Source organism: Streptomyces sp. NPDC051243 (assembly GCF_044455405.1).
In the GTDB taxonomy this organism is placed as follows: domain Bacteria; phylum Actinomycetota; class Actinomycetes; order Streptomycetales; family Streptomycetaceae; genus Streptomyces.
This window is the reverse complement of the sequence record NZ_JBITES010000003.1, coordinates 641048-698050: the sequence shown is the minus strand read 5'-3', so window position 1 is coordinate 698050 and position 57003 is coordinate 641048. Positions and strand designations below refer to the sequence as shown.

Annotated in this window: 50 protein-coding genes (2 of these 50 only partly in view); 23 read left to right on the top strand and 27 right to left on the bottom strand. The window is 69.8% G+C overall.

What is annotated here, in order from left to right:
• Positions 1-223 carry the end of an aldose epimerase family protein gene (locus tag ACIBAG_RS10390; protein WP_399103179.1) on the top strand. The gene continues 755 nt to the left of window position 1, outside the view, so 223 of the gene's 978 nt are visible here — the last part of the coding sequence; its start codon lies beyond the left edge, outside the window; the stop codon is at positions 221-223.
• 91 nt (positions 224-314) lie between these two features.
• On the opposite strand, the gene ACIBAG_RS10385 is transcribed toward ACIBAG_RS10390, so the two are convergent.
• Together ACIBAG_RS10385 and ACIBAG_RS10380 are read right to left on the bottom strand one after the other, a co-directional pair.
• Positions 315-2762 (bottom strand): beta-glucosidase H, encoded by a 2448-nt coding sequence (locus ACIBAG_RS10385; protein WP_399103176.1) that lies wholly within the window; start codon positions 2760-2762, stop codon positions 315-317.
• A 182-nt stretch (positions 2763-2944) separates the two neighbouring features.
• Entirely contained in the window at positions 2945-3346 is a 402-nt protein-coding gene (locus ACIBAG_RS10380; RefSeq protein ID WP_399103174.1) for a RidA family protein, read from the bottom strand.
• Between the two features lie 49 nt (positions 3347-3395).
• On the opposite strand from ACIBAG_RS10380, the gene ACIBAG_RS10375 reads away from it, so the two are divergent.
• Entirely contained in the window at positions 3396-4340 is a 945-nt protein-coding gene (locus ACIBAG_RS10375) for a LysR family transcriptional regulator (RefSeq protein ID WP_399103171.1), read from the top strand.
• Between the two features lie 87 nt (positions 4341-4427).
• Positions 4428-5684: a pyroglutamyl peptidase gene (locus ACIBAG_RS10370; RefSeq protein WP_399103169.1), complete on the top strand. Its 1257-nt coding sequence runs from the start codon at positions 4428-4430 to the stop codon at positions 5682-5684.
• On the opposite strand, the gene ACIBAG_RS10365 is transcribed toward ACIBAG_RS10370, so the two are convergent.
• Positions 5674-6474: an EI24 domain-containing protein gene (locus ACIBAG_RS10365; RefSeq protein WP_399103167.1), complete on the bottom strand. Its 801-nt coding sequence runs from the start codon at positions 6472-6474 to the stop codon at positions 5674-5676. The genes ACIBAG_RS10370 and ACIBAG_RS10365 overlap by 11 nt on opposite strands.
• 118 nt (positions 6475-6592) lie before the next feature.
• Positions 6593-7456 carry a hypothetical protein gene (locus ACIBAG_RS10360; RefSeq protein ID WP_399103164.1) on the bottom strand — a complete coding sequence of 288 codons (864 nt, stop codon included), beginning with the start codon at positions 7454-7456 and terminating at the stop codon, positions 6593-6595.
• Between the two features lie 173 nt (positions 7457-7629).
• On the opposite strand from ACIBAG_RS10360, the gene ACIBAG_RS10355 reads away from it, so the two are divergent.
• Together ACIBAG_RS10355 and ACIBAG_RS10350 are read left to right on the top strand one after the other, a co-directional pair.
• Positions 7630-10212 carry a M14 family zinc carboxypeptidase gene (locus ACIBAG_RS10355; protein ID WP_399103162.1) on the top strand — a complete coding sequence of 861 codons (2583 nt, stop codon included), beginning with the start codon at positions 7630-7632 and terminating at the stop codon, positions 10210-10212.
• Complete coding sequence (locus ACIBAG_RS10350) at positions 10209-11360, top strand: serine hydrolase domain-containing protein (RefSeq protein ID WP_399103160.1); 1152 nt, start codon at positions 10209-10211, stop codon at positions 11358-11360. The genes ACIBAG_RS10355 and ACIBAG_RS10350 overlap by 4 nt, the downstream gene beginning before the upstream one ends.
• Positions 11361-11433: 73 nt before the next feature.
• Here ACIBAG_RS10350 and ACIBAG_RS10345 read toward each other — a convergent pair whose 3' ends face one another.
• Both ACIBAG_RS10345 and ACIBAG_RS10340 read right to left on the bottom strand, forming a co-directional pair.
• Positions 11434-11853 (bottom strand): organic hydroperoxide resistance protein, encoded by a 420-nt coding sequence (locus tag ACIBAG_RS10345; RefSeq protein WP_399103157.1) that lies wholly within the window; start codon positions 11851-11853, stop codon positions 11434-11436.
• A 107-nt stretch (positions 11854-11960) separates the two neighbouring features.
• Complete coding sequence (locus ACIBAG_RS10340; protein WP_399103155.1) at positions 11961-12959, bottom strand: NADP-dependent oxidoreductase; 999 nt, start codon at positions 12957-12959, stop codon at positions 11961-11963.
• Positions 12960-13075: 116 nt separating this feature from the next.
• Between ACIBAG_RS10340 and ACIBAG_RS10335 the strand changes: the two genes are divergently transcribed.
• The 3 genes from ACIBAG_RS10335 (at position 13076) to ACIBAG_RS10325 (ending at position 16678) form a co-directional block, all read left to right on the top strand.
• Positions 13076-13528 (top strand): MarR family winged helix-turn-helix transcriptional regulator, encoded by a 453-nt coding sequence (locus tag ACIBAG_RS10335; protein ID WP_399103152.1) that lies wholly within the window; start codon positions 13076-13078, stop codon positions 13526-13528.
• 164 nt (positions 13529-13692) lie between these two features.
• Positions 13693-16419, top strand: a complete 2727-nt coding sequence (locus ACIBAG_RS10330) for a LuxR C-terminal-related transcriptional regulator (protein WP_399103150.1) — start codon at positions 13693-13695, stop codon at positions 16417-16419.
• Positions 16420-16474: 55 nt separating this feature from the next.
• Positions 16475-16678 carry a hypothetical protein gene (locus tag ACIBAG_RS10325; protein ID WP_399103149.1) on the top strand — a complete coding sequence of 68 codons (204 nt, stop codon included), beginning with the start codon at positions 16475-16477 and terminating at the stop codon, positions 16676-16678.
• Positions 16679-16704: 26 nt separating this feature from the next.
• On the opposite strand, the gene ACIBAG_RS10320 is transcribed toward ACIBAG_RS10325, so the two are convergent.
• The 12 genes from ACIBAG_RS10320 to ACIBAG_RS10265 all read right to left on the bottom strand — a co-directional run bounded on the left by ACIBAG_RS10320 (position 16705) and on the right by ACIBAG_RS10265 (position 29037).
• Positions 16705-17118 carry an SHOCT domain-containing protein gene (locus ACIBAG_RS10320; RefSeq protein ID WP_399103146.1) on the bottom strand — a complete coding sequence of 138 codons (414 nt, stop codon included), beginning with the start codon at positions 17116-17118 and terminating at the stop codon, positions 16705-16707.
• A 15-nt stretch (positions 17119-17133) separates the two neighbouring features.
• Positions 17134-17754, bottom strand: a complete 621-nt coding sequence (locus tag ACIBAG_RS10315; protein ID WP_399103144.1) for a GAP family protein — start codon at positions 17752-17754, stop codon at positions 17134-17136.
• Positions 17755-17780: 26 nt separating this feature from the next.
• On the bottom strand, positions 17781-18197 hold the full coding sequence (locus ACIBAG_RS10310) for an SHOCT domain-containing protein (protein WP_399103142.1): 417 nt from the start codon (positions 18195-18197) through the stop codon (positions 17781-17783).
• Between the two features lie 90 nt (positions 18198-18287).
• Positions 18288-19541, bottom strand: coding sequence for a hypothetical protein (locus ACIBAG_RS10305; protein WP_399103139.1), 1254 nt, complete (start codon positions 19539-19541; stop codon positions 18288-18290).
• 101 nt (positions 19542-19642) lie between these two features.
• Positions 19643-20062, bottom strand: a complete 420-nt coding sequence (locus ACIBAG_RS10300) for a hypothetical protein (protein ID WP_399103136.1) — start codon at positions 20060-20062, stop codon at positions 19643-19645.
• 160 nt (positions 20063-20222) lie between these two features.
• Entirely contained in the window at positions 20223-21659 is a 1437-nt protein-coding gene (locus ACIBAG_RS10295; protein ID WP_399103134.1) for a DUF2252 domain-containing protein, read from the bottom strand.
• 147 nt (positions 21660-21806) lie between these two features.
• Positions 21807-22799, bottom strand: coding sequence for a hypothetical protein (locus ACIBAG_RS10290; RefSeq protein WP_399103131.1), 993 nt, complete (start codon positions 22797-22799; stop codon positions 21807-21809).
• A gap of 192 nt (positions 22800-22991) precedes the next feature.
• Positions 22992-24014, bottom strand: a complete 1023-nt coding sequence (yjfF, locus tag ACIBAG_RS10285) for a galactofuranose ABC transporter, permease protein YjfF (protein ID WP_399103128.1) — start codon at positions 24012-24014, stop codon at positions 22992-22994.
• A complete protein-coding gene (locus ACIBAG_RS10280; protein ID WP_399103124.1) occupies positions 24014-25159 on the bottom strand; it encodes an ABC transporter permease in 1146 nt (381 codons plus the stop codon). The genes yjfF and ACIBAG_RS10280 overlap by 1 nt, the downstream gene beginning before the upstream one ends.
• Positions 25156-26688, bottom strand: coding sequence for a sugar ABC transporter ATP-binding protein (locus ACIBAG_RS10275; RefSeq protein ID WP_399103120.1), 1533 nt, complete (start codon positions 26686-26688; stop codon positions 25156-25158). The genes ACIBAG_RS10280 and ACIBAG_RS10275 overlap by 4 nt, the downstream gene beginning before the upstream one ends.
• A gap of 154 nt (positions 26689-26842) precedes the next feature.
• Entirely contained in the window at positions 26843-27844 is a 1002-nt protein-coding gene (locus tag ACIBAG_RS10270) for an ABC transporter substrate-binding protein (protein ID WP_399103118.1), read from the bottom strand.
• A 146-nt stretch (positions 27845-27990) separates the two neighbouring features.
• The gene (locus tag ACIBAG_RS10265) at positions 27991-29037 is read right to left on the bottom strand and encodes a LacI family DNA-binding transcriptional regulator (RefSeq protein WP_399103116.1); all 1047 of its coding nucleotides are present in this window, start codon (positions 29035-29037) and stop codon (positions 27991-27993) included.
• A gap of 565 nt (positions 29038-29602) precedes the next feature.
• Between ACIBAG_RS10265 and ACIBAG_RS10260 the strand changes: the two genes are divergently transcribed.
• The 9 genes from ACIBAG_RS10260 (at position 29603) to ACIBAG_RS10220 (ending at position 40726) form a co-directional block, all read left to right on the top strand.
• Positions 29603-30766, top strand: coding sequence for a mandelate racemase/muconate lactonizing enzyme family protein (locus ACIBAG_RS10260; protein WP_399103114.1), 1164 nt, complete (start codon positions 29603-29605; stop codon positions 30764-30766).
• 202 nt (positions 30767-30968) lie between these two features.
• Entirely contained in the window at positions 30969-31973 is a 1005-nt protein-coding gene (locus ACIBAG_RS10255; RefSeq protein ID WP_399103111.1) for a zinc-binding dehydrogenase, read from the top strand.
• A 112-nt stretch (positions 31974-32085) separates the two neighbouring features.
• Positions 32086-33048: a hypothetical protein gene (locus tag ACIBAG_RS10250; RefSeq protein WP_399103109.1), complete on the top strand. Its 963-nt coding sequence runs from the start codon at positions 32086-32088 to the stop codon at positions 33046-33048.
• A 137-nt stretch (positions 33049-33185) separates the two neighbouring features.
• Complete coding sequence (chvE, locus tag ACIBAG_RS10245) at positions 33186-34298, top strand: multiple monosaccharide ABC transporter substrate-binding protein (protein WP_399103107.1); 1113 nt, start codon at positions 33186-33188, stop codon at positions 34296-34298.
• 32 nt (positions 34299-34330) lie between these two features.
• Entirely contained in the window at positions 34331-35881 is a 1551-nt protein-coding gene (gene mmsA, locus ACIBAG_RS10240; RefSeq protein WP_399103104.1) for a multiple monosaccharide ABC transporter ATP-binding protein, read from the top strand.
• On the top strand, positions 35878-37122 hold the full coding sequence (gene mmsB, locus ACIBAG_RS10235; RefSeq protein WP_399103102.1) for a multiple monosaccharide ABC transporter permease: 1245 nt from the start codon (positions 35878-35880) through the stop codon (positions 37120-37122). Before mmsA ends, mmsB begins: the two co-directional genes overlap by 4 nt.
• Entirely contained in the window at positions 37119-38234 is a 1116-nt protein-coding gene (locus ACIBAG_RS10230) for an aldose epimerase family protein (protein ID WP_399103313.1), read from the top strand. Before mmsB ends, ACIBAG_RS10230 begins: the two co-directional genes overlap by 4 nt.
• A 135-nt stretch (positions 38235-38369) precedes the next feature.
• Entirely contained in the window at positions 38370-39977 is a 1608-nt protein-coding gene (locus tag ACIBAG_RS10225; protein WP_399103099.1) for a pyridoxal phosphate-dependent aminotransferase, read from the top strand.
• 125 nt (positions 39978-40102) lie between these two features.
• Positions 40103-40726 (top strand): SUKH-4 family immunity protein, encoded by a 624-nt coding sequence (locus ACIBAG_RS10220; RefSeq protein WP_399103096.1) that lies wholly within the window; start codon positions 40103-40105, stop codon positions 40724-40726.
• Between the two features lie 10 nt (positions 40727-40736).
• Here the strand turns inward: ACIBAG_RS10220 and ACIBAG_RS10215 are convergent, their stop codons facing one another.
• Positions 40737-41222: an ATP-binding protein gene (locus tag ACIBAG_RS10215; RefSeq protein ID WP_399103094.1), complete on the bottom strand. Its 486-nt coding sequence runs from the start codon at positions 41220-41222 to the stop codon at positions 40737-40739.
• A gap of 130 nt (positions 41223-41352) precedes the next feature.
• Here ACIBAG_RS10215 and ACIBAG_RS10210 point away from each other — a divergent pair, with 130 nt between their 5' ends.
• Together ACIBAG_RS10210 and ACIBAG_RS10205 are read left to right on the top strand one after the other, a co-directional pair.
• Positions 41353-42201 (top strand): helix-turn-helix domain-containing protein, encoded by an 849-nt coding sequence (locus ACIBAG_RS10210; protein WP_399103092.1) that lies wholly within the window; start codon positions 41353-41355, stop codon positions 42199-42201.
• On the top strand, positions 42198-42380 hold the full coding sequence (locus tag ACIBAG_RS10205) for a DUF397 domain-containing protein (protein WP_399103090.1): 183 nt from the start codon (positions 42198-42200) through the stop codon (positions 42378-42380). The genes ACIBAG_RS10210 and ACIBAG_RS10205 overlap by 4 nt, the downstream gene beginning before the upstream one ends.
• Here ACIBAG_RS10205 and ACIBAG_RS10200 read toward each other — a convergent pair.
• On the bottom strand, positions 42370-42735 hold the full coding sequence (locus tag ACIBAG_RS10200) for a YybH family protein (protein WP_399103087.1): 366 nt from the start codon (positions 42733-42735) through the stop codon (positions 42370-42372). The genes ACIBAG_RS10205 and ACIBAG_RS10200 overlap by 11 nt on opposite strands.
• A 106-nt stretch (positions 42736-42841) precedes the next feature.
• On the opposite strand from ACIBAG_RS10200, the gene ACIBAG_RS10195 reads away from it, so the two are divergent.
• A complete protein-coding gene (locus tag ACIBAG_RS10195; RefSeq protein WP_399103085.1) occupies positions 42842-43729 on the top strand; it encodes a LysR family transcriptional regulator in 888 nt (295 codons plus the stop codon).
• 7 nt (positions 43730-43736) lie between these two features.
• Positions 43737-44315, top strand: coding sequence for a suppressor of fused domain protein (locus ACIBAG_RS10190; RefSeq protein ID WP_399103082.1), 579 nt, complete (start codon positions 43737-43739; stop codon positions 44313-44315).
• Between the two features lie 98 nt (positions 44316-44413).
• Here ACIBAG_RS10190 and ACIBAG_RS10185 read toward each other — a convergent pair whose 3' ends face one another.
• The 5 genes from ACIBAG_RS10185 to ACIBAG_RS10165 all read right to left on the bottom strand — a co-directional run bounded on the left by ACIBAG_RS10185 (position 44414) and on the right by ACIBAG_RS10165 (position 49600).
• The gene (locus tag ACIBAG_RS10185) at positions 44414-44653 is read right to left on the bottom strand and encodes a hypothetical protein (RefSeq protein ID WP_399103080.1); all 240 of its coding nucleotides are present in this window, start codon (positions 44651-44653) and stop codon (positions 44414-44416) included.
• Between the two features lie 471 nt (positions 44654-45124).
• Positions 45125-45955 (bottom strand): hypothetical protein, encoded by an 831-nt coding sequence (locus ACIBAG_RS10180; protein ID WP_399103078.1) that lies wholly within the window; start codon positions 45953-45955, stop codon positions 45125-45127.
• 33 nt (positions 45956-45988) lie between these two features.
• A complete protein-coding gene (locus ACIBAG_RS10175; protein WP_399103075.1) occupies positions 45989-46648 on the bottom strand; it encodes a DUF4360 domain-containing protein in 660 nt (219 codons plus the stop codon).
• A 380-nt stretch (positions 46649-47028) separates the two neighbouring features.
• Positions 47029-47943: a sulfite exporter TauE/SafE family protein gene (locus tag ACIBAG_RS10170; RefSeq protein ID WP_399103073.1), complete on the bottom strand. Its 915-nt coding sequence runs from the start codon at positions 47941-47943 to the stop codon at positions 47029-47031.
• 148 nt (positions 47944-48091) lie between these two features.
• Positions 48092-49600, bottom strand: coding sequence for an alpha-N-arabinofuranosidase (locus tag ACIBAG_RS10165; RefSeq protein ID WP_399103072.1), 1509 nt, complete (start codon positions 49598-49600; stop codon positions 48092-48094).
• Between the two features lie 551 nt (positions 49601-50151).
• Here ACIBAG_RS10165 and ACIBAG_RS10160 point away from each other — a divergent pair.
• Both ACIBAG_RS10160 and ACIBAG_RS10155 read left to right on the top strand, forming a co-directional pair.
• On the top strand, positions 50152-50763 hold the full coding sequence (locus ACIBAG_RS10160; RefSeq protein ID WP_399103069.1) for a toxin-antitoxin system, toxin component family protein: 612 nt from the start codon (positions 50152-50154) through the stop codon (positions 50761-50763).
• Positions 50760-51989, top strand: coding sequence for a DUF6545 domain-containing protein (locus tag ACIBAG_RS10155; protein ID WP_399103067.1), 1230 nt, complete (start codon positions 50760-50762; stop codon positions 51987-51989). The genes ACIBAG_RS10160 and ACIBAG_RS10155 overlap by 4 nt, the downstream gene beginning before the upstream one ends.
• Before the next feature lie 193 nt (positions 51990-52182).
• Here ACIBAG_RS10155 and ACIBAG_RS10150 read toward each other — a convergent pair whose 3' ends face one another.
• Together ACIBAG_RS10150 and ACIBAG_RS10145 are read right to left on the bottom strand one after the other, a co-directional pair.
• Positions 52183-52545 (bottom strand): hypothetical protein, encoded by a 363-nt coding sequence (locus ACIBAG_RS10150; RefSeq protein ID WP_399103064.1) that lies wholly within the window; start codon positions 52543-52545, stop codon positions 52183-52185.
• Between the two features lie 179 nt (positions 52546-52724).
• Positions 52725-57003, bottom strand: the 3' portion of a protein-coding gene (locus tag ACIBAG_RS10145; protein ID WP_399103062.1) for an RHS repeat-associated core domain-containing protein. Its footprint extends 2114 nt past the window's final position; only the last 4279 of its 6393 coding nucleotides appear in the window; its start codon lies beyond the right edge, outside the window — the gene reads right to left on this strand; the stop codon is at positions 52725-52727.

The following is a 57003-nucleotide window of genomic DNA, read 5'->3' as shown; positions in this document are numbered from 1 at the left end:
TGACCCGTCGACCGGGAGGGTGCTGACGGTTTCGACCACCGAGCCCGGCCTCCAGCTCTACACCGCCGACCATCTGACCGAGCCGTACGCCCCGGGTGACGGGATCGCCCTGGAGACCCAGCACTTCCCGGACTCCCCGAACCGGCCGCGGTTCCCGAGCACGGTGCTGCGGCCGGGTGAGGTGTTCCGTTCGGAGACGGTGTACGGCTTCTCGGTGCGCTGATCCGCCGCACATCCGCCCCTGTGCACACCAGGAGCCCCGGTCCGGGCGTCAGGTACCGGACCGGGGCTGTTCCTGGGGTACTTCTCCCGCGTCAGACGTTAATCGTCACGGCCAGTCGGCGGTCGGCGATCGAGCGCCCGGCCTGGATCTCGTACGAACCCTTCACAAACATCCACGAATTGGTCTTCTCGTCCCACGTCTCGAAGGCCCGGCGCGGAAGTTCGACCACCGCCTCGACGCTCTCCCCCGGTCCCGCCTCCACGCCCGCGAACCCGGCCAGCCATCGCGCCGGACGCTCGGCGTCGGCGTCCGCCTCCACCGGCGCCAGGTAGACCTGTACGACCTCGCGCCCGGCGCGCTCGCCGGAGTTGCGGACGCGGACCGTGACCGTGGTGCCCTCGGCCTTGGCGGACTCGTATGTCCAGTCGGTGTAGCCGAGGCCGTGCCCGAAGGGGTACGACGGGACCCGGCCCTCCTTCTCCCAGGCGCGGTAGCCGATGAAGACGCCCTCGGTGTACGGGAGTTCGCCGTCGGACGGGACGACCTGGCTGACCGGGGCGTCGGCCAGGGAGCCCCAGGTGGTGGGCAGCCGGCCGCCCGGCTCGTGCGCCCCCGTGAGGACGTCCGCCAGGGCCGCGCCGCCCTCCTGGCCGGGGAACCAGCTCAGCAGCACGGCGGCGACGTCCTCGCGCCAGGGCAGTTCCACCGGGGAGCCGGAGTTGACGACCACGACGGTGCGGGGGTTGACAGCGGCGACGGCGCGTACCAGGTCGTCCTGGCGGCCGGGCAGCGTCAGGTCGGTCCGGTCGAAGCCCTCCGACTCGACACGCTCGGTGGTGGCGACCACGACGACGGCCGTGTCGGCGCCGCGGGCCGCCTCGACGGCCTCGGCGATCAGCTCGTCGGGGTCGCGCTGCGGCTCCTGGTGGGCGAGGGCGAAGATGATCGCCCGCATCGGCGCGTTCTCGGGCAGTTCGACGACGTAGGTGAGGGAGACGTCGACCGGTTCGCCGGCGGTGAGTTCGGCCTGGGCGCGGGGTGTGGGCTCGCCGAAGAAGGTGATGAAGGGGTCGTCCTCGGGAGGGTTCTGGACGTCGTCGAAGTACGTCGTGCCCCCGATGGTGAGCGTGAAGGTACCGATGCCCTGGATGCCGAAGGTGTGCGGGCCGCTCTCGCGCGGGGTGAAGGTGCCGGTCAGCTCGACGGTGTGCAGCCGCTCGTGCGTGACCCCGTCGGGCAGGGCCGACGGACCCATCCACTTGAGCTGGCCGCCCGGGGCGGAGTCGGAGCCGATGACGTTCCCGTCGGTGTCGCGGCACACCGCGCGCAGTGCGAAGCCCGTGTCGAAGACGGAGAGTTCGGTGTTCGGGTAGGCGCCGACGGCGTAGGTCGGGATGCCCTCGGGGAGGGCGGCGGTGAGGCCGTCGAGTGGGGAGACGATCCGCGCCGGGAAGACCGTGGCGGAGCCGCCACCGAGCACACGGGCGTCGCGGGCCGCGGCCCCGATGAGCGCGACCGTGCCGTTCGGCCGCAGCGGGAGGACACCGCCCTCGTTGCGGACCAGGACGAACGAGCGGCGGGCGATCTCGCGGGCCAGTTGCGTGCCGTCGACGGCCTCGGGGAGTTCGGTGACGACCGGTTCGGCGCCGTCGAGGGCGCCGACCCGGGCGGCGAGCCGCAGGACGTTGCGCACCGCCTCGTCGACCTTGGCCCCCGATACCTTGCCGTCCCGTACGGCCTGGGCGAGGGCGTCGCCGTACACGGTGTCGGGCCCGGGCATGGCGACGTCGAGTCCGCCCTCGATGGCACCGACGGTGGAGCGGGCGGCGACCCAGTCGGAGACGTTGAAGCCGTCGAAGCCCCATTCGCCGCGCAGGACCTCGTTCACCAGGTAGTGGTGCTCGGTCATCGTCGTGCCGTTGACCGTGTTGTATGCGGTCATGATGCCCCAGGGGTGGGCGTTGGCGACGATGAGCTCGAAGGGTGCCAGGTACAGCTCGCGCAGGGTGCGTTCGGAGAGCAGGTTGTTCACCGTGAAGCGCTCGGTCTCGGCGTCGTTGGCGACGAAGTGCTTGACGGTGGTGCCGACGCCACCGGACTGGACGCCGTTCACATACCCCGCGCCGATCGTCCCGGTGAGGTACGGGTCCTCGCTGTACGCCTCGAAGTGGCGGCCGCCGAGCGGGGAGCGGTGGAGGTTGACCGTCGGGGCGAGCAGTACGTGCACGCCCTTGCGGCGCGCCTCCTGGGCGAGGAGGGTGCCGGCCCGGTGGGCGAGTCCGGGGTCCCAGGTGGCGGCGAGGGCGGTGGGTGAGGGCAGCGCGACGGACGGGTCGTCGGCAGTCCAGCGCACGCCCCGGACGCCGATCGGACCGTCGGACATGACGAGGGACTGCAGACCGATCTCGGGGAGTTCGGGCAAGGTCCACATGTCCTGGCCGGAGAGCAGCCGCGCCTTCGCGTCGAGGTCGAGCCGGGCCAGAGCGGCCTCGACGACCGCCTCGCGAGCTGCGTCGGCCTGGGTGCGGGTTCCCGCCATCGCGGTGCCTCCTCGTTGAGTCACTTACACGTCTCAATCCTTCCTGGGCCACGGCGAAGGGCTCGAAACCGCAACCATCGATTGAGGAACCCCCACGGCGAGCAACCACGTCCGCGAGAGCGGCGGCGGTTCAGCCGCACAGAAGGGCGCGCTGCCGAGTACGGCGACCGCCCCGGACTTCCTCACGCTGCTGGGCGAGATCCCGGGCTGACGGCCGCGACGACCTCCACCTCCAGCAGCGCCTCCGGCCGGAACAGCCTCGGCACCTCGAAGGTCATGCTGGTGGGCGGGGTGCCGGTGAGGAACTGCCGGCGTACGGTGCCGTACTCCTGCAGGGTGCCGATGTCGGTGAGGCAGGTGCGGATGTTGATGATGTCGGCCAGGCTCGCGCCGTGGGGCTCCAGCAGCGCGGCGATCGTCTCGAAGATGCCGCGGGTCTGTTCGGCCACGGTGGCGCCCTCGGCGATCTGCCCGGAGAGGAACAACAGGGCGCTGCCGTCGGCGTGTTCGACGCGGGCGACCTGGGAGTAGTACGGGCTAAGGGGCTGGGGTGCGGAGGCCGGGTTGTCGAGGGTGATCTGCATGCCTTCGACGCTAGGTTCGGAGTTGAGATGCGACAAGCGAATGTCCAGCATGGCTGTCATGCCGAATCACCATGAGCTCCCCGAGGTGTCCACCGTCTGGCTGAGGGCTTTCCTGGAGGTCGTCCGGCACGGCTCCTTCACCGGCGCGGCCCGGACCCTCGGGTGGACGCAATCGGCGGTGTCCCGTCAGATCGCCACGTTGGAACGGGAGTTGGGCGGCGCCCCGCTCTTCGACCGGCTGCCCCGGGGTGTACGGCTCACCGAGGCCGGGCGGGTTCTCGCGCCGTATGCCGAGGCCGTGGCGGAGTCGCTGCACGCCGCGGCGGGCGAACTCACCGCCCTGCGCGAGGTCACGGGCGGAAGATTGCGGTTCGGGGCCTTCGCCACGGCCGACGCGGCGCTGGTGCCGCAGGCGCTGGCCGCCTTCCGCGCGCGGCACCCACACGTGCACGTGACCCGCGAGGAAGGCTTCACCCCGGCGCTCCTGGACCGCCTGACCGCCGGACATCTCGATCTGGCGGTCGTCTCGACCACGGGCCGGGCCCCGCTGGAGGCGTACGAACTCCACCATCTCCTCGACGAGTCCCTGTACGTCGCCGTGCCCGCCGGGCACCCCCTCGTGGACCAGGGCCGGCCCGTCCGGCTGGGTCAACTGGCCGACGAGGACTGGATCTCCGGCGGCTCCCGCCCCGAGGGCACCCTCCTCGACGCGGCCCTTCGGCAGGGTTTCCGGCCGCGTGTCGCGCACGTCGTCGGCGAGTGGACCGCCAAACAGGGCTACGTCGCCGCAGGCCTCGGCGTGACGCTCGTCCCCGCACTGGCCGCCGAGTCCGTGCGGCCGGACGTCGCGCTGCTGCCGGTGCTGGACGAGGGCGCCCCGGCGCGGGCGGTGTACGCGGCGACCGCGAGGGGGCGGTCGCCGACTGCGGCCGGGGAGGCGTTCGTGGGCGCGCTGCGGGAAGCCGCGGGGAAGATTCCCCGCACCATGGCGTAGACCTCTCCCGCCACGCGATACTTCCCGCGTCCCGCACGACGCACGCTCTGCCTCACCCCCCACCGTGACGGAAGGACCGGAACTCCCTTGAATTCCCTACGCGTTCGGATCGGCGTCCTCGGCCTCGCCCTGCTGGCCGGCCTCTCGGCTCCGACGACCGGGGCGGCCGCCGCCGGAACGGCGCCCGCGCCGACCGTCGAGGAGCAGCGCCTCGACAAGGCGGTCCCCCAGGAGATCCTGCGCCGCTCCGGATTCGACGCCCTGGCGGCGGACTTCACCCGCGACCTCGCCGCCGCGCGCTCCTACGCACAGGCCCGTCTCGTCGTCGCACGCGAGGCGTCGGCGCTGTGGCGCAGGGCCGTCGACCGGGCGCAGGGGCGGGGTCCCGCGGGCGGTGATCTGAGCCGGGACGACGATCGGCCGCTGTACTGGGCGCGGCTGTCGATGACGCGGGATGTGCGGGGCTGGGAGCCGGGGTTCGGCCTGAGCGACGGTCAGCGTGCCGCGCTGCTCGACCTGGTGGAGCGGGCCTCACGTGGCCAGACCGACATCGGCTACCCGCACGGAGACGGGATCAGAAGGATTCTGGTCACCGGCTTCGACCCCTTCACCCTCGACCGCGACATCCGTATCTCCAACCCGTCCGGGGCGACCGCGCTCGCGCTCGACGGCACGGTGATCCAGACGGCGGAGGGGCCGGCGCGGGTGGAGACCGCCGTGTTCCCGGTGCGCTGGCAGGACTTCGCCGAAGGGACGGTGGAGCGGACGCTGCGGCCGTATCTGAGGAAGGTCGACCTGTTCACGACGGTGAGCCAGGGGCGCGTCGGGAAGTTCGACATCGAGCGGACCAACGGGGCCTGGCGGGGCGGGTTCCCCGACAACGAGAACCTCTCCCGGACCGAGACGATCCCGGTCACCGACCCGGCCTCGCAGCCGCAGTGGACGTCGACGACGCTGCCGTACAAGGAGATCGTCGCGGCCGACACCGGCCGGTTCCCCGTGTACGACAACACGAGCGTGACCGAGATCCCGGCGGGAGGCACGGAGGCGGTCGTACGGCCGGGCGGGCCGACCGAGGGGTCCACCGCGCGGGCCGGGGGCGGCGGGAACTACCTGTCCAACGAGATCGCCTACCGGGCGACGCTGCTCCGGGACCGGCTCGGACTGCACGACACGCTGCCGGGCGGGCATGTGCACACGCCGGTGCTGCAGTTCGGGGCGGGCAACACGGACCCGGCGACGGGGTCGGTGACCGACCCCGAGTTCGTGCGGAACCGGCTGGACATCATCGCCCAGGTCCGGGCGATCCTGAAGGTGGCGGCGGACAGCCCGGTCACCACCTGACGTGCTCTCCGTCGGGCGCGGGCGCCGCTTCCTCCTGGGTCCGGGTCTCCTCCTCCATCAGCTCCCGCGCCATCAGCGTCGCCCCCGCCACCGCGCCCGGCATCAGGAACACCGCGACGAACGGGACCAGGAAGGCGGCGGCGAGGGGCGTGCCGAAGCCCCAGACCAGGGTCTTGCGGGAGCGGAGCATCCCCAGGCGGTCGCGGAGTTCGACCCGGCGGCGCTGGAGGGCGACGGCCGTGAGTTCCTCGGTGAGGAAGAAGCCGGTGACCGCGACGCCGATCACCGGTACGACGGTCTGGCCGACGACCGGGATGAAGCCGAGGGCGAAGAGCAGCACGCCCCAGAGGGCGGCACGCACCACGACCCGCAGGCTGTCGCGGCCCGAGATCCACAGCTCGCGCCAGAGCGGCAGGCCGGACTCGGGTGCCGTGCCGTCGGGGGAGACGTCCCGGTCGACCTTCTCGGAGAGGTTCTCGTAGAAGGGCTGGCCGATCAGCAGGGTGACCGCGGTGAAGGTGACGACGGACAGGAGCAGTCCCAGGGCGAACAGGACGGCGGTGAGGAAGCCGCGGAACAGGCCCTGCCAGGGGCTCGACCAGTCGTCGGCGAACGGCGTGGACCAGCCCACGAAGTCCTCGCCCCACAGCGCGAGCGCGACCAGTGCGGCCGCGTAGAGCACCAGGGTGATCAGGCCCGGGATCAGCCCGAAGCCGTACTGCTTGCCGTGCCGGGCCACCCATCGCTGGCCCCTGAGCAGATACCTGAAACCGGCACCAAGATCGCGCATGGAGGGAACTCTAGTCGGGGCTTGTCACACGACAGTCACAGCGCTTTCGAGGCCCGGTCACCAGAGGCCCTTCCCCCAAGGTCACCACAGTCCCTTCCCCCAAGGTCACCACCGCATCTCACGCGGGCGTCACCGTCACCACGACCCCCCGCTCCGCCGCCGGGCTCACCGCCGCAGACACCCGTACCGCCACCGCCCGTGCCACCCGCCCCGCCTGCGACGCGCCCGCGAGCAGCAGCGGCTGTATCCGTTCCAGCCCGGCCACCAGCAGTTCCTCCCCGGCGACCAGGACCGGACGCGCCGCCTTCGTGGTCGCCGCCGCTGCCTCCGTGAGGTCGGCGAGCGGCGGGAGGGTGGCCCGTACGACGTTCGCTCCGGCGGCGCCCGCGCGTTCCGCCAGGGCCACCTGGAGCGGCATCAGCGGGGCCAGCGCCGCCGTCAACGCGTCGGCGATACGGCGCAGTTCCGGGGACGACTCGCGCAGGACCTCCGCCGCCGAGCGCAGCAGCGGCGTCAGGGCGAGCAGCGCGCCCGCCGCGAGGCCCGCCGTGGCCGGCAGCAGGGGCGAGGTCGCCTCGATCAGTTCGCCCAGTGCCGCCGCGAACTCCTCGACCGCCGGCTCCACCGCGTCCAGCACCGGCAGCAGGCTGTCGCCGAGGGCGGTCAGCAGGGCCTGCGCGGGTTCGCTCACCGGGTGGACCGCGAGGGGCGCACCGCTGCTGCCGAGCCGGGTGAGGGTCTCGACGATGCGGTAGAAGGCCTCCTGGGCCTGCGGTGACGCGCTCGCCTCGGCCAGTTCGGCGGTGGTCTGCCGCAGTACGCGCAGGACCTCGGCGCCCGAACCGTCCCTGGGGTCGAAGGTGTTGATCGCGATACGGGTGATGTTCCCGGCCGTGTCCAGGAGTTGGCCGGTGATGTCGGTCGTGCTGCGTGCCATGCGAAGTACGTCGTCCCTGCTGGGGAGCGTGGGGATCGTTGCCATGCCGCCCTCTCCTCGCGTCACACACCCGTTGCCCGGTGCCCACAGCATGCCCTCTCCGGACGCCCCGGACGGGCCGTACGGGGTATCCGTGACACCAACTCCCTCTTGTTGCGGTTGAGTCGAACAGGTACACCTCGCCGTACCGATCTTTGGAAGTTCCGGAGGAGGTACGCGTGCGCACCACGAGAACCGTTCCTGCGAGACCCGTTCTGATCACCGCCCTCGCCCTCACCACGGCGGGCTCCCTGCTCCTCACCCCGCAGACCGCCGGCGCGGAGCCCGGGCCGCCCCCGGTCCACCGCGAAGCCGCGCCGGACGAGCATGCGGCGCAAACGCCCGCGAGCGCCGCCCAGCGGGCCCTGACCACGGCCGGGACCGCCTCCGAGGCGATCTCCGACGACAGCCGCGGCTATCCGCGCCGGCAGGTCCTCACCCCCGACCCCGAGAACCCGGCCGACAAGTCGATCAAGCTCGGCCTCACCCCGTACCACGCCATCGCGCCGAAGCTGAACTCGCTCCAGGCCCTCGGCGACCGGGTGAGCGTCGAGGTCGCCGGCCGCTCGGCCGGCGGGCACCGGCTCTACCTCGTCACCGTCACCGCCCCGGAGACCGCCCGCCAGGCCCGCGCCCAGGCAGGGATGCGCGAACTCATCGAGAGCGCACCCGCCCTCGCGGCCAAGTCCCCCGAGATCAGGAAGACGTACAAGACGCCCGTCTTCGTCAACAACAACATCCACGGCAACGAATGGGAGGGCACCGACGCCTCCCTGGAGCTGATCGAGCGCCTCGCCACCGCGCAGGACGACCGGACCCGGGACCTTCTCGCTCACAGCCGCCTCTACTTCAACATCACGGCCAACCCGGACGGCCGTATCGCGGGCACGCGCGCGAACGCCAACGGCTTCGACATGAACCGGGACTTCGTCACCGCCTCGCAGCCCGAGGTGCGGGCGATGCGGCAGATCATGACCGCCAAGCAGCCGGCCGTCATGCTCGACGTGCACGGCTACGTCAACGGCACGCTCATCGAGCCCACCACTCCCCCGCACGGCGAGAACTACGAGTACGACCTCTTCCTGAAGAACACCTACGCCAACGCCCTCGGCATGGAGGCCGCCGTCAACGGCCTCGGCTACACGCCCGAGAAGGACGGCGTGCAGCCCGCGCAGATCCCGTTCCGGGACCAGGAGGAGGGCTGGGACGACTGGCCGCCGATCTTCACCCCGCAGTACGCGGCCTTCCACGGCACGGTCGCCGCGCACACGGTGGAGATCCCGCTGCGGGTGAACAACGCCGACTACAACGCCCTGCCGGTCGCCGAGTTGCGCCGCCGGTCCGCGATCAACGTCGATGTCGCCGGGGCCGCCCTGCGCGCCACCCTCGACTTCGTCCAGGCGAGGCGGACCTCGCTGGTCGCCGACCAGATCGAGGTCTTCCGGCGGGGAGCGGCGGGCGCCGCGCAGGTGCCGGTGTCCGCGCAGACCGTGCCGGGCGTCCCCGGCATCGGCCCCGAGGACGTGTACACGACCACCTTCCCCCGCGCGTACGTCATCCCGGCCGGACGCGGCGACCAGCGCTCGGCGACCGCGGCGGCCCGCCTCGTCGACCATCTCCTCGCCAACGACATACGGGTCACCCGCGCGGCACACGCCTTCCGGCTCGGCGGCCGGACGTACGCCGAGGGCTCGTACGTCATCGACATGCGCCAGCCCAAGCGCGGTCTCGCGAACGCGCTCCTCGCGGACGGGCGGGACATCAGCGACAAGGTCTCGGTGATGTACGACATCTCGGGCTGGAGCCTGGGCCGGCTGTGGGGCGCGTCCGTCGAGACGCTGCCGGGTCTGCCGTACGGCGGCGTGCTGCGCCCCGTCCGCGCGGCGGCCCCCGTCGCGTACGTCGCCCCGCGCGGCGACCTGCGGCTGCGGCTCGACGACCCGAACGAGATCGCCGCCCTCAACTCCCTGCTGCGCCAGGGCGTCGAGGCCCGCCGCGCCGCCGACGGCAGTGCGATCGTGCCGGGCTCGGCTCGCGGCCGGGCGGCGGAGGCGGCTCGCGCCTACGACGTCGCCTTCCACGCCACGAAGCTCACCGGCACCACTCCGCTGCACCGCACCCGCGTCGCCGCCGCCGTCACGCCGGGTGAGCTGCTGGCGCTGCGGGAGATGAACTTCGAGGTCACCCCGGTCTCGACGGGTGTGCTGAACGCCGGATTCGACTGGTCGTCGGTGGATGTGCTGTTCGTGTCGACGGGACTCGACCACGACGACCTGAACCCCGGTGCCCGTACGGCCCTCGACGCCTTCCTAGCCGGGCACGGCCTGGTCGGCCGGGGTGCCGGCGGTGCCGCGCTCGGCTCGGCGACCGGGCTGCTGGCCGCGAAGCCGGTCGAGGGCAACGGGGACGCCAACGGTGTGGTGCGGGTGGTGAACTCGCGCGGCGCGCTGATGTCGGGGGCCCCGGACCACGGCTTCGTGTACTCGCCCGTGTGGTTCACGGACCTCGGCCCCGAGGTCCGGGTGGAGCAGTCGTACGCGACCGGGAACCCGCTGGTCTCCGGGCACTGGCGGGCGTCGGAGGACGGCTCCGGCGGCCCCGCGGACGCGGCGGGCCGGGCCTCGGTGATCAGCGGTCCGCGCGCGGTGCTCTTCGGTACCGAACCACTCTTCCGGGACCACCCGAAGGGGGAATTCGCGCAGGTGGGGCGGGCATTGTTCACCATGGCACCCGCAAGTGGCCCAGATGAGGAGAGCGGATGACGCAAGAGATCCACGGCACCGTCGCGGACGGCTTCGAGGCGGTACGCGAGGAGTTCGCCGCGTTCGTCGGGCGGGAACTGCCCGACTACGAGGGCCAGTTGTGCGCCTATGTGCACGGTCGCAGGGTCGTCGACCTGTGGGTCGGGGACGGCTGCGAGGCCGACTCCCTCTACGGCGTGTTCTCCTCCACCAAGGGCGCCGCGCACCTCGTGGTCGCGCTGCTCGTGCAGGAGGGCACGCTGGAGCTCGACCGCAAGGTGACGTACTACTGGCCGGAGTTCGGGGCCGAGGGCAAGGGCGGGCTGACGCTGCGCGATCTGCTCGCCCACCGGGCGGGGGTGGTCGGTCTCGACGCCGGGTTCACCAAGGAGGAGCTGGCCGACGACCAGGCCATCGCCGAACGGCTCGCGGACCAGCGGCCGTTCTGGCGCCCCGGCACGGCCTTCGGCTACCACGCGCTGGTCATCGGCGCGCTCACCGGCGAGGTCGTACGGCGGGCCACGGGCCGTACGCTCCAGGAGGTCTACGAGGAGCGGGTGCGCGCACCGTACGGCCTCGACTTCCACCTCGGCCTGCCCGAGGAACTGGAGCCCCGCTACCGCTCCGTGCAGCCGATGGCCCCGACTGCGGAGCAGCAGGCCGTACTGGACTCGGTGCCGACGGGTCCGCACACCCTGGCGTCGATCGCGTTCAACTCCCATGTGCCGGATCCGGGTGAGCTGGTGGACCACGCCAACTCCCGCACGGTGCGCGCGAAGGGGCCCGCGTCGGCGGGCGGGGTCGCGGCGGCGCGCGGGCTGGCCGGTATGTACGCGGCGGCGATCAGCGAGGTGGACGACCGCCCGCCGCTGCTCAAGCCGGACACCATCGCCGAGGTCGGCCAGATCCACTCGACCGGCTACGACCTGGTGGCCCGTACGCACAAATCGTTCGGCCTCGGTTTCCAGGCGGTCGCCGACACCTGGTACCCGTTCCTGGGCGCGGGGGCCTTCGGTCACAGCGGGGCGGGGGGTTCGCAGGCGTTCGCGGATCCCCGCAGCGGGGTCGCCTACGGCTACGTTCGGCGGCGTTGTGCCTTCCCTGGCGGGGCGGCGCCGGAGAACGAGCGGTTCGTGAGAGCGGTGCACCGGGCGGCGCCGGCGGTCTGAGACACCGTGCGTGCAGGACAGAGGCCGCACCCCACGTCCAAGGGTGCGGCCTCCTCCGTAGCAACGAACGGTGTCAGACCAGCGTCACGCTGATGTTGCCGCGCGTCGCCTTCGAGTACGGGCAGACCTGGTGGGCCTTCTCAAGCAGGTCCCGGGCGGTCTGGTCATCGACGTTCGGGATGTGCGCCGAGATCTCGACGATGATCCCGAAGCCGTCGTCGTTCCGGCCGATGCCGACCTTCGCGGTGACGGTCGAGCCGGAGACGTCGGCCTGCTCCTGGCGGGCGACGACGCCCAGGGCGCCCTGGAAGCAGGCGCTGTAGCCGGCCGCGAACAGCTGCTCCGGGTTGGTGCCGGCGCCGCTGCCGCCCATTTCCTTGGGCGGGTTGACGACGACGTCGAGCTTGCCGTCGTCCGTGGCGACCCGGCCGTCGCGGCCGTTCTCGGCGGTGGCGACGGCGGTGTAGAGGACGTCGGTCTGCTGGATGGACATGCGGTGTCTTCTCCTCCTCGGTCCGCCGCGACTCGCGCCCACGATCGACGACGGTTTCGGAAAGAAGTTACCGCATACCGGAAAGCCGTAGAAGACGCCGGTGACCGTCAGAGCTTGACGATCATCTTTCCGGTGTTGTCGCCACGCAGCACCCCGAGGAACGCCTCCAGGTTGTTCTCGATGCCCTCGACCACCGTCTCGCGGTACTTCAGCTGCCCCGAGGCGACCCACGGGCCGACCTCGCCCACGAACTGCGGCTGGAGGTCGTAGTGGTCGCCGACCAGGAAGCCCTCGATGCGGCCGCGGGTCTGGATGAGCCGGGCGAGGTTCCTCGGGCCGGGGGCGGGCTCGGTGTTGTTGTAGACGGAGATCATGCCGCAGACGGCGATCCGGCCGGCCTGGTTCAACGAGCCGATGGCCGCCTCCAGGTGGTCGCCGCCGACGTTGTCGAAGTAGACGTCGACACCGTCGGGGGCGGCCTCGCGCAGCTGCTCGCCCACCGGGCCGTTCTTGTAGTTGAAGGCCGCGTCGAAGCCGTACTCCTCCACCAGGAGCTTGACCTTCTCGTCGGACCCGGCGGAGCCGATGACCCGGGAGGCGCCCTTGAGCTTGGCGATCTGGCCGACCTGGCTGCCCACGGCGCCCGCGGCACCGGACACGAAGACGGAGTCGCCCTCCTTGAAGGCGGCGGTGCGCAGGAGGCCGGCGTAGGCGGTGAGGCCGGTCATGCCGAGGACGCCGAGGTACGTGGAGAGCGGCGCCGCCTGCGGGTCGACCTTGACGGCGTTCCTGGCGTCCACCGCGGCGAATTCGCGCCAGCCGAAGAAGTGCAGGACGTGGTCGCCGACGGCGATGCCCTCGGCGTTGGACTCGACGACCTCGCCGACCGCTCCGCCCTGCATGACCTTGCCGAGCTCGAAGGGGGCGACGTAGGACTTGGCCGCCGACATGCGGCCGCGCATGTACGGGTCGACGGAGAGGTACTTGTTCCGTACGAGCACCTGGCCCTCACCGGGCGTCGGCATCTCGGCGTCGACCAGGGCGAAGTCCTCGGCCTTGGGCCAGCCGACGGGACGGGAGAGCAGGTGCCATTCGCGGTTGGTCATGGGGGGGGCGCCTTTCCGGTGTGCGGGTTTCCACTGCGAGGGTTTTAGTTCAGTACCTGAAACAACCATGCTCCTGAATATTTCATGATGTCAAGTAATGGGGGTAGGCTGAGGGCATGGCCACCTCTCCCAAGACCCACCGCCCCGATGAGCTGACCCTCGAAGTCGTCGACCTCATCGGTGCGGTCGTGGCCCGCTACCACGAGGAGTACGACGAGGCCGCCGCCGAGCACGCTCTCACCGGCGCGCAGGCCCGGCTGCTCAGCCTGCTGTCGCTGGAGCCGCTGCCGATGCGGAAGCTGGCGCAGCGGCTGCGGTGCGAGCCGTCCAACGTGACCGGCATCGTGGACCGGCTGGAGTCCCGCGGCCTGGTGGAGCGCCGCCCCGACCCGGCCGACCGGCGGGTGAAGCTGGCGGCGGCCACCGAGGAGGGCCGGCAGGTGGCGCGCAGCCTCCGGGACTCCCTGCGTTTCGCCAGGGAGCCCCTCGCCGGGCTCTCCGACGGGGAGCGGCGGGCGCTGCGGGATCTGCTGCGGCGGATGCTGGGCGTGGACGCGGAGTCCGTCTGAGCGTTCCCGTCGTCCGTGCGCGGGGGGCCGTGGCGGGAGGCGTCGCTTGCGGGCCGTCTGGTGCGGGGCGAGGATCGGAACGTGGGTGTGCCGCGTTTTCCCGGGGGAACTGTCGATGTGCGGCTACCGCCGCGCGGCCCCCGGACCCCCACACTCGGGCACCCATGAGGTCTGTGATGGGCGTGATGTCGCACTCCGTCGGAGCGGGCCACGGCGATCCCAGCGTGACGGCGGTGACTCCGGGCGGCGATCCGGTGCTCGCCGCCCGGCTCAGGGTTCCGGCCGTGCCGGGGACGTTCGTGCGCAGGGAGCGGCTCGTCGAGCAGCTGACCGAGGGTGCGCTCAGTCCCCTGACGCTGGTCAACGGTCCCGCGGGGGCGGGCAAGACGCTGCTGGTCGCCGACTGGATCAGGGCCCGCGAGCCGGGGGAGGTCGCCTGGCTGACCGTGGAGCCGGAGGACTGCGCGCCCGGCGTCTTCTGGGCGTATGTGCTGCACGCCTTCGGGCACCACGGGATCGCCGTGCCGGAGAACATCGGCAGTCCGGCCCGCCCCGGCGAGGTGGACCACTCGCTGCTGGCCCGGCTCGCGGCCTGGCTGAACGGGCGGGACTCCCGGGTGATCCTCGTCCTGGACGAGTTCGACCGGGTGGCCGGCTGTGCCGAGGTGGCCGAAGGGCTCCAGTTCGTGCTGCGGCACGCCGGCGAGGGACTGCGCCTGGTGATCGTCAGCCGCACCGAGCCGCTGCTGCCGCTGCACCGCTATCGGGCCGCCGGTGAACTCGTCGACATCCGCGCCGACGACCTGGCCTTTCGCGCCGAGGAGACGGCCGCGCTGGTCGACCGGCACGGGCTGCCGCTCTCGGCCGACGGTGCGCGGGTGCTGACCGAACGCACCGGGGGCTGGGCGGCGGGGCTGCGGCTGTGCACCCTGGCCGCGCGCCGGGCCGGTGATCCGGACAGCTTCCTGAAGGAGTTCGAGCCCGGGCACAGCACGGTGGCCGACTTCCTGCTGGGCGAGGTGCTGCGCGTCCAGCCCGCCGAGACCCAGGACCTGCTGCTGCGCACCAGCATCCTGGAGGAGACCCACCCCGATCTGGCCAACGCCCTCACCGGGCGGGACGACGCGGAGCCGATCCTGGAGGAGCTGCAGCGGGCGAACGCGTTCGTCGAGCCCATCGGGCACTCGTGGTACCGGCTGCACCCGCTGTTCGCCGAGATCCTGCGGGTCCATCTGGGCGTCCGCCACCCCGGCCTGGAGCCGGAGCTGCACCGTACGGCCGCCCGGTGGCTGCTGCGGGCGGGCCTGCTGGACGAGGCGCTGCCGCACGCGGCGGACGCCGGTGACTGGGAGCTGGCCGCCGCCGAGTTCATCGACCGGCTGGCGATCGGCCGGCTGCTGACGGGGCTGGCCGCCGAGCGGCTGGACGGCCTGTTCGCCAGGATGGCGCCGGAGGCGTCCGGGCCCGCCCCCGACCTGGTCCGCGCGGCGCGCGAGCTGGCCCATCACGACGTCGACCGGGGGGTCGCCTACCTGCGGCGGGCGGAGGAGAACCTGCCGGGCGGGGACGGCGGGGACGCGGCGGCGGTGCGGCTGAGCTGTGCGGTGCTGCGGGTGCTGGCAGCGCGGGTGGCGGGCTCGGCGGACCTGGCCGAGACGGCGGCACGAGCCGTCGCGGACGCCGAGCGCGCCCTGCCCGCCGACCGGCTGGAGCGGTCTCCGGAGCTGACCGCGCTCATGCTCACCGACCTCGGCTCGGCCCAGCTGTGGGCTGGCCGCTTCGATGCCGCCCGCGCGACGCTGTCCGACGCCGTCCGGACCGCCCAGGGCCCCTCGACCGCCTTCCCCCGGCACGAGGCGCTGAGCCGGCTGGCGCTGATCGACTTCCTGTACGGCCGTCCCGGCCAGGCCGAGTCGCACGCCCGGGGCGCGATCGCCGAGGCGGAGCACTCGGGGCTGCCGGTGTCCGAGGGCACCGGGATGGCCCAGCTGGTGCTGGCCGCAGTGGCGATCGACCGGGACGATCTGGCGGCCGCGCGGGGCCATCTCGACCAGGCGGCCGGCACCACTGCCGCCGCCCGCGATCCGATCGTGGCCGTGGAACTGGCGATCCTGCGCTCCCGGCTGCTCTGCGCGCGGGGGGACGCCCGGGCGGCGCTCCTGGCCCTCGACGACCTGGCGGAGCAGCGGCTGGTCGCCGCCGGGCCCTCGCCGTGGGTGAGCGACCGCATCGCCATGGCCACGGCCGCGGCGCGGTTGGCCGACGGCGATCCGCGGGCCGCGGTGAAGGTCTTCGAGGAGCGGCCCGGGCACAGCTGCCCGGAGAGCCTGGTGGCCGAGGCCTGGGCGCGGGTGGCCGCGGGTGAGGGCGAACGGGCGCTGCGGATCCTCGACGACCTTCCCGAACACCGGAACCGGGGACCGGTCCTCGATGTGTGGGGCCTGCTGACCCGCGCGCGGGCCGTCGACGCGCTCGGCGACTCCGCCGCAGCGGAGAGCCTGCTCCAGAAGGCCCTCACGGCCGCCCGCCCGCATCATCTGCGCCGGCCGTTCCTGGAGGCCGGGCCGTGGGTCCGGCAGCTGCTGCGCGACCGGCCCGCCCTCGCCCGGCAGCACGCCTGGCTGACCGGCACCCTCTCGCGGCGGCCGGTCGACGGGTGGTCGCGGGAGGAGTACACCGGGTACGCCGGCCCTCGCCCCGAGCCGCTCAGCGCGCGGGAACGGGACGTCCTGGAGCGGCTGGCCCAGCTGATGTCCACCGAGGAGATCGCCGCCGATCTGCAGCTGTCGGTCAACACGGTGAAGACCCACCTCAAGAGCATCTACCGCAAGCTGGCCGCCACCCGGCGCGGCGAGGCGGTCCGCCGGGCCCGCGAGCTGGGGCTGCTCTGACGTGTCACCTCGCCCGGGTGATGCCGCCCGCCGCGTGGTCCCACAGCATGAGGACATGCGCTACGAGATCCGCGTCGACGGGCAGATGTCGGACGAGCTGACCACGGCGTTCCCCGAGTTGGACAGCTTCGTCGTCCCTCGCCAGACCGTGCTGTACGGCCAGGTCAAGGACGACTCCCAGCTGTACGGCCTGCTGGTGCGGTTCCAGTCGCTGGGCCTGCGCATCCTGGAGTTCCGCCGGCTTCCCGAGCCGGAGTGAGGCACGGCCCGCCGCCACCGTACGGCTCAGCCCGAGAGCACGATCGCCTTGGCCCGCTCGTACTCGTCATCGGTGATCTCGCCGTGGTCGTGCAGCCCGGCGAGCTTGGTCAGCTCGTCCGCCTGGGTCGGCCGGGCAGCCGTCCCGGTCGCGGGGGCCTCCGTGGCCGCCTCCCGGACGTAGGAGCGGAACGCCTGCTCCTGCTGCTGCGTCTGGCGTACGTCTCGTTCTCCCATGCCGCGTCCGCGGGCGATCAGGTAGACGAAGACGCCGAGATACGGCAGCACACAGACGAAGACCGTCCAGCCCGCCTTGGCCCCTCCTCCCATGCTGTGGTCCCGGAAGATGTCCCCGATGACCCGGAAGAGCAGCACGAACCACATGACCCACAGGAAGAACCAGAGCATGGTCAGAAACGCGTTGAGGAGCGGGTAGTCCATTGTTGCCTCCATTGCTCAGGCGAGGATCAGCACGATGAAGATCACGCAGACCACGATGTTGATCAGCCAGCTGTGGGTGTTCATCCAGTCGCGCACCTGCGGCATGGCGGCGGTCGCCCGGTGGTGGAACAGCAGTAGTGCCAGCAGCGGAAGCGCGGCGATGAGGACCGTCGCCGCGATGAACGGCAGCGCCTCGGCGAAGTTCGCCTCCGCCTGGGCCAGGTGGGTGCCCACCGTCAGCATGATGATGATGTCCGACGGCATCAGCAGGATGACCAGCAGCCCGACCTTGAGAGCCCGTTTGGGATCCGCCGACATGAGCGTGCCCAGCCATTTCGGGGGCTGGACGGTCTCCCGCCGGACCCAGTTCTTGATCGCGCCCGCCGCGAGCAGCCCGACCAGTACGTACTGGATGATCCTGCCGCTCGATCCGGAGTCCTCGGGGTCGCCGAGGTCGAACAAGGAGGCCAGGCCGAAGGCGATCGCGGTACCGACCGTCGTGGCGACGGCGACGCCGATGAGGAAGCCGAGCGACACCCGGACGGCCCGGGGTGCCGTGACGAAGATGATGGCCGACATGATCTGCGGGCCGACCATCATGGTCACGGCCAGTGGCAGCACATTCAGACCGTCCACAGCGGCATCCGCGTCGCGTCAGGAGCTCAGGAGGTCAGGACCTTGGACTTGGCCTGCTCGTACTCGGCGTCGGTGATGGCTCCCCGGTCGTGCAGCGCGGCCAGCCTGCCCAGCTCGTCGGCCTTGGCGCCCGGTGTCCTGGCGCCCTGCGTCCCGGGGCCCTCGGCGGCGGCCTGCCGGACGTAGGCGCGGAACGCCTGCTCGCTGTCCTGGGCCCGGCGCAGTTCGCGCTCGCCCATGCCGCGGCCCCGGACGATCAGGTAGGTGAGGACGCCGAGGAACGGCAGCACACACACCGTCAGCGTCCAGCCGGCCTTCGCCCAGCCGCTGAGCGCGTCGTCCCGGAAGACGTCCCCCACGACCCGGAACAGCAGCATGAACCACATGATCCACAGGAAGAACCAGAGCATGGTCAGGAAGACGTCGAGCAGGGGATAGTCCATGGTCGCCTCCGCCGGCCGACGGCCGCGACGACTGCGCGGCTCGTGGGGGTCCCGAGGCCTTCACCATCCACCGGGCCGGTCCGTGCGGCATCACCCCTCACGGGTGGGCCGCGACAATTCGACCCGGCCGCCGGCCGCGAGCAGCGCCAGGACCACGAGGACGGCGAGCAGGACGAGCGCGAACACCAGGACGCCGAGTGGCGTGGGGCGGTTCCACACCGCGAAGACGAACGCCAGGACCGCCAGGGCCGACAGGGCGATCGACCGCCGGTGGGTCTCGGCCCACACACCCGCACGTCCGGCCCGGATCTCGTGCCCGTCGGCCCAGGAGGCCACCGAGTCGGCGGTGCGGTCGCAGCCGCGGCGGATCGCCACGGGCAGCCGGCCGGGGCCGATCAGATAGGCGCCGAGCGCGACCACGACCCCGAGGACGATCGTCGTGACCAGGGCGTACTTGAGGAAGCGCAGCAACGTGTCGAAGACGGCCGCCGCGGCCGCGTCCGACTGTACGGCGGCCGGGAGATGGTCCAGGTAGAAGCGGCGTACGACGACCAGGGCGACGACCACCACCAGGCAGGCGAAGGCGGCGCCGAGCGCGGTGCGGGCGAGCACGCGCCGCCGCCGGCGGGCCAGCAGCACGCCGGCCGCGCCGATCAGCACCGTGAGGACGGGCAGCCAGTAGCCGACCTCGTCCAGCAGTTCCGCGCCGTCGCGGATCTTCTCCAGCTCCTCCGACTGGAACAGCACGAGCTGCTTGTCGACCTCGGGGATGTGCTCGGCGGGCGACAGGCCCGCGTCGACGAGCTGCTGTTTCACCTCTTCGACGACCGTGCCGACGTCGAGGGTCACCGTGCCGCCCGCGACGCCGACGGCGCCCCGGCCCTCTCCGGTGAGGGCGTGCACGACGGCGTTGTGGGCCCGCTCGTTGGCGTTCTTCCACGTGGTGGCGAAGGCGTCGCTGTGCACGATCCGGGTGACGACCCTGTTCACCGCGCCGTCCACGGCCGAGTCGATCTGCGGCCCGAGCCCCCGTACGGCCGCGGTGGCCCGGGGTGGCAGGCCCTGGGACTTCAGCCAGTCGGCGAGTTCCGCGGCGGCCTGGTCGCCGTCGATGCGGACGTCCACGGCCTGCGAGATGCGGTTGACGGCCGCGTCCTGGATGGCCGGCTCGGTGGCCAGCGGGGCGACCGTCTCGACATACCGGTCCGTGTCGAGCGCGATGTCGTGGACCCACACCGTGATCAGGGCGACCGGCACCAGGACACACGCGAGCACGATCAGCACCGCGGACGCCGTGGCCCGGGCGATGCCTCCGGGCGTGGAGGACTGGTGCGCGGTGCTCATGCGGACTCCAGGTCGGCCGGGGCCCCTCCCTCCCCTCCATTGCGTCCGCGCACCGACGCGAGGGCATGCCGAGCCGGTCCATACGGGCGAGCGACCTTCGGCTAATCGCCGTACGGCTCCCGCTTCACCACGCACAGCGCCCAGATGGTGAACGCGTACAGCGCGATCAGCGTGAGCGACCAGACCGGGTAGTACGGGATGGACAGGAAGTTGGCGATGACCAGGAGTGCCGCGATGCCGACGCCGACGACCCTCGCCCAGGTCTTCGCCGCGAACAGGCCCAAGCTCACGACCACGGCGATGGCCCCGAACAGCAGCTGGATCCAGCCCCAGCTGGTCAGGTCGAACTTGAAGACGTAGTTGGGAGTGGAGACGTAGACGTCGTCCTCGGCGATCGCCATGATCCCCCGGAAGACGTCGAGGATCCCGGCGATGAACAGCATCACTCCGGCGAACAGCGTCAGGCCGGTGGCAGCGACCTGCTTCCCCTCTCGATGACGGGGAGTAGCGGTGGTGGCCATGGCCGGCTCCTTTCCTCACGGGGCTGCGGCGCGCAGCCGTACACCACCGAGCCTGATCCACGAGGGGCACGCCCGTCGTCACCCTCCGAGGGTGAGGACGCCTCCGTCCCGCCGGCGCCGCTCGTCGCCGATGGACGACAGGTGCCGCAACCGCCCCGCGTCACACCGTCAGGTCGGTCCGGGCCGTGACGCGGCCCTCGGCGGCCGCCTCGGCCAGTGCCCGGTGGTCGCGTTCGTTCTGGTCGGCGTAGGACCGCGCGAACTCCGCCAGGGCCCGGTCGAAGGTGTCACCGCGGCCCAGGTAGGCGGCGATGGCGATGGGGTCGCCCGAGCGTGCGTGCGCCCGGGCCAGTGAGGCGCCGCACAGCCGGGCGAACCCTGCCAGGGTGCCGGCGTCCATGGTCTCGGGGCGGGCGATCCCCTTCCAGTCGCGCAACTGCCGTACGTAGAAGTCGCGTTCGCGGCCGTCGATGCCCGTGACGTGTTCCCAGCCGAGGAAGATGTCACTGGCCGCCTGCATGAGCCGCTGCCCGGCCACCACCCGCTCGCCCTGGTTCTCGTACGGGCTCGCCCCGCAGTACGGGGCCAGGACCGACTCGCCCGCCTCCTTGGCCTGGAGCAGGAGCGGGTCCTGGTCGTCGCGGCCCAGCAGCAGGACGATCCAGCAGCGAGTGCCGACGCTGCCGACCCCGACGACCTTGCGCGCCATGTCGACCACATGGAACCGGCCCAGCAGGTGACGGCGCTCCGGCGACAGACTGGACGCGTAGTCGGAGATCAGGTCCCGCAGGGTCTGCGCCAGGGCCTCGCCCCGCGCGCCGGGCAGCAGCTCCGTGAGAGGGGTGATCAACGGGGGATCCGAGATGATCCGGGGTGCGCCGTCCACCACCCGGGTCAGCTTCGCGGCCGCCTGCAGACCGGTGCGCGTGCGGGCCTTCGCCGCCGCCCGGGCGGCCCGCCGCTCGTCCTCCTCGGCCGGCGGCTCCGGCAGGAGCGCGGCGATCTGGTCGAAGTCGTCACGCGCGTACCAGATGTCGAGGGTGCGCAGCCCGGCGAACCCCCGCATCCGCTCGCGGTAGGACGCCACCGCGGCCCGGACGAGGGCGTCGCACCGCTTCGCCGGGAACCCGTTGGCCCGCCCGGCGATCACCAGGCTCGCGGCGAGCCGCTTGACGTCCCACTCGAAGGGGCCCGGCAGGGTCTCGTCGAAGTCGTTGATGTCGAAGACGAGATGGCGCTCCGGGGAGGCGAGGAGCCGGAAGTTCAACAGGTGCGCGTCTCCGCACAACTGGACGTACAGCCCGGAGTTCGCGCCGGCACCGAGGTCGGACGCCATGATCGCCGCCGCTCCCCGGTAGAAGCGGAACGGCGACTCGAGCATCCTGCCGTAGCGGACCGGGACCAGTTCGGGTACGCGGGTGGCGGACTGGCGCTCGATGATGTCGACGGGGTCCGGCCGTTTCTCGTCGGGCTCGTACACGGCATGGGCGGAGCGCGGCACGCGCGCGCGTGCCTCTTTGCCGAGTACCGCGCGCTCGTCCGGGGAGAGCACGCCGCCCTTCACCGGGGAGAGCGGACCGTCCTGCGTCGTGGCCATGACCGGACCTCCTCGCCCGCAGACCCGCAGGCCTCCATGCCCGCAGATCTCCACGCCCGCAGGGTCACAGCCGCGCGCCCCGGAGGGATCACCCGGAGCAGGTGATGTGGGGTCGACACAGGGGTGAGATTCGCTAAAGCGAACGGCTCACGCACACCACCACAGGAACCGGGTGCACGTCTCCGACGGCTCCGGGTCCGGGGTCGGGGCGGACGAGGTCGGTTCCTGCGTCGGCGCCTGGGTCTCCGGATCGGCGGTCTGCGGGGGTGCCGTGGTGGACGTACCGGAACCACCGCCGCCCGCGGTCGCCGACGGGTCGTCCGCGTCGGGGCTCTTGTCCGCGTCCTTCTTCTTGTCCTCGTCCTTCGGCGACTTCGAAGCCGAGGGAGAGGTCGACGGACCCGGCGACGGCGAGTCCGGGGCCGTCCCCGTCGTACCGTCCGTCGCCTCCGGGGACGCGGACACCTCGTCCGACGCCCCGCCCTCCGCCGACTCGTCCCCGGCCGCCGCCGGCTTGGGGCTGCTGCCCGGCGCGTCCAAGCCGAGCTCCGCGAGGCTCAGACCACCCGCGGCCAGCACGAACCCCGCGGCGACCAGCAGGGTCCGGCGACGGCGGCGACGGTGCGCGGCGGCCTTGCGATCGCGACGGCTCGTGCCCCCGGGCTCGGGCTCCTCGTCCAGGTCACCGTCGTCTTCGTGGGCGTACTCGGCGTACTCGGCGTACTCGTCTTCCTCGTCGTGTCCGCGCCCCCGCCCCCGGCCACGCCGCTGCGCCGCCCTCCGCGCGGCCCGCCCACCGACCGGCGCGGCCGACACGCCCGACGCGACCTGCGCATCCTCCGGCGCCTCGGCGGCGTCCACGGCCTCTTCGGAGCCACCGGCGTCGTAGCCCCCGGCGTCGTAGCCCTCGTCGGCGTAGCCGCTCCCGTACTCGCCGCCTCCGTACTCGCCGTTCCCGTACTGCCCGGCGTACCCCCCGTACGAGCCCTGGGCATGCGCACCCACAGCCCGCTCGGCCAGCTGCGGGTACGCCTCGCTCGGGGCGCCCGCGTGCGCGCGGAGTGTTTCGGCGGTGGCGCCGCACCCCGGGCAGGCAAGGGCGCCATTCAGGTGCCGGCGGCACGGGTGGCAGTAATCCATGGCGTGGGAAGAGTAGGTTCCGTTCGGGTCACGCGCCTAGACAGAGCTGTGAATGTTGTGTGATGAACTTCCTGTTCCGATGCGGCCAGTCGAGGGTCACGACTCCTCGACGACGTTACGGCGTCATCGGTGAGCGGTCCGTCCCAGCGCGTACGGGGACGGACCGCTCCGGCCCGCAGACGTCCTTGCGGCTCAGGTCCTCTTACGGGTCGTCATGACGCGCTGGATCAGGATGAACGCGCAGAGCAGCACACCGGTGGCGATCTTCGTCCACCACGAGCTGAGCGTGCCCTCGAACTGGATGATGCTCTTGATCAGGCCCAGGACCAGGACGCCGAACAGGGTGCCGATGACATAGCCGGCGCCGCCCGTCAGCAGAGTGCCGCCGATGACGGTCGCGGCGATCGCGTCGAGTTCCATGCCGACGGCGTGCAGCGGGTCACCGGACTGGATGTACAACATGAACAACAGGCCGGCCAGGGCCGAGCAGAAGCCGCTCACCGTGTACACGGCGATCTTGGTGCCGCCCTGCGGAAGACCCATCAGCATGGCCGACTGCTCGTTGCCGCCGATGGCGTACACACGGCGTCCGAAGCGGGTGTAGTGCAGCACGTAGAACGCGACGCCGATGACGACCAGGGCCGCGATCGCACCGATCGACAGCTCCCCCAGGCCCAGCGACACCCGCGTCTGGGCCAGGCTGCTCACCGAGGAGTCACTGATCGAGATCGACTCCTTGCTGATGACCAGGCACAGTCCGCGGAAGAGGAAGAGCCCGGCGAGGGTCACGATGAACGGCTGGATCTCGAAGTTCTGGATCACATAGCCCATCAGGAAGCCGCCGAACGCTCCGACGCCCAGGGCGAGCAGGGCGGCGAGCGGCAGCGGCACCCCCTGGCGCTCCACCAGCCAGGCCGTGAACATCGTCGTGAAGCCGATCAGCGAGCCGACGGACAGGTCGATGCCGCCGGACAGGATGACGAAGGTGACACCGACGGCGGCGACCAGCAGGTAGCCGTTGTCGATGAACAGGTTCAGGAAGACCTGCGGTTCGGCGAAGCCGTAGTTCTGGTAGCGGCTCAGGCCCGCGATGTACATCGCGAGGAAGAGCGTGGCGGTCACCAGGACGGGCAGCCGCCGGTCGCCCAGCAGCCGCGTGAGCTTCGACGTCGTAGGGCTGTCCGGTGCCATGGGGGTCCGGGTGGTCGCGCTCATCACGACACCTCCATCTTGGGGGCCGCCTCGGCGGTCGTGACGGTCTTCACCGGCGTCGCGGCGACGGCCGTACCGCCGTTCTTCGCACCGGACTTGGGGCCGAACTTGGTGCCGAAGACCTTCGCGCGGAACTTCGGGGACTGCAGGAGGCAGACGACGATGACGACCACGGCCTTGAAGACCAGGTTGGTCTGGGTCGGGACGCCGATCGTGTAGATCGTCGTGGTCAGGGTCTGGATGACCAGGGCCCCGATCACCGTGCCGCCGATCGAGAAGCGGCCGCCGAGCAGCGAGGTGCCGCCGATGACGACGGCCAGGATCGCGTCCAGCTCGATCCACAGGCCGGCGTTGTTGCCGTCCGCCGCCGAGGTGTTGGAGCTGATCATGAGGCCCGCGATGCCCGCGCACAGGGCACAGAAGACATAGACCATGATCTTGATGCGGCGGGAGCGGATGCCGACGAGGCGGCTGGCCTCGGCGTTGCCGCCGACCGACTCGACCAGCAGGCCGAGGGCGGTGCGGCGGGTCAGGGCGACGGTGACGGCCACGACGACCGCCACCACGAAGATGGAGAACGGCAGGGTCAGCCAGTAGCCGCCGCCGATCAGCTTGTACGGCTCGCTGTTGATGGTGATGATCTGGCCGTCGGTGATCAGCTGGGCGACGCCTCGGCCCGCGACCATGATGATGAGCGTCGCGATGATGGGCTGAATGCCCATCCTGGCGACCAGGAAGCCGTTCCACAGGCCGCAGACCACCGCGGCCACCAGGCCGAGGCCGATGGCGAGGAAGACTCCGGACAGGGCGTTCTGGTCGGCCTGGTCGCTGATGTACGAGCAGGTCAGGGCGCCGGTGATGGCGACGACCGCGCCGACGGAGAGGTCGATGCCGCCGGTGGCGATGACCAGGGTCATACCGACCGCCACCAGGATCAGGGGCGAGCCGAACAGGACGATCGAGACGAGGCTGCCGTAGAGGTGGCCGTCCGTCATCTTGATCGAGAAGAAGTCGGGGGTGAAGGGGACGTTGACGAGCAGCAGGGCCACCAGGACCGCCACCGGCCAGAACAGGTGGTGGGCCGTCAGCGCTCGCCAACGGGACGGCGTGGCTGTCTTGGCCGTCGGGGCTGCGGATGGGGTGCTCACTGGTGTTCTCCGCTCGCGATGGTCTCCAGGATCTTGCTGGTGGTGATCTCCGGCCCGTTGGTCAGCCGGGCCACCAGCTTGCGGTCGCGCAGCACGCCGATGGTGTGGCTGAGGCGGAGGACCTCCTCCAGCTCGGCCGCGATGTAGAGGACCGACATCCCGTCCTCGGAGAGGGACACCACCAGCTTCTGGATCTCCGCCTTGGCGCCGATGTCGATACCGCGGGTCGGCTCGTCGAGGATCAGCAGCCTGGGCTGGGTGATCAGCCAGCGGGCGAGCAGCACCTTCTGCTGGTTGCCGCCGCTGAGCTGGCCGACGCGGGCCTCGGGGTTGGCGGGGCGGATATCGAGGGCCTTGATGTACTTGGCGACGAGTTCGTCGCGCTGGGCGGCCGGGATGGGCCGGGTCCAGCCGCGGGACGCCTGGAGGGCCAGGATGATGTTCTCCCGGACCGTCAGATCGGGGATCAGGCCCTCGGCCTTGCGGTTCTCCGAGCAGAACGCCACGCCCGCGCCGATGGCGTCGTTGGGGGCGTTCATCGGGACCTGCCTGCCGTCCACGGTGACCTTGCCGCTGTCGGGCTGGTCGGCGCCGAAGAGGAGGCGGGCGAGTTCCGTGCGGCCCGAGCCGAGCAGGCCCGCGAGGCCCACGACCTCGCCCTTCTTGATCTCCAGATCGAAGGGGTCGATGCCGCCGGTGCGGCCGAGGCCGTCCGCGTGGAGCAGGGTCTCGCCGACGTCCGCGCGCAGTTGGTGCTCGTGCAGTTGCTCCAGCTTGTCCAGCTCCTTGCCGATCATCAGCTGGATCAGTCCGACCTGGTCGAGTTCGCTCACCAGGTGTTCGCCGACGAGCGTGCCGTTGCGCAGCACGGTCATGCGGTCGCAGATCTCGTAGATCTGGTCGAGGAAGTGGGAGACGAACAGGATCGCGACGCCCTCGTCCTTCAACCGCCGCATGAGGCGGAAGAGTTCGAGGACCTCGTCGCGGTCGAGGCTGGACGTCGGCTCGTCGAGGACCAGCACCTTCGTGCCGGCGCCTTCGCCGTCGCCGGTGCTCACCGACCGTACGATCGCGACCAGTTGCTGCACGGCCAGCGGGTACGACGACAGCGGGGCCGTCACGTCGATGTCGAGGCCGAGGCGGTCGACCAGCTCGGCGGCCTCCTTGCGCATCCGCTTCCACTGGATGCGGCCGAAGCGGGTGGGCTCGCGGCCGATGAGGATGTTCTCCGCCACCGAGAGGTTGGGGCAGAGGTTGACCTCTTGGTAGACGGTGTTGATTCCGGCCTGCTGCGCCTGGAGGGGACTGGCGAAGTGTACGGACTCCCCGTCGAGGTCGATGGTTCCGCCGTCCAGGGTGTACACCCCGGTCAGCACCTTGATCAAGGTTGATTTCCCGGCGCCGTTCTCGCCCATCAGGGCGTGGATCTCGCCGGGGAAGAGCCGGAAGTCGACGCCCGACAGAGCCCGTACCCCCGGAAACTCCTTGACTATGCCCGTCATCTCCAGGACGGGCCGCGGCTCTGGCATGGCAGCGCTCCTCATGGACTGCATGGATTCGTTTCACCCCGCAGGGAGCCCCGGGACCGGACCTGAGACCGGTTCGTGCGCGGGACCGGAGACCGGTCGCGCACAGGACCGCAGACCGGTCGTGCGGGGGCTCCCTGCCGAAGGGTGCGGTCGGTCAGTACTTGCGGGTGGGGAGGGCGTCCTTGGCCTGGTCCTGCATGAAGTCGCTCTCCTCGGTCTTGATCCAGCGCTCGACCTTCTCGCCCGCGTGGACCTTCTTCACGACGTCCATCAGCTGGGGGCCGAGCAGCGGGTTGCACTCGACGATCGCGTTGATCTTGCCTTCGGACATGGCGATGAAGCCGTCCTTCACGCCGTCGACCGTGACGATGAGGATGTCCTTGCCGGGCTTCTTGCCGGCCGCCTCGATGGCCTGGATGGCGCCGAGGCCCATGTCGTCGTTGTGCGCGTAGAGGACGTTGATGTCCGGGTTGGACTGCAGGAAGGCCGCCATGACCTGCTTGCCGCCGGCCCGGGTGAAGTCACCGGTCTGGCTGGCGACGATCTCCCAGTCGTCCTTGTGCTCGGCGTCCATGACCTCCTTGAAGCCCTTGGCGCGCTCGATCGCGGGGGCGGCACCGGTGGTGCCCTCCAGCTGGGCGATCTTCACCTTGCCCTTGTGGCCGGCCTTCTCCAGGACCTTCTCCAGGATCCTGGCGGCGCGGCGGCCCTCGTCGGTGAAGTCGGAGCCGACCAGGGTGACGAACAGGGACTCGTCGCTCTCGACGGACCGGTCGGTCAGGACGACCGGGATCTTCGCCGCCTGGGCCTCCTTGAGCACGGCGTCCCAGCCGGTGACGACCACCGGCGAGAAGGCGATGACGTCGACCTTCTGCGCGATGAAGCTGCGGATCGCGGAGATCTGGTTCTCCTGCTTCTGCTGCGCGTCGGAGAACTGCAGCTTGTAGCCCGCCTCCTTGGCGGCCGACTTCACCGACTCGGTGTTGGCGGTGCGCCAGCCGCTCTCCGAGCCGACCTGGGCGAAGCCGAGGGTGATCGCCTTGCTGCCGCCGGAGGAGGAGCCGGAGGGGCCGCCGTCCTCCTTGGCGCAGGCCGCCAGACCGGCCGTGGCCGCCACGCCGACCGCCGCGGTGAGGAAGTTCCGTCTGTTGAGCATGTGTCTTCTCCTTTGAAGAGCCGGCCCTGGGCGGGACCCGCTGGTACTCATGGGGACCGGCTGCACTGCGTCCAGCCTGTCGATCACTGTTCGAGATTTCGGTCGTGCTGTGGGGCCTGACAAACGGGTGATACGTGAGGAGCGGCTCAGCCGGGAGCGGTTCCCGGCTGAGGGTTGTACGGGAAGGTGCTGGCCCGTACGACGAGTTGGGGCTCGATGGCGATCCGGTCCGAGCCCGAGGGGGTCCGGCCCTCGATCAGGTCCAGCAGCAGAGCGATACCCCGTTGGCCGACCGCCGAGAAGTCCTGGCGGACGGTGGTGAGCGGTGGAGCGAAGAACTCCGACTCCGGGATGTCGTCGAAGCCGACCACCGCCACGTCCTGGGGAGTGCGCACACCCGCCTCCCGCAGGGCCCGCAACACCCCCAGTGCCATCTGGTCGTTGGCCACGAAGACGGCGGTCAGCCCCCGGCCCACCCAGCCGGCCAGTTCCTGGCCCGCACGGTAACCCGACAACGGGCTCCAGTCACCCCTCAGCGGCGCCGGCGGTTGCACACCGGCCTCTTCGAGGGTGGCCCGCCAGCCGGCGACCCGGTCGTTCGCCTCCTGCCAGTCCTCGGGTCCGGCGAGGTGCCAGACCGTACGGTGGCCGGCGGCCAGCAGATGGCCGGTGGCCAGCCGCGCGCCGAGGTACTGGTCGACGTTGGCACTGGGGATCTCCGCGCCGGAGCCGGTGCCCACGGCCACCACCGGGAAGGGGCGCCGGAGTTCGGCGAGGGCGCCGACCGCCGATCGCTGCGGGGCGATGGCGATCACCCCCTCCACTCCGCCTTCGCTGAGGTGGTCCAGGGCCTCGGAGAGTGTCTCCACGGTCAGCCTTCGCAGGGTGACCGTCGAGACGAGGTATCCCTCGGCCCGGGCGGCCTCCTCCAGCGCGAAGAGCGTACTGGCGGGTCCGTAGAGCGTGGTGTTGCAGGCGACCACACCCAGGGTCCGGGTGCGGCGAGTGGCCAGGGCCCGCGCCGAGGAGTTGCGGCGGTAGCCCATCTCCTCGATCGCACGCAGCACCTTGGCCCGTGTCTCCTCCCGCACATTGGGGTGGTCCCCCAGCACGCGGGACACGGTCTGGTGGGACACACCGGCCTGGCGTGCCACGTCGGCCATGGTGGGCGGCCGAAGCTGCGGGTGAGTCACAGCCACACCTCCCTGGCCGTCGTCTGCCGATAAGACCCGCGCCGGTGGCCGATGGTTCGGCGCCGGCGGCGTCATGTCGAAGCCCGGGAAGGGCCGGCCGGAGTTCCGGAAGGGTCAACGGCACCGGGCGGGAAGGCGAGTTGGAGCACTGCTGACACGACGCTCATACCTCCTTGGATGCCGTCGGGGCCGACTCGTGGCCGACTGGTGAATGCGGACGTCATTGTGAGCGCTAACAATTCATGGCGGTCAAGAGGGCTGCGTCAGAGAAGTCGTCACGGTTGAATAACGCGACGGGCGGCGAGGGTTGCGGGACTGAGGGCGTTTGGGCTGGTCAAGAGCCATCCGAGTGTCATCATGGGAGGCATGTGCACGCCGTCGAAGAGCCCGGCGACCCTCGTCGCGCACTCCCGTCACATGCGCCTCGCCGGTCGTCCCAGCCGTCGCGTCAGAACCGTTGTTTGTAGACCCATTGACACTCACACGGGGTCGTCCCTACTGTCGCGACCAGCATTTCGAACGAGTGCCGATATTTCGAACAGAACCGAAGAGGACAGGGAGTACCGTGCGCATCACGGGAATCAGCACACACGTGGTCGGAACGCCGTGGCGAAACCTGACCTACGTCCAGGTGCACACCGACGAGGGACTCACCGGTGTCGGCGAGACCCGCATGCTGGGCCACACCGACGCGCTGCTCGGCTATCTGCACGAGGCGAAGACGAACCACATTCTCGGCTCCGACCCGTTCGCTGTCGAGGATCTCGTCAAGCGGATGAAGTACGGCGACTACGGCCGGGCCGGCGAGATCGTGATGTCCGGCATCGCCGTCATCGAGATGGCCTGCTGGGACATCAAGGGCAAGGCGCTCGGCGTGCCGGTCTGGCAGCTGCTCGGCGGCAAGGTCACCGACAAGGTCAAGGCGTACGCCAACGGCTGGTACACCACCGAGCGGACGCCCGAGGCGTACCACAAGGCTGCCCAGGGGGTCATGGAGCGCGGCTACCGGGCGCTCAAGATCGACCCGTTCGGGACCGGCCACTTCGAGCTGGACCACGAGCAGAGCCTCTACGCGGTCTCCCTGATCGAGGCCGTGCGCGACGCCATCGGCCCGGACGCCGAGCTGATGCTGGAGATGCACGGCCGGTTCTCCCCCGCCACGGCCGTCCGCCTGGCCAAGGAGCTGGCGCCCTTCAAGCCCGCGTGGCTGGAGGAGCCGGTGCCGCCGGAGAACCTGAAGGCACTGGAGAAGGTCGCCGCCAAGGTCGACATGCCGGTCGCCACGGGCGAGCGCATCCACGATCGCATCGAGTTCCGCGAGCTCTTCGAGAGCCAGGCCGTGGACATCATCCAGCCGGACGTCGGCCACATCGGCGGTATCTGGGAGACCCGCAAGCTGGCCGCCACCGCCGAGACGCACTACATGCTGGTCGCGCCGCACAACGTGGGCGGGCCGGTCCTGACCGCCGCCTCCCTCCAAGTGGGCTTCACCGCACCGAACTTCAAGATCCTGGAGCACTTCAACGACTTCGCGGACGCGGAGATCAAGAAGGTGATCAAGGGCGCCCCCCAGGTGAACCCCGAGGACGGCTGCTTCCACCTCTCCCACGAGCCCGGTCTCGGTGTGGAGCTGGACGTCGACGCCGCCGCGGAGTTCCCGCAGCAGCAGGCCCGGTTCGACCTGTGGGCCGAGGGCTGGGAGCAGCGCAAGCCCAAGGGAAGCCAGTGAGACCCCCCAGCCACCGACCCGGCGCCAGGGGGTGCTCTGAAAGTCCCGCACAGCACCCACGGCGCCCGGCACGCACCCTCGCCGCACCGGCCAAAGACCCAAGCAGGTCCGCCACTAGGGCCTTCGTCCGGCACGCCGAGGGCACGCACCGAACACCGCGGGCACCGCACAGGACCTTCAGAACACCCCCTGGGAGGACCCCGTGAGCACCGCCGTCGTGATCGAGGCTCCGGGCGAGCACCGGCTCGTCCCGCACGAGCCCCGGCAGCCGGAAGCGGGCGAGGCCCTGGTCCGGGTACACGCCTCGGGGATCTGCGGCAGCGACCGCGAGGTCTTCCAGGGCAACCGGCCGGAGGGGTACGTCCGCTATCCGCTCACGCCGGGCCACGAGTGGTCCGGGACGGTGGCGGCGGTCGGTGACGGCGTCCCTTCGAGTCTGGTGGGCCGCAAGGTCGTGGGCGAGGGCTTCCGGAACTGCCAGGTCTGCGACCGCTGCCACGCGGGCGAGACCACACTGTGCACGGCGGGCTACGAGGAGACCGGCTTCACCCAGCCGGGCGCCATGGCCCCCACGCTCACGCTTCCCGCCCGCCTGCTGCACGTTCTGCCGGACGACGCGAATCTGACGGCGGCGGCGCTGCTGGAGCCGGCCGCGTGCATCGCGGCCGCCGCGCTCAAGGCGAACGCGGTGCCGGGCGAGCGGGTGGCCGTGGTGGGCACGGGCACGCTCGGGATGTTCGCCGTTCAGTTCCTGAAGGCGGGCTCGCCGGCCGAGCTGCTCGTCGTGGGGACGCGTCCGGACCGGGCCGAGCTCTCGAAGCGGTTCGGGGCCACGGACTTCCGCACCAAGGACGAGGAACTGCCTGACGACTTCGACGTCGTCATCGAGACCGCCGGGTCCGCGGACGCGGCGCGCACCGCCGCCGCCCTGCTGCGCCGCGGCGGACGGCTGATCCTGACGGGCATCCCGGCGCCGGGCGCGGACGGGCTCGACCCGACCGATCTCGTCGTACGGCAGCTGGAGGTGCACACCGTCTTCGGGGCGCCGCCGGATGCCTGGGCGCACACGGTGCGCGTGTTCGCGGCCGGCCTGCTCGATCCGCTGCCGCTGGTCACGCACGAGTTGCCGCTGGAGCAGTTCCCGCAGGCGATCGAGCTGGTCGGATCCGGTGATCCGAAGGTGGGTAAGGTCCTCCTTCACCCCTAGTCGTACGCCGGTACGGGAGCACCCTGACGGCTGTCGTACCGGCGTACACCCATAGCCCCCCGCACCCAGAGCCGCGAACTTCGTCCGAAATATCGAACACTAAGGACACCTTGTGACCGACGCTTCCGCAGCCCGTCGACCCGGTGAGCCCGCGCTCACCGCCCTCGGCCTGGGCGCACCCGACCTCTCCCCCGCCGACGCCTCGCCCCATACCTTCCCGGGCGGCGGCCGCTGGCGCACCGAGATCCCCTCGTGCGAGGGTCCCGAAGCGCTGGCCGTCGTCCTGAAGGAAGCGTCACGGCTCGACGTGCCGATCCACCGGATCAGCCAGGGCAGCGGTGTGTGGATGCTGACCGACGCCGAGATCACCGAGATGGTCGACGCGACCGCCGAGCGCGACATCGAGCTCTGCCTGTTCACCGGCCCGCGCGGCACCTGGGACATCGGCGGTTCCACCCGTACCGACTCCAAGGGCGCCGGACTGCGCGCCCGCGGCCACGACGCCGTCGCCGGCTGCGTCGAAGACGCCGTACGGGCAACGGAGTTGGGCGTCAAGTGCCTCCTCGTCGCCGACGAGGGCGTGCTGTGGGCGCTGCACCGGGCGCGGGCCGCCGGGATCATCCCGGCCGACACGACGCTCAAGGTGAGCGCACTGATCGGTCCGGTGAACCCGGCCGCGTACGCGGTGTACGAGAACCTGGGCGCCGACTCGATCAACGTGCCGAGCGACCTCACGCTCGATCACCTCACCGAGATCCGGCGGATCTCCGCCGCCCCCATGGACATGTACATCGAGGCCCCCGACGACCTCGGCGGCTACATCCGGATGTACGAGGTCGCCGAGCTGATCCGGCGCGGCGCACCGCTCTACCTGAAGTTCGGGCTCTCCAAGGCCCCCGGGATCTATCCCTACGGGCACCACATGAGGGACCTGACGCTGGCCACCGCCAAGGAACGCGTACGGCGCGGACGCCTGGCGCTGGACCTCCTCGCACGGCACGGAGCTGACGGCGACATGGCGCCTCTCGGTTCACGGCTGCCCGGGACGCTGAAGCGATTCGAAACTCCCGCATAACGTTCCGGACAAACCCCCTTCACAGAAGAAGACGCAGTCGAACACAATCCCACACACCATCGGTTGAGCGTTCAGCTCTCGAAAGCGTCTTCCCCTCGCCAGACCGAGCCCTGCTCACAACATCAAGGATGATGACCATGCGCACTCGCAGAGCCGCACTCGCCGCCATAGCCGGAGCCGCCTCCCTCGCCCTGACCCTGTCCGCCTGCGGCCAGAGCGGTGAGGGTGGCAGCAAGGAGGAGGCCGGGGACTCCAAGGGCGGGACCATCGGCATCTCGATGCCGACCAAGTCCTCCGAGCGGTGGATCGCCGACGGCAAGAACGTCGTCGCCGACCTGGAGTCGAAGGGCTACAAGACCCAGCTCGTCTACGGCGAGGACGACCCCGCCAAGCAGGTCTCGCAGATCGAGAACATGATCACGCAGGGCGTGAAGGCCCTGATCGTCGCGGCGATCGACAACAAGTCGATGAACAACGTGCTCCAGCAGGCCAAGGACGCGAACATCCCGGTCATCTCCTACGACCGCCTGATCCTGGGCACGGAGAACGTCGACTACTACGCCTCGTTCGACAACGAGAAGGTCGGCGAGCTCCAGGGCAACTACATCGTCGAGAAGCTCGGTCTGAAGGACGGCTCCAAGAAGGGCCCGTTCAACATCGAGCTGTTCGCCGGCTCCAACGACGACAACAACACCCGCTACTTCTTCGGCGGCGCGATGAAGGTCCTGCAGCCGTACATCGACAAGAAGCAGCTCGTCGTCAAGTCCGGCGAGACCGACATCACCAAGGTCACCACCCTGCGCTGGGACGGCGCCACCGCCCAGCGGCGCATGGACGACATCCTCACCAAGGACTACAAGAGCGGCAAGGTCGACGCCGTCCTCTCGCCGTACGACGGCATCTCCATCGGCATCCTCTCCGCGCTGAAGTCGGACGGCTACGGCTCCAAGGACAAGCCGCTGCCGATCGTCACCGGGCAGGACGCCGAGGTCGCCTCGGTGAAGTCGATCATCGCGGACCAGCAGTCGATGACCGTCTACAAGGACACCCGCGAACTCGCCAAGGTGGCCTCGAACATGGTCGACGCGCTGCTGAACGGCAAGAAGCCCGAGGTCAACGACACCGAGACGTACGACAACACCGCGAAGGTCGTGCCCGCGTACCTGCTGGAGCCGGTCGCCGTCGACAAGACGAACTACCAGAAGGTCGTCGTCGACTCGGGCTACATCAAGGCAAGCGACCTCAAGTAACACCCGGCACACTCTGATTGGAAGGCACGACCATGGCGGGACCCGTCCTGGAAATGCGCTCGATCGTCAAGACCTTTCCCGGCGTCAAGGCGCTGTCGGACGTCACACTGACCGTCCGCCCAGGCGAGGTCCACGCCATCTGCGGTGAGAACGGCGCCGGGAAGTCCACCTTGATGAAGGTGCTCTCCGGCGTCCATCCGCACGGCAGCTACGAGGGCGAAATCCTCTTCGAGGGAGAGGTCTGCAAGTTCAAGGACATCCGCGCGAGCGAGCAGCGCGGCATCGTCATCATCCACCAGGAACTGGCGCTGTCGCCGTACCTCTCCCTCGCGGAGAACATCTTCCTCGGCAACGAGCACGCCAAGGGCGGGTTCATCGACTGGCGGGAGACCCTGCGACACGCCACCGAGCTGCTGCGCCGGGTCGGTCTCGACGACCACCCGGAGACCCGTGTCGCCGACATCGGCGTGGGCAAGCAGCAGCTGGTGGAGATCGCCAAGGCCCTGTCCAAGAAGGTGAAGCTGCTCATCCTGGATGAGCCGACGGCCGCCCTGAACGACGAGGACAGCGGCAAACTCCTGGACCTGATCCTGGAGTTGAAGAAGCAGGGCATCACCTCGATCATCATCTCCCACAAGCTCAACGAGATCCGCAAGGTCGCCGACTCGGTGACGATCATCCGCGACGGCAAGTCCATCGAGACCCTCGATGTGAAGGCGCCGGAGACCACCGAGGACCGCATCATCAGCGGCATGGTGGGGCGTGACCTCGACCACCGCTTCCCCGAGCGCACCCCGCACGACGCGGACGAGGGCGCGGCACCGGCCCTGGAGATCCGCGACTGGACCGTGCTCCACCCGATCGACCAGCAGCGCAAGGTGGTCGACGATGTGTCGATCCACGTGCGGCGCGGGGAGATCGTCGGGATCGCGGGCCTCATGGGCGCCGGCCGCACCGAGCTCGCGATGAGCGTCTTCGGCCGGGCCTACGGCCGCTACGCGGGCGGCACGGTCCTCAAGGACGGCACCGAGATCCGTACGAAGTCGGTGGCCGAGGCGGTCAGGCACGGCATCGCGTACGTCACCGAGGACCGCAAGCACTACGGCCTCAACCTCATCGACACGATCAACCGGAACATCTCGCTGACCGCCCTGAACAAGGTCGCGAAGCGCGGCGTCGTCGACGAGCACGAGGAGCGGCAGGTCGCCGAGGGCTTCCGCAAGTCCATGAACATCAAGGCGCCGACCGTCTTCGAGCCGGTGGGCAAGCTGTCCGGCGGCAACCAGCAGAAGGTCGTCCTCAGCAAGTGGATCTTCGCCGGTCCCGATGTGCTGATCCTCGACGAGCCGACGCGCGGCATCGACGTCGGTGCCAAGTACGAGATCTACACGGTCATCGACCAGCTGGCCGCCCAGGGCAAGGCGGTCGTCTTCATCTCCTCCGAGCTGCCCGAGCTGCTCGGCATGTGTGACCGCATCTACACGATGGCCGCGGGGCGGCTGACCGGTGAGTTCTCGCGGGCCGAGGCTTCGCAGGAATCGCTGATGCGCCAGATGACGAAGGACAAAGAGGTAACCCGATGAGCACGGAAGTGACCGCCAAGAGCCCGGCCCCGGCGCCGCCGGGCGGGACCGGATCGGCCACGGGCGGCGGCCTGCTGCAGCTGATGCTGGACGGCCTGCGCCGCAACATGCGCCAGTACGGCATGCTGATCGCCCTGGGCCTGATCGTCGCCTTCTTCGCGATCCTGACCGACGGCGACCTGCTCCTGCCGCGCAACGTCTCCAACCTGGTCCTGCAGAACAGCTACATCCTGATCCTCGCGATCGGCATGATGCTGGTGATCGTCGCCGGCCACATCGACCTGTCGGTCGGTTCGCTCACGGCCTTCGTGGGCGCGTTCGCCGCCGTGCTGACGGTGCAACACGATGTGGCCTGGCCGGTCGCCGTGGTCCTCTGTCTGCTGGCGGGCGCGGTCGCGGGCGCGGCGCAAGGGTTCTTCATCGCGTATCTCGGCATACCGTCGTTCATCGTCACCCTCGCCGGCATGCTGGTCTTCCGGGGTGTCACGGAGATCCTCCTGGAGGGCCAGACCCTCGGCCCGTTCCCGGACGGCCTGCAGAAGATGGGCAACGGCTTCCTGCCCGAGGTCGGCCCGGAGACCAACTACCACAACATCACGCTGCTGCTGGGCTTCGCCATGATCGCCTTCGTGGTCATCCAGGAGATGCGTGACCGCGGGCGCCAGAAGGAGTTCGCGCTGGAGGTGGCGCCGTTCAACATCTTCCTGCTCAAGCTGGTCGCCATCTCGGCCGCTCTGCTCACCGTCACCATGCTGCTGGCCAGCTACAAGGGCGCGCCGATCATCCTGCTGATCCTGGGTGCGCTGGTCGTCGGCTACGGCTACCTCATGCGCAACGCTGTCTTCGGCCGGCACATCTACGCGATCGGCGGCAACCTGCCGGCGGCGAAGCTGTCCGGTGTGAAGGACAAGAAGGTCACCTTCCTGGTCTTCGTCAACATGGGCGTGCTCGCGGCCCTGGCGGGTCTGGCGATCGCCGCCCGACTGAACGCGGCCTCGCCGAAGGCGGGGCTGAGCTACGAACTCGAGGCGATCGCCTCGGCGTTCATCGGTGGCGCGTCCATGAGCGGCGGTGTCGGCACCGTGCTCGGCGCGATCATCGGCGGTCTCGTCCTCGGCGTGCTGAACAACGGTATGAACCTCCTCAGCGTCGGCACCGACTGGCAGCAGGTCATCAAGGGCCTCGCCCTGCTTGCCGCCGTCGGGTTCGACGTGTGGAACAAGCGCAAGGGCGGCAACTGACCGCGCCGGAAGGGGGCCTCGCCGAAGGGCGGGGCCCCCTTTTTGATGAAAGTGGGGCGTCACCCGTGAAGGAACTCTTCGGCAAGCTCGCCGACGGCACCGAGATCCACCGCTGGTCGCTGGAGAACGGCGGGACGAGGCTGAGGGTCCTGTCGTACGGCGGGATCGTGCAGTCGCTGGAGATCCCGGACGCCGAGGGCCGGTACGCGAACGTCAGCCTCGGCTTCGACACCATCGAGCCCTACGTCAGCGAGTCCCCGTACTTCGGCGCCCTCATCGGCCGGTACGGCAACCGCATCGGCGAGGGCCGCTTCACGCTGGACGGCGAGACGTACGCGCTCTCCGTCAACGACGGCGGCAACAGCCTGCACGGCGGCGTCGGGGGCTTCGACAAGGTGGTGTGGGAGGTCGAGCCGTTCGAGCGGGACTCGGACGTGGGGCTGTGTCTGACATACACGAGCCCCGACGGGGAGATGGGCTTCCCCGGCACGCTCGCGGTGAAGGTGACGTACACCCTCACCTCGCGGGGCGACTGGCGCATCGACTACGAGGCGACCACCGACAGGGCCACCGTCGTCAACCTCACCAGCCACGTCTACTGGAACCTCGCGGGCGAGGGCAGCGGCTCGGTCCACCACCACGAGCTGGAGATCGCCGCCGGACGGTACACCCCCGTCGACGCGCGCCTGATCCCCACCGGGGAGCCGGCCGAGGTCGCGGGCACGCCGTTCGACTTCCGCCGGGCCAAGCCGGTCGGCGCGGACCTCCGGCACGCCGATCAACAGCTGCTGTACGCCAAGGGGTTCGACCACAACTGGGTGCTCGACAAGGGTGCGACCGCGGAGCCGGAAAAGGTGGCCGTACTGCGGGACCCCGGCTCCGGCCGGATGCTGATGGTGTCGACCACCGAGCCGGGCCTGCAGTTCTACTCGGGCAACTTCCTCGACGGCACCCTGGTCGGCCCGAGCGGCCGCACCTACCGGCAGGGCGACGCGCTGTGCCTGGAGACGCAGCACTTCCCGGACTCGCCGAACAAGCCGTCGTTCCCGTCGACGGTGCTGCGACCGGGGCAGACGTACCGTTCGACGACGGTGCACTCGTTCACCTGCTGACAAACCTGACAACCCTTCACAGGCGTCACACAAGTTCTCACCGATTCCTCAGTGGTTGAACAGCGCCACCCCAGCCTCCGTATGTAAGGGCGGCCCGTGCTCCCCCGCGCGGGCCACCCAGAACACGGAGGTTCCATGGCCGACAACGTCACCTCGCTGTTCCGCAGCACCGCGGCACACAGCCCGTCGATGGCGGCGCTGACGCGGGAGGGCGGCGACGGGGCCGGTCCGGTCGACTTCTGCATCCCCTGCAACCCGTACTTCCCGACGCCGGAGATGTTCCAGGACATGGCGTCCCGGTTGCGGGACATCATCACGTACTACCCGAGCAGCGCCGACACGATCACGGCCGAACTGTGCAGCCTGCTCCAGCTCCCGCCGCAGTGCGTGGCGATGGGCAACGGCTCCACGGAGCTGATCACCTGGATCGACCACCTGATGGTCCGGGAGTCCCTCGCCATCCCCGTCCCCACCTTCGGCCGCTGGACCGACCAGCCGATGGAGACCGGCAAGCGGGTCGACATGTTCCCGCTCCAGGAGTCCAGCGGTTTCGCCCTGGACCTCGCCCAGTACGCCGAGTTCATCCGGGCCAGGGGGACCCGGGTGGCGGTGATCTGCAACCCGAACAACCCCGACGGCGGCTACCTCCACAAGCACGCGCTGGTGCAGTTCATGGACGCGATGGCCGACCTGGACCTGGTGGTCATCGACGAGTCGTTCCTCGAGTTCGCCGACGCCGAGCAGGAGCCGTCGGTGGTGCAGGAGGCGATGCTGCGGCCGAACGTCATCGTCCTGCGCTCCCTCGGCAAGAACTTCGGTCTGCACGGCATCCGCTTCGGCTACCTGGTCGCCAACCCGGCGCTCGCGGGCATGGTCCGCTCGATGCTGCCGAAGTGGAACCTCAACGCCTTCGCCGAGCACGTGGTGTTCATGCTGAAGAACCATGGCGCCGAGTACGCGCAGAGCCTCCACCAGGTGCGCAAGGACCGCCTCGACATGGCCAGCCAGCTCTCCGCGCTGCCCGGCCTGACGGTCTATCCGTCCCAGGGCAACTTCCTCTTCGTGCGCCTCCCCGTGGGCGCGGAAGGCACCGTGGTCCGGGACCGGCTGCTCACCGAGCACCGGATCCTGGTCCGTGAGTGCGGCAACAAGATCGGTTCGTCCAGCCGCTTCCTGCGACTCGTGGTGCGCCCCCAGGTGGACGTGCGTCGCCTGGTGTCCGCCCTGGAGCAGGTGCTCTACGGGACCAGGAGGGGAGCGGCCGCCGTGCCCGAGCTGGCTACAGGGACCTACAGCTCGGGTACGGCGGCCGTGGATCGGTTGGTCGGCTCCACGAACGGCGGGGGTATGCAGGGGCTTGCGGCGCAGGCCATGGCGTCGCCGATGCCTGTGCCTGCGGCGGCTCAGCCGCAGGCGGTACCGCAGGGGACCGGGATGCCCATGCCGGCGCCGGTTCCTGTGGCCCCGGCGCCGGCTCCGGCTCCGGCTCCCGCGCCTGCCGCTCCCGCTCCCGCGCCTGCCGCTCCCGCTCCCGCTCCCGCGCCGATGACGTTCCCGTCGCCTCTGGCGCCGGCCGCGGCGGCGATGCCTGCGCCCACCCCTCCGGGAGTGCCGGCTCGGGGTGGGCTTACGGCGGCTCAGGTGCGGGGGACCACGGGGCCGGGGCTTACGCCTGCGCCGGCTACTGGGTGGCCGAACAGTCAGAGCTGGCCGAATGCGGCGGGAATGGGGCAGGTTGGGTAACGCCTTCTCGCCGTAGGAGGTACTGAGCGCGAGCGACTGCGGGACCGTTGTGGCTGGTCGCGCAGTTCCCCGCGCCCCTTACGGCGTTGCAGCTACGCCGCGTTCAGGCGCCACTGTTGGCAGTCATGATTGACTTCCCGGTCGTCCCCGCTGTCCGCAAGAAGGCAGATCACCAGATGACACCGCCCATCGACCGGGAAACCCTGGAGACCGAGTTCCGCCCGGAGGAACTCATCACGTTTCCCGAAGCAGTGGTGGCGAACATCCAGCACGGACCGAGCTCGCACTTCCTGCGCCACATCGGCATTCCCTCTCGCCCCAACCCCTGGTTCGACCTGGTGGACGGGACGCCGGAGCAGGTGAGAGCGGTCGGCGACTGCTACGACGACCTCCGCGAGCGATGGACGAACCTGCCCGAGGGGGCGGAAGGTTGGCTGCTCCTCGGGACGATCCCCTACGACGACATCGCCCTGGACGGGGTCACGGGTGTCGTTCACTGCCTTCCGGGTGACGAGTTCGAGAGCTACCCCTTGAACAAGGACCTCAATTCCTTCGCCCACTTTCTCCACCTGCTGGAGAAGGAACGCCCGAATTACGACTTCGAGTCGGATCGGGAGATCCTCGACCCCGAGGGAGCGGCCCGGCGACTGACCGAGCGGATGAGCGAGATCGACCCGGAAGCCCTGGAAGTGAGCCATTCACGCTGGCACGGCATTCTTGAGTATGTCGCCTACCCCGAGGCGCGGTAGCCCGTCGACCTCACACCGGACCTGGATCAGATCCGACCAGCGACGACCACCTCGGCAGATCCACCTCGGCACGGACCGTCTTACCGGGTGCCGCGTCCCGGTCCACCACCTCCCACCGGTCGGCCAGCGCCTCGACGAGGACGAGGCCCCGGCCATGTTCGTCGAGGGGACATGAAGGCCGTACGTCCCCGGGTTTCGGGGGCCGGGCCTCGGCGCGCGTGTCACTGACCTCGATACGGATGCTGCCCGTGGGGAGCGCCAGCCGCAGCTGGAAGTCCCGTCCGGCGACGCGACCGTGGGTGACGGCATTCGCGGCCAGCTCGGCGACGATCAGTGCGACGGTGTCGGAGGCCGTACTGCCGTGCGGAATGCCCCAGGAATGGAGCTGGGCCAATGCGAGGTGCCGGGCGAGGCGGGCGCCGCGCGGGGTGGCGCTGAGGCGCTGGGTGAACGTACGTACGGTGAGCGAGGATTGGGGGGTGAGCGGTGCTGGCATGCGCTCAATTTGGCCGCTGTGACGGGGGGTTCACCAGGTGGGCGGCGCGTACGCTGCGGGAGCGTACGCGGTTACAGACTGGACAGTACTCGTGACCAACCGTGAGCATGTGCGCGGGAGGTGACCGACAGTGGTCGATGGTGCGCTGGGGACGAGTGCGGCTGCGGGCGGCGAGCCGGAGTCTTCGGACAGTCTGCGGACGTTCGGGGCGGTCGTGCAAGCGTTGCGGGAGCATGCCGGGTTGAGCCGGGAGGAGTTCGGGGACCTGGTGGGGCTGTCCAAACACTCCGTCGCGTCGGTGGAGTTGGGGCGACGGATGCCGGATCCGACGTTTTCGGAGCGGTCGGAGCCGGTGCTGGGGAACACGGGGGCCTTGCGGAAGGCGGCGCGGCATCTGGCTCGGCAGCCGGGGTTGGCGGCCTGGTTTCGGCGGTGGGCCAAGCTGGAGGCGGTAGCGATCACGCTGTACACCTACGAATGCCGTTTGATTCCTGGGTTGTTGCAGACCGAGGCGTATGCGCGGACCCTGTTCACCAACCAGCTCCCGCCTCTGAGCGATGACCAGATCGAAGCGCAGTGGGTAGCGCGGGCGGAGCGGCAGCGGCTGCTGCGGGAACGGCCGAACACGGCCTTCGCCTTCATCCTGGAGGAGCACCTCTTCCGACGGCGAACGGGCGGTTTGGAGGCCACCCGTGAGCTCATCGATCACGTATTGGAAATCGCCGAACTGCGGAACGTGGAGATCCAGATCATGCCGACGGAGCAGGAGACCCACGCTGGGCTGGACGGCCCCATGCAGTTGCTGGAGACCCCGGAGAACAAGTGGTTCGCTTACTGCGAGGGGCAGGAAAGTGGCCAGTTCATCGCTGACCCAAAGGTGGTCAGCATGCTCCAGATGCGGTATGCCAGGATGCGCTCACAGGCTCTCAACTTCAAAGACTCCATGAGCCTGTTGCAGCGGATGCGAGGAGACCTATGAGCACGTCCGAACTGACCTGGTTCAAGAGCAGCTACAGCAGCGGCGGTTCCGGCGACTGCGTAGAGGTCGCCACTTCCCCCCACGCCATCCACGTCCGCGACTCCAAGACCCCGGAGGAGCGTCAGCTGGTCCTTTCCGCGGAAGCCTGGGGGGCGTTCGTCTCCGGGATCAGCTGGTAGGCGGGGCGAACTCCGGCTGGTCGAGCACGCGCAGCCAGCTTCCGTCGGGCTGGCGCCTGACGACCTGTGCCCGCGCGCCGGCCCCGTCCTTCGGTGGGGTCGAGGTGAGAGCGATGTCGCCGCTGATCAGCGTCGGCAACGGCTGTTCCGGCTCGAAGCGGGGGCCGTTGGCCAGCACCTTCTCCCACAGTGCGCGGATCGCCTCCCGCCCCACCGTCTGCTCGCCGGGCGGGTAGGCCAGCACCGCGTCCTCCGCGTAGAGCGCGGCGACGCCGGCCGCGTCACCGGCGTTGGACCGCTCGACGAACAGTCGGGTGATGTCTTCGGGCCGCATGGCCTTCGCGTACTCCGGCATTGGTTCCTCCTGGCCTCGGGCTTCGGTGCTTCGGTACTTCCCAGCCTGGTCGCTCACCGACCAGAAGTCCAACAGATGGTTCTTCTGAGAACTAGAATCCCCAGTCATGGAGTTGAGGCAGCTCGAGTACTTCGTGGCAGTCACCGAAGAGCGGAACTTCACCCGTGCCGCCGAGCGGGTGCACATCAGCCAGTCCGGCGTCAGCGCCCAGATCCGCCAGCTGGAACGTGAGCTCGGCGCCGAGCTGTTCGACCGCTCGGCCCGCACCGTCACCCTCACCGTCGCCGGGAAGGCCGCACTTCAGCATGCCCGCGACGTACTCGCGGCGGCTGGTGCGGTCGGCCAGGCGGTGAGCGAGGTAACCGACCTCATCCGGGGTCGGCTCACCGTCGGGATGGTCATCGGCTGCACCCTCACTCCGCTGTTCGACGCACTCGCCGCGTTCCACGAGGCGCATCCCGGTGTGGAGATCTCGCTGCTGGAGGACAGATCTGACCGGCTCGTCGAGGGAGTGCGCACCGGCGCCATCGACTTGGCACTCGTCGGTGCCGCAACCGCCACCCCCGACGGGCTGGACGCGCTGACCATCATCAGCGAGCGGCTCGTTGCAGCGGTCCCGGCCGGGCACGTCCTGGCGAAACGGCGGCGAGTCGCCCTGCGCGACCTGATGGCCCACCCGATCGTGTGCATGCCCCCCGGCACGGGCCTGCGCACGGTATTCGACCAGGCTTGCGCCGCGCAGGCCCTCCAGCCCACCATCGCGCTGGAGGCCAGCGCCGCGGAGGCCATCGCCGACCTCGCCGCCCGCGGCCTCGGAGTCGCCATCCTCAGCGACTCGATGGCCGCGAGCTACCGCGACCGGCTCACCGCCCGCACCATCGATGACGTCGAAACGCCGGCCCTGCTCGCCCTGGTCTGGAAGAGCGCGCACAACCCCGCGTTGCGCGAGCTGCTCACGCACAGTCGGCAAGCATTCCGTCGTGGCCTGGGATGATCGCGAGGTGAGTGATGCGAGTCTGCCCGCCGCTGAAGCCGTCGAGTCGCACGTCCGGGCGTTCTTCGAGGGGCACTCCGTCGACGTCGTCGACTGCGATCTCGGGCCGGAGCGTCGGGGGACGGTGCCTGATCTACGTGTTCTCGTCGTGGGGCCCGGCCCCCGCACCGACAGTTGGGCCTATGTGACCGCCGGATGCTGGGCCGCCTCGGAGAGCGACGGTCACGGCCTCGAGTTCGTCATGACCGCCCCCGTCCGCGACCAGCGATTCATCGACCTCATGGCGATGATCGCCTACTACCACTGCGGTGGACATCGACTCGATGTGGAGCACAGCATGCCGATCGGTGAACCGTGGATTCCGGGTTCCACCTGCGACCACCTGCTGATCAGCCTGCCCTATCTCCACGGACCCGGCCTTGAACAGTGTCCGCTTCCCGGAGGAGACACCCGCATCCTGTGGACGCTGCCCGTGACAACCGCCGAGATCGAGTTCCGCAGACGTCACGGACACGAGGCGTTGGAGCAGCTCTTCGACGAGGCGGGGATCATCCCCACCGATCCTTTCAGGGCATCGGTCGCCTGAGTTCCTCGGAAACCGTCGAACGAAACACAAGCCAATACAAGCCGGCACAAGCCAACGGGCCCTGGAATCAAATTCCGGGGCCCGTTGCGCGTATTTCCTCAGTGAGCGGCGGCAGCGTGCGCGTGCACGCCCAGCGCGACACCCTCGGGCGAGACCGAGGCAAAGACATCGGCGCAGGCGACGGCGGACACGGACTCGGAGAGACCGCCGGCAAGGCCGCCGGACAGGGCGCCCGCGATACCGCCGGAGGCAGCGGCACCGCCCGCCTGACCACCGGAGACGTTGTCCAGAGCGGCGTCGGCTATCTCAGCCGTTTCAATCTGCGGCGTGAAGCTCATGACCTGCGGTTCCCTTCGATTGAACAGACAGCGAAAGGATCAAAGCACGCCCAAGAGGAGACGGCCAGCCGCCCGATGGCGTTCCACGACGCATTACGGCGACCTGCTTCACCGCTATGACCGTCGGGTCACCGAATACGCCAACTTCTTCACGGGACCTGTCGCCTTACCGCGTTCCCGACGGTTGCAAGGCAATTCCCAAGACGGACACTTCGGCGGCAAGACGGCGCGCGGTGCCATCGATGTGGCGGACGGTCAGGCCCGGCATGAACTCCTGGTGCGCTGGTGTGGACATTTGCCGGAGGTTCGAGCCCGCCACCGTCCGTGCTGACCGACAACGGACTTGACGAACCGTCACCTTGCCCGCCGGCAGCTCATCAACAGCGTCCCGTGCCGGACCAGACCGGATTCCCGCTGCAGCTGTGTCGACCGGAGCTGACGAGCCCTCCAGCCGGTGCGGATGTCCGGCCCTCAGACCCGGCGCCACATGTCGGACATCCGCACCCCGTGCAGCACCCGCAGTCGCCGCAACTCCCAGCGGGCCAGCAGGAGCAGGGTGATCGGGCCGGTCAGGTGGACCAGCAGGCGCACCGCCATCGGGAACCTGTCGTACGCCGGGTCCCCCAGCTGCGGGAGGGTGAACGGCAGGATCGGCAGGAGGGACACCAGCGTCGGCAGGGCGTCGTTGACGTCGGCGGTGCGCGCTCCGCCGGAGATGAGCAGGAAGCTGCCGTAACCGCCGAAGAGGAGGAGCCACAGCCCGACGGCGGCCGCGGCGGGCGAGGTCGGTGGCCAGCCGGAGAGCCCGGACCGGTTCAGCACGGCCATCGCGGTCAAGGTGAGGACGATCGCGAGGAGCGGGCCGCGCCACCGCACCGCCGCTCTCCACCTGCGCCCCTTGGGCACCATGGCGATCGCCACCCAGGCGACGAAGAACAGGAACTGGAGGGCAGCCAGTCCGTAGACGAAGCTCTCGAGGAACTCGCCGGGTATCTCACGCGCGGGTACCAGGCCGAGGGCGAGCCAGGAGGCGACCGTCAGGACGAGGCCGAGCGCGCTGCGCCAGAAGCGGACGCGATCGACGAGGGGGTCGACGATCCGGTCGGGTCGGGTCGGCCCGCACAGCCGGTGCGCGGCGATCACCGGCACCAGCCAGCCCAGCCACCATCGCGGCCCGCGCCGCCCGTCACGGGGCGGCTGGAGAAGCGGCGGCCTCGGTCTCACATCCGTCGAGCCCGTGCCCGTCCGCCCTGTCGCCGCCATGCCCGCCCCCGTCCGCCGTACGCCGTGGGCCCCGATCATCACCGGCGACCGGACCCCACGGCGTCCGTAGAACTACTTACCCGGGCACTCCTTCCACGCCAGGTGGTACACCGTGCTGATGTCCCCGTCCGTCGAGTCCATCGTCATGAAGCTGACCTTGTCCGGCGAGGACGTGCCGGCGTTGACCCTCAGCTCGGTGTTGATGTTGAAGTTGCGCTGAACTCCACAGGGCGCCCAGACCAGTTGGGCCCAGTCGGTGCTGTCGGTGGCCTGCCAGTTGTCGTTGAGCGGGCCGTTGAAGGGGTGGTTGCGGAACTGTGTGTTCGGAGAGCCCTGGAAGTAGTACGAGGCTCGCTGGATGGCGCTCGCGCCGGGCTGGAGGGCGGCGAAGCCGCGGTAGTCGGCGCTGGCGATGGCGTAAGTGAAGCCCTGCGGTACGTGCACGACCAGGTTGAGCTGGCAGTTCTTACGGAACGCCGTGGGGTCGGAGTTGCCGCCGACCTTGGCGAGGTAGTCGCTGTAGGTGACCGTGAAGGCGGTGTTGTCCTCGGAGACGGCGACCGCCGTGGTGCCCTGCGGGCAGCCGGAGCCGTTCACCGTGGCGACCTTGATGACGATCTTGTCCGGCGGCGGGTCCTCGAACGCCGGCGCCGCCTGCGCGGGCAGCGCGCCGGTGAGCAGAGCGGCCAGCGCGCCGCCGCTCAGCAGGAATCTCAGGAGTCCACGTGCCATGGATCTCTCCCTGGGGTTGGGGGGTGGCTGTGCCTCCGACTTGCCGAACCCTTGAAGAAACAGTGGGGTTTCTGTGAAGGCCGGAGGCGTTGGAATCGTAGGGAGCCCCCTGCATTCCAGCCAGGTCGAACTCCGGCCATTCACCGCGGTGTTGAGCGATGGAACCCGGTTTCCCCAGGCACCAGCGGATATGACGCTCACCGACGACTCGTACACAGGCGGCGAGACCATTCACACCGGGCAGCTCTTCATCGGCTTACGTGGTGTTTTTCCGAGTACGGCGAGGCCGCCCCGCCTCTGACGGCACTCGGCGACAGCGTGTCCGACGGCTACAAGGCGACCTTGACAGCGAGCGCCGGCACCGCCCGCCAACCGGCCGGTCAGGCGCTCACAGGCTGCCGCTCCACGACGGGCTCGGTCCCGGCCGCCTTCCCCTCCTTCAGATGGGCGCGGATCGAGTACGCCAGGGCGGCGGCCCACAGCGCGTACAGGGCGACGTAGACCGCCACGGCCGTCGCGCCGGAGGCCGCGATCCAGTCGCTGTTCAGCAGGGTGCGCACGTTGGTGACGAGGATGACGCCGCCGACCGCCGAACCCAGCACCCGTGGCGGCAGGATGCGCACCAGCCACGCGGCGATCGGCGCGGCGACCAGGCCGCCCACGAGGAAGGCGGCGACCCATACGAAGTCGATGCCCTGTGAGCCCAGCGAGAGCAGGAAACCCAGGCTCGCCGCCACCGCCACCAGGAACTCACTGGTGTCGATCGAGCCGATGACCTTGCGCGGCTCCATCCGCCCGGAGGCGAGGAGAGCGGGCGTGCCGACCGGGCCCCAGCCCCCGCCGCCGGTCGCGTCCAGGAACCCGGCGGCCAGGCCGAGGGGCGCGAGGAAGCGGCGCCGCAGCGGCAGCCCCACCCGGTCCTTGGGCAGGCCCCGGAAGGTGAACCGGGACATGACGTACACGCCGAGGCCCAGCAGGATCAGCGACATCAGCGGTGCGGCCACCTCGGTCGACAGCTTCGACAGGACGGTCGCGCCGAGGAAGGACCCGATCGCGCCGGGCACGCCGATCTTCCCCACGACCTTCCAGTCGACGTTCCCGAACCGCCAGTGCGAGGCTCCGGACATCAACGTCGTACCGATCTCGGCGAGATGGACCGTGGCCGAGGCGGCGGCCGGGTTGGTGCCCATGGCCAGCAGCAGGGTGGTCGACGTCACGCCGTAGGCCATGCCGAGGCTGCCGTCCACGAGCTGGGCTCCGAGGCCCGCGAGGGCGAGCACTATCAGCGTGCGCATACGGCCGGTCCCGTCTTTCCGAGGTTCCCTACCGGGTTGGTAGGGATGGATGGACGGGACCGGACTTTAGGGCATCAGCCTGAGGGCGAGCTGAGGGTGTCCATGATTCGGACGAGCGTCCAAGATATGGACGTCGGCCCAGTGGACGTCAGCCCAGCCGGATCACGTTCCAGGACAGCGGTTCCAGTACGGCGGTGAGGCGGCCGTCCTTCAGCTCGGCACCCTCGACCTCGTGCGGGGTCACCCGCTCGGGGTCGTCGAGGGTGTTGCGGGCGTCCGGGTCGGCGTCCGCGAGGGCGCTGTGCTCGACGACCGCCGTCAGGTCGAGGCCGTTCAGGGCGACTTCCACAGGCAGCGCCTCGGTACGGCTGCGGTTGACCGCGAAGACGGTGACCGTGCCGTCCTCGGCGCGTACGGCGGTGGCGTGCAGCAGGTCGGCCTCGCCGTACTTCTTCGTCTCGTACGTCGGGGAGTCCACCCGGACGTCCAGGACCTGGCCACGGCCGTACTTGGCGGCCTGCGCGAAGGGGAAGAACGTCGTCTGCCGCCAGGCCGGGCCGCCCGGCTCGGTCATGATCGGGGCGATGACGTTGACGAGCTGCGCGAGGCAGGCGACGGTGACGCGGTCGGCGTGACGGAGCAGGGCGATGAGGAGCGAGCCGAAGACGACCGCGTCCATGACGCTGTAGTTGTCCTCCAGGAGGCGGGGAGCCTCCGGCCAGTCCTCCTGCGTCTTGGCGTGCTCCTCCCACTCGGGCAGGTACCAGACGTTCCACTCGTCGAAGGAGAGGTTGATCTTCTTCTTGGACTTCAGCCGCGCGCCCACGTGGTCGGCGGTCGCGACGACGTTCTCGATGAAGGACTCCATGTCCACGGCGGAGGCGAGGAAGGAGTCGATGTCGCCGTCCTGCGGCCAGTAGTAGGCGTGCAGTGAGATGTAGTCGACGAGGTCGTACGTCTCCTCGAGGACCGTCGCCTCCCACTCGGCGAACGTCGGCATGGACTGGCTGGAGGAGCCGCAGGCGACGAGTTCGACCTTGGGGTCCAGCTGGCGCATGGCGCGGGCCGTCTCGGCGGCGATGCGGCCGTATTCCTCCGCCGTCTTGTGGCCGGTCTGCCAGGGGCCGTCCATCTCGTTGCCGAGGCACCAGAGCCTGATGCCGAAGGGGTCCTTGTCGCCGTGGGAGACGCGGAGGTCGGAGAGGGCCGTGCCTTCGGGGTGGTTGGCGTACTCCTGGAGTTCGAGGGCTTCCGCCACGCCGCGCGTGCCGAGGTTGATGGCCATCATCGGCTCGGCCTGGGGGCCGACCTTGCGGAGGAAGTCGATGTACTCGGAGAGGCCGAAGCGGTTGGACTCCGTCGAGTGCCAGGCGAGGTCGAGGCGGCGGGGGCGGTCTTCGGCGGGGCCGACGGAGTCTTCCCACTTGTAGCCCGAGACGAAGTTGCCACCGGGGTAGCGGATGGCTGTCACGCCGAGTTCGCGGACGAGGTCCAGGACGTCCTGGCGCAGACCCTTGTCGTCGGCTGTGGGGTGGTCGGGTTCGAAGATGCCGGTGTAGACGCAGCGGCCGAGGTGCTCCACGAAGCTGCCGAAGACACGGGGGTTGACCTCGCCGATGGTGAAGGCGGGGTCGAGGGTGAAACGGGCGGTGTGCATGGTCGCCTTTCGAAGGGGGTGGTTCTGTATGGGTGGCGTCTGCGGGTGCGTGGGGGCTGATCGCGCAGTTCCTCGCGCCCCTAGGGGACGTTGGGCCAACCGTTTCTTTGCCAGTTCAGCTTGTTCAGGCCCAGCTTGGGTGTGCCGGCGTCTTCCGCGTCGTAGTAGTGGTACGCCAGCCAGTCGTGACCCTTGGCTCGGAAGACCGACTGGCCGCCTGTGCCGATGTACCGTCCGTGGCCTGCCAGGAGCAGGTCTCCGCCGCCTCCAGCATCGGCCTGCCCGTGCTGTCGACGTACGGGCGGGACCGTAAAGTGGAAGCGCTTTCTAGTCAATGCCTTGTGCATGGATTGCGAGTGGCGACGGGCGTTCCCGGCCGACCGTGGGTCGTTCCGGGTTGACTGTGGGTCGTTCCCGGCCGGCCGTCGGTGGTTCCCGGTTGGCTGTGGGTCGTTCCCCGTTGAACGACGGTCCGCGGATGGCATGACGCGGACACTTCGGGCCGCGTAGGCTCGAACGGCTCGCCGAGCGGCGGGAGAACAGGGGACGCGATGGACATCACGGGAGCGCGCGAGAGGGCGGCCCGGATCGCCTCGGTGCTACGCCTGCGGCGCTCTCACAGGGCATCCGGGATGCGCGAGCTGACCGCAGGCCTGAGGGCAGCCGTGCGGGCGAGAGCCCAACCCCCTGCCGACGTGGACGAGTTGTGTCACGCCTTGTGCGCGGAGATGAGCGCGCGGCGCGGCGGGCGGCCCGTGGAGCTGCGGTTCGAGCGGTTCCCCGACGAGCTGGAAGTGACCGGGCTGTGGGTGGAGTTCCAGGACTTCGACCTGGTCATCGTCGAGGAGCGGGCCGAGGCCGTGCAGCGGCTGGTCATCCTCGGCCATGAGCTGTGGCATCTGCACGCCGGACACGGCCACCACCACACGGACGGCACGGCGGCCGCGCACGCGCTCGCCGGGCGGCCCGGCTGGAAGGACATCGCCCTCGCGGTGGCCGCCCGCAACGGCTCCCGGGAGCGGGACGAGGCCGAGGCGGACGACTTCGGGCACCGGCTGGCCGCCGCCTTCCGGCCGCTGCTGTCGGGCGGGGCGGACGTACCCCTGGAGCCCGTGCAGCGGGCCCTGGGGTACCGCGGGGCGCGGGGAGGTGCGGCACCGTGACGGTCCTGGCGCTGTCCCCTGTCGGGTTCGTCAACGAGTTCTACCCGAACTTCTGGTGGATCCCCGCCGGGATCCTGGCCGCCGCCCTGGCCATCAAGCTGCCGACCATCATCCAGCTGTGGCACGACCCGCTGCTGCGCGCCGTCGGCGGTCTGCTGCTGCTCGCCTGCGCGGTGTTCGTGTTCGTGGCGCCGTCGACGATCGCCCGGGTCAACCGGCTCACCGGGGTGACCAATTTCTCGGGTCCCTGGGTCTACTCCCTGCTCACCGCGTTCTGCGCGTCCTGTCTGCTGCTGATCATCACCTGGCGCAACGGCCTGTCCGACCGCTCGACCCGCACCCGCCGCGCCATGCGGGGCGTGATCGCCGTCTACTCGGGCGTGATCGTCGCGCTGTGGGTGCTGTTCGCACTCGCGGACGTGCCGGTGGAGCGGCTGCGGGACCTCGACACGTACTACGCGAACACCCCGTACATGCGCGAGATGATCCTGCTCTATCTGCTCGCGCACACCGCCGCCGCCCTGGTCACCAACTATCTGATCTGGAACTGGATCCGCACCGACGGACTCGACGGCTGGCTGCGCTGGGGCCTGAAGTTCCTCGGCGTCGGGTACACGTCGCAGCTGGTCTTCGACGCGGCCAAGCTCACCGCGGTGGTGGCCCGTTGGACCGGACGGAACCTGGACTGGCTGAGCACGGCCGTGGCGCCCCCCATCGCCTGCCTGTCGGCCGTCCTGATCGCGGTGGGCTTTATCCTGCCGCACGCCGGCCAGTATCTGCACGACCGCTGGCGCCTGCACGTCGCCCATCACGAGCTGCGGCCGCTGTACCTGTTGATGAAGACCGTCAACGGCGGCGGCATCCCCTTCGTCCTGCGCGCCACCCCGGAGCTGCGGCTGATCCGCCGGGAGACGTTCATCCGCGATGTGCTGCTGCCGCTCGCGCGTTTCATCGACGACGACCGCCGCGCCCGCTCCCACGACGCCGCCCTCGCCCTCGGCCACCCACCCGACCGGGCCAAGGCCCTCGCTTCCGCGGTGGCGATCCTGGACGCCGTGGAAGCCAGGAACGCGGCACGGGAGGACGTCGGCGGAAGCTCCCCCGACACCACGGACCTGCTACGGGAGATCGGCGCCCTGTCCGTCGCCCTGCGCCGCACGGACGACATCCGCGCGGTCCGCACCCGGGCGGGGGCGCGGGACGACGGCCTTCGCCTCGCCAACTGAGGCCGCAGGCGAGGCAGACGAGGGCGTCGTGCAGGTCGAGGCATCGTTGCCAGAATTGGTGAAGGCCCTCGTCGGCGCCGGAGTAGCTGTTCGACCAGGCGGTTGATTACCTGCCTCGCGACTACAGAATTACCTCGGATCTCATGCGGGCAAACCGCACGCCGAGAATATCCTGACCACAGTCTCGACCGTTTCAGAATCCGGGAGCCGGTACGAAGTCCGGCCACCACGACGGCACGCCGCTGGGGCAGTGGTAAGGGTCGACTTCCCAGAAAAGCGAGATGCTGCACCAGGAAACGGTGAGGATCAGCGCCCCGACGACAACGGCGCGGACGGCGGGACGCCGCCCCAGGAAAGCCCCCGCCCCCAGCCATATGGCCATCAGGACGAGCCAGAGAACGGGGATGAAGACCACGAGCAGAAATCCTCCGTTGGCCGCACTGTTCACCCCCGCGTCGCAGGCACTCCATGCTCTTCCCAGAAGCATGGCGGTCAGCAGAGCCACAACCAGCACAACCACCGCGCCCAGACACCCGTGTAGCCGTCGGCCGGCCATGACCCCTCCCCGCTCATCGCCAGAATCGAAAATCACAAGAGACGCTCCGCTCGCAACTGTACCCGCACCTGGTGCGAAGAAATATTTCCAAACCCCCGAGGGGCCCGACTCGCTGCGCGAAGAGCGAGCCGGACCCCGAAGGTGAAATTCCGCTATTTCTGCTGCTTCTGCTGCTTCTTCTACTTCTTCTTCACCTGGTCCACTCCCTTCGCGTACATTTCCTCGACCGTGTCGATCACTGCGGAGTGGAACTGTTCCCTGGTCAGCCCAAGCCCGTGCCGGTCAAACAGATCGATGCCGGCCTGCATTGTCAGCTGGTCCCCCATGTCGTCCTCTCCGACAAGGAGAGAGTCACCGACCGAGGCTCCTTCGATGAGCGTGTTCGTATCAAATCCTGCGGCCCGGCCCACATAGCCGTAGTGAATGTTCGACCACATATCGTAGAAGACTTGGTAGTCGGTCCCCGGAACGTCGGTGAAGTAGCCCTCTTCGGGGAGGTTGAACTTCTTTTCGAGCTTCGGCTTGTGGTCCCATTCGCACACCTTGGGACAGACCTTTCCGAACCAGATGGACAGGGCGGCGGCCTGGTCTCTCCCTTGACTCCTCCCGGACAGCCCGTCGTACCAGGCCCACGGGCGCAGAAGTCCCTGCATCGTCTTGACCTCGGAGGACCGAGCGTTCTTCGTCAGCTCGTCGAACATGTAGCCCTCCATCTCGTCGAACTGCTCCTCCCCTTCCTTCAGGTCCGGCTTCGGCTGGGGGCCCTTCTTGAAGGTGACTTTGTGAGAGATCTTGCCGCCGTCGTTGTTCACGGTGACGGTGAAGACTCCGCCGTATCCGCCGACATACACGGGCACCGTGTAGGTCTGCGTGGAGTGGTAGACCCAGGTCCCGTTGGGGCCCATCGTCATGTAGGACCGGTAGGTGCCGCCCTTGCCGTCGCTGCACCCGTTCTCGCAGTCCGTGATCGGCCTCAGGCCGGTCGGGTCGGACTTGGTGACGGGTGTGTTGTTGGCGTAGACGTAGCCGTTCAGGGACTCATGGTCGTCGGGGGCGAGGACGGGGTCGACGGACAGGAAGCGTCCGGTGGCCGGGTCGTACTCGCGGGCGCCGATGTGGGTGAGCCCCGTGTCGCCGTCGGCGGGTTTGCCGAGGAAGCCCTTGTCGTCGGGCCAGGCCGACGGCGTCGCGCCGCGCGCCTCGCCGAAGGGCTTGGTGTAGCGGCGGGTGACGGCCTGCGTGGTGGCGTCGACCGTCATGGAGGCAGTGCCGTGATGGTCGTCGACCATCCACGACAGGCCGCTCTCGGTGCGGACGGCGGTGGCGTCACCGGCCGGGTAGTAGCGCTGGGCGGTGAACTTGTTGGCGGCCGTGTCGTAGTGGAGTTCCTGACCAGCCAGGTAGAGGACGGTCTTGCCGGGGCCGCGGCGGATCAGAAGGTCGCCGTTGGCGTCGTAGAGGTAGTCGGTGGTCTTGGTGCCTTCGGTGAGACGGGTGAGTTCTCCTTCGATGTCCCAGACGAGGCCCTGCGCGGTGCCGGTGGGGCCGTAGCGCTTCGTGGTGTTGCCCTGCTCGTCGTAGGTGTAGGACTTCGCCGTGCCGCCGTTGACGGTGACCGAGGTCATCGTATGGGGCTGGCCGGTGCCGTTGGCGTTGACGGCGGGGTAGCCGTAGGCCGTTGTGGTGTCCACACCGCCGGCCTTGTGCTCGGTCTGGGTGTCGCGCAGGCCGCCGGGCTTGTAGGTCCAGCTGGTCCAGTACGGGGCCGGGCCGCCGAGCGCGGCCGCGGATCGGGCGGTGGCGCAGTCGTTGGAGGACGGGGTCCAGGCTTCGGTCAGGCGGCGGTAGCCGTCGTAGGCGAAGCACTGGGTGTCCTTGCCGTTGGCGCTGTCCGTGATCGACTTGACGTTGCCGGTGGCGTCGTAGACGTAGTCGACGTCGCTGGTGTAGCCGGCGTTGGTCTGGTCGACGGTGTGGGTGTTGGCCAGGCGGCGGGTGCCGGCCTCATAGCGGTTGAGGATCTGGAACTGCTTGGCCCCCGTGGAGGTGCCCAGCCGGGTCTCCTCGATCTCACCGAACGGGGAGTAGCCGATGTTCTGGACGTAGTCGGTCATGCCGTCGGTGCCGGTGAGCATGCCCAGGCCGTTGTAGCTGTTCGTGACAGTCTCGGCGGGCAGGCCGGCAACCGCAGGCATCGAGGTGGACTGGACGGTGCCGTCGATCCTGTAGGTCGTCAACGTGGTGAAGCTCTGCGGTGCGCCGGCGGCGACCAGGGGGTCGGTCGCGGCGATGACCGTCTTGGTGCCCTTGGGGCGGCCGAGCGCGTCGTAGCCGGTGACGACCTGGGAGTAGATCTTGCCGGTGGTGCCGCCGACGTACCGGATCGCGGCGGTCGGCTGTCCCTTGGCCAGAGTGTCGTAGGTGAACTTGGTCAGCTGGTGGGCGCTGTCCTTCACCCCGTCCCAGGTGCCGGACTTGCGCCCGAGCTCGTCATAGTCGGTGATGAGGGTGCGAGAAGCGCCGTCGAGGGTGGTGGTGACCGTCACCGGCTGGTCGGCGTCGTTGTAGGTGGTGTCGGTGCGGCCCTTGTCGGGGTCGACGGCGTACTCCTGCCGCCCGCGCAGATCGTAGCCGTACGTCCAGACGGCTCCGTCGGGCCCGGTCATCTTCTTGATCTGGCCGCCGGGTGTGTACTCGTACAGGGTGCGGGTGTAGTTGGTGCCGGTCGGGACGGGGCCGCCGTACTCGCGGCGCTCGGTGACCCGGCCACGGGCGTCGGTGATCGTCAGTGTGCCGGTGCCGCCCTCGGCTGCGGTGACGGCGGTGCGGTCGCCCTGCTCCGCCGTCTTGGTGCGCCACTTCTCCTGGCCGTAGACCCGGAAGATCGAGTCGGTGGCGCGGCCGGCGGCGTCGAACACCGTCTCGGTGGAGCCCGGAACGGAACCGGGGAAGGTGTTCGCCAGCGTGCCCGACGGCGCGAGGTTGTCGTGGACCTGCTCGTTCTTGATGTAGGCCAGGCCACGGTCGTCGTAGAGAGTTTCGGAGATCACCCGGCCGCCGTTCGGCGCGGGGACCTGCTTCTGGCGGGAGCGCAGCAGGCTGTCGAAGATCTCGTACGAGCTGTTGTAGGTCTGTCCGTCGGCCTTGAGGGCGTCGGTGCGGACCCACGTCTCCTTGTCGTTGTTGACGCTGTAGGCGTAGACGGTGGTGGCGGCGTCGCCGAGCGCGCGGGAGCGGTCCGGCTTCCAGATCGACCGCAAACGGCCGAGCGCGTCGAAGGACCACTCGGTGATGTTGCCGTTGGCGTCGGTGGTCTTGGTGGCCGTGCCCCAGGCCGGGTCCACCTCGGTGGTGGTGGTGTACAGCTTGGGGTCGGTGGTGGTCTTGGACGTCACCGGGCCATAGCCGGTGTCGTCGGGGACGTAGGTGGTGCGGACCGTGCGATTCAGGGCGTTGGTCGCGGTGACCGCGCGGCCCAACTTGTCGTAGGTGGAACCGGAGACCTTCTGGTAGACGGGCGCCTTGGTCACCGGGTCGTAGCTCGCCACCCGGTAGGAGGCGGTTACGTCGCCCTTCGTGGGGGCCACCCCGACCGCCTGACCGTCGTAGGCCGTGGTGATGTCAGAGATCACATCGCCGGGGACCGCCGGGATCGTCACGCAGGAGACGCCGTAGGTCTCGACACGGGAGGCGAGGGAGACTATCCAGTCCGAGGTGTTGCGCGCATAGGTCCTGCGCGTACAGGTCTCGTCGCCGGTCTTGGCGGTGTCGCCGCTGTCCTCCACGGTGATCGGCATGCCGTACGTGGGGTCGTATGTCGTCTTCTGCTTGACCGTGCGGGCGCCCGCAGGGGTCGTAGTGCGGGTGGTCACCTCGCCGGCCTGGACGATCCACGCCTCTGTGGTGCCCCAGCTGTACGTGTGGCTGCCGGTCTTGTGGGACCAGGGGGTGTTGATGGTGCCGCTGACTTCTTCGGTGCCGTTGTAGACGATGGTCTCGCGGACGAAACCGGCGTACTGGCGGGAGTCGTCGACATCGGTGCCGGTGGAGTCGGTGACCTTCTCCACCCGCGCGGTGCCGTCGAGCTCCTTCTCCCCGTTCAGACCGCGCATGTAGAGGGTGGACTTCTTGCTGCGCGGGCCCTCGGAGTTGCCGGAGGTCTCCACGACCTTGCGGTAGCCGCGCCACTGCGACCAGGTGCGGTTGGACGACTTGGTCAGGCCCTCGTCGTCGGCATAGGCCCAGCCGGCGCCGTCCTGGTAGTCGTAGTACGTCTCGCCGGCGTCGGCGTGGCCATAGGGGTCGTCCTGGAGGACGGCGGTGACCACGTACTTGTGGAACCAGTCGGTGACCGGGGTCGCCCCGGACTGGGACCACTTGACGGGGAAGCAGCGGCGGGTGTTCTTGTCGACCGCCGCCGGCATGCTGGTGCCCCAGATGCAGTCCGGATCCGAGTAG

Bases quoted from the DNA above. Each gene is read 5' to 3' on its own strand.
- ACIBAG_RS10385 (WP_399103176.1), bottom strand. From the start codon at position 2,762: ATGGCGGGAACCCGCACCCAGGCCGACGCAGCTCGCGAGGCGGTCGTC.
- ACIBAG_RS10380 (WP_399103174.1), bottom strand. From the start codon at position 3,346: ATGCAGATCACCCTCGACAACCCGGCCTCCGCACCCCAGCCCCTTAGC.
- ACIBAG_RS10375 (WP_399103171.1), top strand. From the start codon at position 3,396: ATGGCTGTCATGCCGAATCACCATGAGCTCCCCGAGGTGTCCACCGTC.
- ACIBAG_RS10365 (WP_399103167.1), bottom strand. From the start codon at position 6,474: ATGCGCGATCTTGGTGCCGGTTTCAGGTATCTGCTCAGGGGCCAGCGA.
- ACIBAG_RS10360 (WP_399103164.1), bottom strand. From the start codon at position 7,456: ATGGCAACGATCCCCACGCTCCCCAGCAGGGACGACGTACTTCGCATG.
- ACIBAG_RS10350 (WP_399103160.1), top strand. From the start codon at position 10,209: ATGACGCAAGAGATCCACGGCACCGTCGCGGACGGCTTCGAGGCGGTA.
- ACIBAG_RS10345 (WP_399103157.1), bottom strand. From the start codon at position 11,853: ATGTCCATCCAGCAGACCGACGTCCTCTACACCGCCGTCGCCACCGCC.
- ACIBAG_RS10340 (WP_399103155.1), bottom strand. From the start codon at position 12,959: ATGACCAACCGCGAATGGCACCTGCTCTCCCGTCCCGTCGGCTGGCCC.
- ACIBAG_RS10335 (WP_399103152.1), top strand. From the start codon at position 13,076: ATGGCCACCTCTCCCAAGACCCACCGCCCCGATGAGCTGACCCTCGAA.
- ACIBAG_RS10330 (WP_399103150.1), top strand. From the start codon at position 13,693: ATGAGGTCTGTGATGGGCGTGATGTCGCACTCCGTCGGAGCGGGCCAC.
- ACIBAG_RS10325 (WP_399103149.1), top strand. From the start codon at position 16,475: ATGCGCTACGAGATCCGCGTCGACGGGCAGATGTCGGACGAGCTGACC.
- ACIBAG_RS10320 (WP_399103146.1), bottom strand. From the start codon at position 17,118: ATGGACTACCCGCTCCTCAACGCGTTTCTGACCATGCTCTGGTTCTTC.
- ACIBAG_RS10310 (WP_399103142.1), bottom strand. From the start codon at position 18,197: ATGGACTATCCCCTGCTCGACGTCTTCCTGACCATGCTCTGGTTCTTC.
- ACIBAG_RS10305 (WP_399103139.1), bottom strand. From the start codon at position 19,541: ATGAGCACCGCGCACCAGTCCTCCACGCCCGGAGGCATCGCCCGGGCC.
- ACIBAG_RS10300 (WP_399103136.1), bottom strand. From the start codon at position 20,062: ATGGCCACCACCGCTACTCCCCGTCATCGAGAGGGGAAGCAGGTCGCT.
- ACIBAG_RS10295 (WP_399103134.1), bottom strand. From the start codon at position 21,659: ATGGCCACGACGCAGGACGGTCCGCTCTCCCCGGTGAAGGGCGGCGTG.
- ACIBAG_RS10290 (WP_399103131.1), bottom strand. From the start codon at position 22,799: ATGGATTACTGCCACCCGTGCCGCCGGCACCTGAATGGCGCCCTTGCC.
- yjfF (WP_399103128.1), bottom strand. From the start codon at position 24,014: ATGAGCGCGACCACCCGGACCCCCATGGCACCGGACAGCCCTACGACG.
- ACIBAG_RS10275 (WP_399103120.1), bottom strand. From the start codon at position 26,688: ATGCCAGAGCCGCGGCCCGTCCTGGAGATGACGGGCATAGTCAAGGAG.
- ACIBAG_RS10270 (WP_399103118.1), bottom strand. From the start codon at position 27,844: ATGCTCAACAGACGGAACTTCCTCACCGCGGCGGTCGGCGTGGCGGCC.
- chvE (WP_399103107.1), top strand. From the start codon at position 33,186: ATGCGCACTCGCAGAGCCGCACTCGCCGCCATAGCCGGAGCCGCCTCC.
- mmsA (WP_399103104.1), top strand. From the start codon at position 34,331: ATGGCGGGACCCGTCCTGGAAATGCGCTCGATCGTCAAGACCTTTCCC.
- mmsB (WP_399103102.1), top strand. From the start codon at position 35,878: ATGAGCACGGAAGTGACCGCCAAGAGCCCGGCCCCGGCGCCGCCGGGC.
- ACIBAG_RS10225 (WP_399103099.1), top strand. From the start codon at position 38,370: ATGGCCGACAACGTCACCTCGCTGTTCCGCAGCACCGCGGCACACAGC.
- ACIBAG_RS10220 (WP_399103096.1), top strand. From the start codon at position 40,103: ATGATTGACTTCCCGGTCGTCCCCGCTGTCCGCAAGAAGGCAGATCAC.
- ACIBAG_RS10215 (WP_399103094.1), bottom strand. From the start codon at position 41,222: ATGCCAGCACCGCTCACCCCCCAATCCTCGCTCACCGTACGTACGTTC.
- ACIBAG_RS10205 (WP_399103090.1), top strand. From the start codon at position 42,198: ATGAGCACGTCCGAACTGACCTGGTTCAAGAGCAGCTACAGCAGCGGC.
- ACIBAG_RS10200 (WP_399103087.1), bottom strand. From the start codon at position 42,735: ATGCCGGAGTACGCGAAGGCCATGCGGCCCGAAGACATCACCCGACTG.
- ACIBAG_RS10195 (WP_399103085.1), top strand. From the start codon at position 42,842: ATGGAGTTGAGGCAGCTCGAGTACTTCGTGGCAGTCACCGAAGAGCGG.
- ACIBAG_RS10185 (WP_399103080.1), bottom strand. From the start codon at position 44,653: ATGAGCTTCACGCCGCAGATTGAAACGGCTGAGATAGCCGACGCCGCT.
- ACIBAG_RS10180 (WP_399103078.1), bottom strand. From the start codon at position 45,955: ATGATCGGGGCCCACGGCGTACGGCGGACGGGGGCGGGCATGGCGGCG.
- ACIBAG_RS10175 (WP_399103075.1), bottom strand. From the start codon at position 46,648: ATGGCACGTGGACTCCTGAGATTCCTGCTGAGCGGCGGCGCGCTGGCC.
- ACIBAG_RS10170 (WP_399103073.1), bottom strand. From the start codon at position 47,943: ATGCGCACGCTGATAGTGCTCGCCCTCGCGGGCCTCGGAGCCCAGCTC.
- ACIBAG_RS10165 (WP_399103072.1), bottom strand. From the start codon at position 49,600: ATGCACACCGCCCGTTTCACCCTCGACCCCGCCTTCACCATCGGCGAG.
- ACIBAG_RS10160 (WP_399103069.1), top strand. From the start codon at position 50,152: ATGGACATCACGGGAGCGCGCGAGAGGGCGGCCCGGATCGCCTCGGTG.
- ACIBAG_RS10150 (WP_399103064.1), bottom strand. From the start codon at position 52,545: ATGGCCGGCCGACGGCTACACGGGTGTCTGGGCGCGGTGGTTGTGCTG.